The organism is Pseudomonas sp. TH08, from assembly GCF_016651275.1.
Lineage (GTDB): Bacteria > Pseudomonadota > Gammaproteobacteria > Pseudomonadales > Pseudomonadaceae > Aquipseudomonas.
This window is the reverse complement of the sequence record NZ_JAEKEE010000001.1, coordinates 757,979-814,248: the sequence shown is the minus strand read 5'-3', so window position 1 is coordinate 814,248 and position 56,270 is coordinate 757,979. Positions and strand designations below refer to the sequence as shown.

55 protein-coding genes, 1 pseudogene and 1 riboswitch (2 of these 57 running past the window's edge) are annotated in these 56,270 nt (G+C 60.2%); of the genes and pseudogenes, 28 read left to right on the top strand and 28 right to left on the bottom strand.

Annotated features, from left to right (window positions below; all coding sequences use genetic code 11):
* A protein-coding gene (locus JFT91_RS03865; RefSeq protein ID WP_201228826.1) for a YggS family pyridoxal phosphate-dependent enzyme crosses the window boundary here: on the bottom strand, nt 1-622 show its 5' portion. Its footprint begins 65 nt before the window's first position; the window shows 622 of its 687 coding nt (coding positions 1-622); the start codon lies at nt 620-622; its stop codon lies beyond the left edge, outside the window.
* Nucleotides 623-678: 56 nt separating this feature from the next.
* On the opposite strand from JFT91_RS03865, the gene JFT91_RS03860 reads away from it, so the two are divergent.
* On the top strand, nt 679-1,713 hold the full coding sequence (locus JFT91_RS03860) for a type IV pilus twitching motility protein PilT (RefSeq protein WP_201228828.1): 1,035 nt from the start codon (nt 679-681) through the stop codon (nt 1,711-1,713).
* 105 nt (nt 1,714-1,818) lie between these two features.
* On the opposite strand, the gene JFT91_RS03855 is transcribed toward JFT91_RS03860, so the two are convergent.
* Nucleotides 1,819-2,442 carry a C40 family peptidase gene (locus JFT91_RS03855; protein WP_201147624.1) on the bottom strand — a complete coding sequence of 208 codons (624 nt, stop codon included), beginning with the start codon at nt 2,440-2,442 and terminating at the stop codon, nt 1,819-1,821.
* 250 nt (nt 2,443-2,692) lie between these two features.
* Here JFT91_RS03855 and JFT91_RS03850 point away from each other — a divergent pair, with 250 nt between their 5' ends.
* Nucleotides 2,693-3,112: an NINE protein gene (locus tag JFT91_RS03850; protein ID WP_201228999.1), complete on the top strand. Its 420-nt coding sequence runs from the start codon at nt 2,693-2,695 to the stop codon at nt 3,110-3,112.
* A 157-nt stretch (nt 3,113-3,269) separates the two neighbouring features.
* Here the strand turns inward: JFT91_RS03850 and JFT91_RS03845 are convergent, their stop codons facing one another.
* From JFT91_RS03845 to gshB, 7 genes are all read right to left on the bottom strand, one after another.
* On the bottom strand, nt 3,270-4,541 hold the full coding sequence (locus JFT91_RS03845; protein WP_201228998.1) for a dihydroorotase: 1,272 nt from the start codon (nt 4,539-4,541) through the stop codon (nt 3,270-3,272).
* On the bottom strand, nt 4,538-5,542 hold the full coding sequence (locus JFT91_RS03840) for an aspartate carbamoyltransferase catalytic subunit (protein WP_095164512.1): 1,005 nt from the start codon (nt 5,540-5,542) through the stop codon (nt 4,538-4,540). The genes JFT91_RS03845 and JFT91_RS03840 overlap by 4 nt, the downstream gene beginning before the upstream one ends.
* 27 nt (nt 5,543-5,569) lie before the next feature.
* A complete protein-coding gene (pyrR, locus tag JFT91_RS03835; RefSeq protein ID WP_201231621.1) occupies nt 5,570-6,076 on the bottom strand; it encodes a bifunctional pyr operon transcriptional regulator/uracil phosphoribosyltransferase PyrR in 507 nt (168 codons plus the stop codon).
* An 81-nt stretch (nt 6,077-6,157) separates the two neighbouring features.
* Nucleotides 6,158-6,595, bottom strand: a complete 438-nt coding sequence (gene ruvX / locus JFT91_RS03830; RefSeq protein WP_007913667.1) for a Holliday junction resolvase RuvX — start codon at nt 6,593-6,595, stop codon at nt 6,158-6,160.
* The gene (locus JFT91_RS03825; protein ID WP_201232231.1) at nt 6,595-7,167 is read right to left on the bottom strand and encodes a YqgE/AlgH family protein; all 573 of its coding nucleotides are present in this window, start codon (nt 7,165-7,167) and stop codon (nt 6,595-6,597) included. Before JFT91_RS03825 ends, ruvX begins: the two co-directional genes overlap by 1 nt.
* A 235-nt stretch (nt 7,168-7,402) precedes the next feature.
* Nucleotides 7,403-8,302 carry an energy transducer TonB gene (locus JFT91_RS03820; RefSeq protein ID WP_201231620.1) on the bottom strand — a complete coding sequence of 300 codons (900 nt, stop codon included), beginning with the start codon at nt 8,300-8,302 and terminating at the stop codon, nt 7,403-7,405.
* Between the two features lie 166 nt (nt 8,303-8,468).
* The gene (gene gshB / locus JFT91_RS03815) at nt 8,469-9,440 is read right to left on the bottom strand and encodes a glutathione synthase (RefSeq protein ID WP_201231619.1); all 972 of its coding nucleotides are present in this window, start codon (nt 9,438-9,440) and stop codon (nt 8,469-8,471) included.
* A 225-nt stretch (nt 9,441-9,665) separates the two neighbouring features.
* Between gshB and pilG the strand changes: the two genes are divergently transcribed.
* The 16 genes and pseudogenes from pilG to madM all read left to right on the top strand — a co-directional run bounded on the left by pilG (nt 9,666) and on the right by madM (nt 27,717).
* The gene (pilG, locus tag JFT91_RS03810; RefSeq protein ID WP_007913673.1) at nt 9,666-10,070 is read left to right on the top strand and encodes a twitching motility response regulator PilG; all 405 of its coding nucleotides are present in this window, start codon (nt 9,666-9,668) and stop codon (nt 10,068-10,070) included.
* A 60-nt stretch (nt 10,071-10,130) separates the two neighbouring features.
* On the top strand, nt 10,131-10,496 hold the full coding sequence (pilH, locus tag JFT91_RS03805) for a twitching motility response regulator PilH (RefSeq protein WP_007913674.1): 366 nt from the start codon (nt 10,131-10,133) through the stop codon (nt 10,494-10,496).
* A gap of 10 nt (nt 10,497-10,506) precedes the next feature.
* On the top strand, nt 10,507-11,046 hold the full coding sequence (locus JFT91_RS03800) for a chemotaxis protein CheW (RefSeq protein WP_201231618.1): 540 nt from the start codon (nt 10,507-10,509) through the stop codon (nt 11,044-11,046).
* 245 nt (nt 11,047-11,291) lie between these two features.
* Nucleotides 11,292-13,352: a methyl-accepting chemotaxis protein gene (locus tag JFT91_RS03795; RefSeq protein ID WP_201228993.1), complete on the top strand. Its 2,061-nt coding sequence runs from the start codon at nt 11,292-11,294 to the stop codon at nt 13,350-13,352.
* An 11-nt stretch (nt 13,353-13,363) separates the two neighbouring features.
* Complete coding sequence (locus JFT91_RS03790) at nt 13,364-19,270, top strand: hybrid sensor histidine kinase/response regulator (RefSeq protein WP_201231617.1); 5,907 nt, start codon at nt 13,364-13,366, stop codon at nt 19,268-19,270.
* Nucleotides 19,263-19,733 carry a chemotaxis protein CheW gene (locus JFT91_RS03785; protein ID WP_201231616.1) on the top strand — a complete coding sequence of 157 codons (471 nt, stop codon included), beginning with the start codon at nt 19,263-19,265 and terminating at the stop codon, nt 19,731-19,733. Before JFT91_RS03790 ends, JFT91_RS03785 begins: the two co-directional genes overlap by 8 nt.
* Before the next feature lie 458 nt (nt 19,734-20,191).
* Nucleotides 20,192-20,287: pseudogene (locus tag JFT91_RS30070) on the top strand (DUF6124 family protein); the annotation flags it as partial.
* A 201-nt stretch (nt 20,288-20,488) separates the two neighbouring features.
* Nucleotides 20,489-22,159 carry a malonate decarboxylase subunit alpha gene (gene mdcA / locus JFT91_RS03780; protein ID WP_201231615.1) on the top strand — a complete coding sequence of 557 codons (1,671 nt, stop codon included), beginning with the start codon at nt 20,489-20,491 and terminating at the stop codon, nt 22,157-22,159.
* A complete protein-coding gene (locus JFT91_RS03775) occupies nt 22,159-23,031 on the top strand; it encodes a triphosphoribosyl-dephospho-CoA synthase (RefSeq protein ID WP_201231614.1) in 873 nt (290 codons plus the stop codon). Before mdcA ends, JFT91_RS03775 begins: the two co-directional genes overlap by 1 nt.
* Nucleotides 23,031-23,330: a malonate decarboxylase subunit delta gene (locus tag JFT91_RS03770; RefSeq protein WP_201231613.1), complete on the top strand. Its 300-nt coding sequence runs from the start codon at nt 23,031-23,033 to the stop codon at nt 23,328-23,330. The genes JFT91_RS03775 and JFT91_RS03770 overlap by 1 nt, the downstream gene beginning before the upstream one ends.
* Complete coding sequence (locus tag JFT91_RS03765; protein WP_201231612.1) at nt 23,323-24,174, top strand: biotin-independent malonate decarboxylase subunit beta; 852 nt, start codon at nt 23,323-23,325, stop codon at nt 24,172-24,174. Before JFT91_RS03770 ends, JFT91_RS03765 begins: the two co-directional genes overlap by 8 nt.
* Complete coding sequence (gene mdcE / locus JFT91_RS03760; protein ID WP_201231611.1) at nt 24,171-24,956, top strand: biotin-independent malonate decarboxylase subunit gamma; 786 nt, start codon at nt 24,171-24,173, stop codon at nt 24,954-24,956. Before JFT91_RS03765 ends, mdcE begins: the two co-directional genes overlap by 4 nt.
* Entirely contained in the window at nt 24,950-25,570 is a 621-nt protein-coding gene (locus JFT91_RS03755) for a malonate decarboxylase holo-ACP synthase (protein ID WP_201231610.1), read from the top strand. The genes mdcE and JFT91_RS03755 overlap by 7 nt, the downstream gene beginning before the upstream one ends.
* Nucleotides 25,567-26,487, top strand: a complete 921-nt coding sequence (gene mdcH, locus JFT91_RS03750) for a malonate decarboxylase subunit epsilon (protein WP_201231609.1) — start codon at nt 25,567-25,569, stop codon at nt 26,485-26,487. The genes JFT91_RS03755 and mdcH overlap by 4 nt, the downstream gene beginning before the upstream one ends.
* Nucleotides 26,488-26,554: 67 nt before the next feature.
* Entirely contained in the window at nt 26,555-26,947 is a 393-nt protein-coding gene (gene madL, locus JFT91_RS03745) for a malonate transporter subunit MadL (RefSeq protein ID WP_201231608.1), read from the top strand.
* Nucleotides 26,948-26,952: 5 nt separating this feature from the next.
* Nucleotides 26,953-27,717 carry a malonate transporter subunit MadM gene (gene madM / locus JFT91_RS03740; RefSeq protein ID WP_025109167.1) on the top strand — a complete coding sequence of 255 codons (765 nt, stop codon included), beginning with the start codon at nt 26,953-26,955 and terminating at the stop codon, nt 27,715-27,717.
* A gap of 111 nt (nt 27,718-27,828) precedes the next feature.
* Here the strand turns inward: madM and JFT91_RS03735 are convergent, their stop codons facing one another.
* Nucleotides 27,829-28,743, bottom strand: coding sequence for a LysR family transcriptional regulator (locus JFT91_RS03735; protein WP_123454264.1), 915 nt, complete (start codon nt 28,741-28,743; stop codon nt 27,829-27,831).
* A 180-nt stretch (nt 28,744-28,923) separates the two neighbouring features.
* On the opposite strand from JFT91_RS03735, the gene trhA reads away from it, so the two are divergent.
* On the top strand, nt 28,924-29,541 hold the full coding sequence (gene trhA, locus JFT91_RS03730) for a PAQR family membrane homeostasis protein TrhA (protein ID WP_201148163.1): 618 nt from the start codon (nt 28,924-28,926) through the stop codon (nt 29,539-29,541).
* Nucleotides 29,542-29,671: 130 nt separating this feature from the next.
* Here trhA and JFT91_RS03725 read toward each other — a convergent pair whose 3' ends face one another.
* Both JFT91_RS03725 and JFT91_RS03720 read right to left on the bottom strand, forming a co-directional pair.
* Nucleotides 29,672-30,391 carry a 16S rRNA (uracil(1498)-N(3))-methyltransferase gene (locus tag JFT91_RS03725; protein ID WP_201231607.1) on the bottom strand — a complete coding sequence of 240 codons (720 nt, stop codon included), beginning with the start codon at nt 30,389-30,391 and terminating at the stop codon, nt 29,672-29,674.
* Nucleotides 30,392-30,599: 208 nt separating this feature from the next.
* Nucleotides 30,600-32,006, bottom strand: a complete 1,407-nt coding sequence (locus JFT91_RS03720; RefSeq protein ID WP_201231606.1) for an adenosylmethionine--8-amino-7-oxononanoate transaminase — start codon at nt 32,004-32,006, stop codon at nt 30,600-30,602.
* 222 nt (nt 32,007-32,228) lie between these two features.
* Here JFT91_RS03720 and JFT91_RS03715 point away from each other — a divergent pair, with 222 nt between their 5' ends.
* Entirely contained in the window at nt 32,229-33,998 is a 1,770-nt protein-coding gene (locus JFT91_RS03715) for a flavin monoamine oxidase family protein (protein WP_201231605.1), read from the top strand.
* Nucleotides 33,999-34,374: 376 nt separating this feature from the next.
* Here JFT91_RS03715 and llpB read toward each other — a convergent pair whose 3' ends face one another.
* Nucleotides 34,375-34,872 (bottom strand): lectin-like bacteriocin LlpB, encoded by a 498-nt coding sequence (gene llpB, locus JFT91_RS03710; RefSeq protein WP_201231604.1) that lies wholly within the window; start codon nt 34,870-34,872, stop codon nt 34,375-34,377.
* 334 nt (nt 34,873-35,206) lie between these two features.
* Here llpB and JFT91_RS03705 point away from each other — a divergent pair, with 334 nt between their 5' ends.
* Nucleotides 35,207-35,758, top strand: a complete 552-nt coding sequence (locus tag JFT91_RS03705; protein ID WP_166221461.1) for a cytochrome b — start codon at nt 35,207-35,209, stop codon at nt 35,756-35,758.
* A 31-nt stretch (nt 35,759-35,789) separates the two neighbouring features.
* On the top strand, nt 35,790-36,383 hold the full coding sequence (locus JFT91_RS03700; protein ID WP_201228970.1) for a YceI family protein: 594 nt from the start codon (nt 35,790-35,792) through the stop codon (nt 36,381-36,383).
* 55 nt (nt 36,384-36,438) lie between these two features.
* On the opposite strand, the gene JFT91_RS03695 is transcribed toward JFT91_RS03700, so the two are convergent.
* The gene (locus JFT91_RS03695; protein ID WP_201228969.1) at nt 36,439-37,326 is read right to left on the bottom strand and encodes a LysR substrate-binding domain-containing protein; all 888 of its coding nucleotides are present in this window, start codon (nt 37,324-37,326) and stop codon (nt 36,439-36,441) included.
* A 128-nt stretch (nt 37,327-37,454) separates the two neighbouring features.
* Here JFT91_RS03695 and JFT91_RS03690 point away from each other — a divergent pair, with 128 nt between their 5' ends.
* Nucleotides 37,455-37,826: a nuclear transport factor 2 family protein gene (locus JFT91_RS03690; protein WP_201198521.1), complete on the top strand. Its 372-nt coding sequence runs from the start codon at nt 37,455-37,457 to the stop codon at nt 37,824-37,826.
* A gap of 87 nt (nt 37,827-37,913) precedes the next feature.
* Here JFT91_RS03690 and rhlE2 read toward each other — a convergent pair whose 3' ends face one another.
* The 4 genes from rhlE2 to ahcY all read right to left on the bottom strand — a co-directional run bounded on the left by rhlE2 (nt 37,914) and on the right by ahcY (nt 43,441).
* Complete coding sequence (gene rhlE2, locus JFT91_RS03685) at nt 37,914-39,806, bottom strand: RNA helicase RhlE2 (RefSeq protein ID WP_201228968.1); 1,893 nt, start codon at nt 39,804-39,806, stop codon at nt 37,914-37,916.
* A gap of 222 nt (nt 39,807-40,028) precedes the next feature.
* Entirely contained in the window at nt 40,029-40,841 is an 813-nt protein-coding gene (locus tag JFT91_RS03680) for a substrate-binding periplasmic protein (protein WP_201228967.1), read from the bottom strand.
* A 170-nt stretch (nt 40,842-41,011) separates the two neighbouring features.
* Nucleotides 41,012-41,857 carry a methylenetetrahydrofolate reductase [NAD(P)H] gene (metF, locus tag JFT91_RS03675; protein WP_201228966.1) on the bottom strand — a complete coding sequence of 282 codons (846 nt, stop codon included), beginning with the start codon at nt 41,855-41,857 and terminating at the stop codon, nt 41,012-41,014.
* A gap of 174 nt (nt 41,858-42,031) precedes the next feature.
* Nucleotides 42,032-43,441: an adenosylhomocysteinase gene (ahcY, locus tag JFT91_RS03670; protein WP_201148154.1), complete on the bottom strand. Its 1,410-nt coding sequence runs from the start codon at nt 43,439-43,441 to the stop codon at nt 42,032-42,034.
* A 23-nt stretch (nt 43,442-43,464) separates the two neighbouring features.
* A riboswitch (S-adenosyl-L-homocysteine riboswitch) is annotated at nt 43,465-43,563 on the bottom strand.
* A 197-nt stretch (nt 43,564-43,760) separates the two neighbouring features.
* Here ahcY and JFT91_RS03665 point away from each other — a divergent pair.
* Both JFT91_RS03665 and JFT91_RS03660 read left to right on the top strand, forming a co-directional pair.
* The gene (locus JFT91_RS03665) at nt 43,761-44,168 is read left to right on the top strand and encodes an acyl-CoA thioesterase (RefSeq protein WP_016984776.1); all 408 of its coding nucleotides are present in this window, start codon (nt 43,761-43,763) and stop codon (nt 44,166-44,168) included.
* 236 nt (nt 44,169-44,404) lie between these two features.
* Nucleotides 44,405-45,286, top strand: coding sequence for a formate/nitrite transporter family protein (locus JFT91_RS03660; RefSeq protein WP_201231603.1), 882 nt, complete (start codon nt 44,405-44,407; stop codon nt 45,284-45,286).
* On the opposite strand, the gene JFT91_RS03655 is transcribed toward JFT91_RS03660, so the two are convergent.
* Nucleotides 45,201-46,157, bottom strand: coding sequence for a LysR substrate-binding domain-containing protein (locus JFT91_RS03655; RefSeq protein ID WP_201231602.1), 957 nt, complete (start codon nt 46,155-46,157; stop codon nt 45,201-45,203). The two genes, JFT91_RS03660 and JFT91_RS03655, sit on opposite strands and share 86 nt — an antisense overlap.
* 101 nt (nt 46,158-46,258) lie before the next feature.
* On the opposite strand from JFT91_RS03655, the gene JFT91_RS03650 reads away from it, so the two are divergent.
* Together JFT91_RS03650 and JFT91_RS03645 are read left to right on the top strand one after the other, a co-directional pair.
* Nucleotides 46,259-46,675, top strand: coding sequence for a VOC family protein (locus JFT91_RS03650; RefSeq protein ID WP_201231601.1), 417 nt, complete (start codon nt 46,259-46,261; stop codon nt 46,673-46,675).
* Complete coding sequence (locus tag JFT91_RS03645; RefSeq protein ID WP_201231600.1) at nt 46,662-47,945, top strand: amidase; 1,284 nt, start codon at nt 46,662-46,664, stop codon at nt 47,943-47,945. Before JFT91_RS03650 ends, JFT91_RS03645 begins: the two co-directional genes overlap by 14 nt.
* A 58-nt stretch (nt 47,946-48,003) precedes the next feature.
* On the opposite strand, the gene JFT91_RS03640 is transcribed toward JFT91_RS03645, so the two are convergent.
* The 9 genes from JFT91_RS03640 to sctN form a co-directional block, all read right to left on the bottom strand.
* Nucleotides 48,004-49,266 carry a cation:proton antiporter gene (locus JFT91_RS03640; protein WP_201198492.1) on the bottom strand — a complete coding sequence of 421 codons (1,263 nt, stop codon included), beginning with the start codon at nt 49,264-49,266 and terminating at the stop codon, nt 48,004-48,006.
* Between the two features lie 175 nt (nt 49,267-49,441).
* A complete protein-coding gene (gene sctU, locus JFT91_RS03635) occupies nt 49,442-50,500 on the bottom strand; it encodes a type III secretion system export apparatus subunit SctU (RefSeq protein WP_201231599.1) in 1,059 nt (352 codons plus the stop codon).
* Nucleotides 50,497-51,285, bottom strand: coding sequence for a type III secretion system export apparatus subunit SctT (gene sctT / locus JFT91_RS03630; protein WP_201231598.1), 789 nt, complete (start codon nt 51,283-51,285; stop codon nt 50,497-50,499). The genes sctU and sctT overlap by 4 nt, the downstream gene beginning before the upstream one ends.
* Nucleotides 51,282-51,548 (bottom strand): type III secretion system export apparatus subunit SctS, encoded by a 267-nt coding sequence (gene sctS / locus JFT91_RS03625; protein ID WP_201231597.1) that lies wholly within the window; start codon nt 51,546-51,548, stop codon nt 51,282-51,284. Before sctS ends, sctT begins: the two co-directional genes overlap by 4 nt.
* A gap of 4 nt (nt 51,549-51,552) precedes the next feature.
* Nucleotides 51,553-52,206 (bottom strand): type III secretion system export apparatus subunit SctR, encoded by a 654-nt coding sequence (sctR, locus tag JFT91_RS03620; RefSeq protein WP_201231596.1) that lies wholly within the window; start codon nt 52,204-52,206, stop codon nt 51,553-51,555.
* A complete protein-coding gene (gene sctQ / locus JFT91_RS03615) occupies nt 52,203-53,135 on the bottom strand; it encodes a type III secretion system cytoplasmic ring protein SctQ (RefSeq protein WP_201231595.1) in 933 nt (310 codons plus the stop codon). The genes sctR and sctQ overlap by 4 nt, the downstream gene beginning before the upstream one ends.
* Nucleotides 53,132-53,731 (bottom strand): type III secretion system needle length determinant, encoded by a 600-nt coding sequence (locus JFT91_RS03610; RefSeq protein ID WP_201231594.1) that lies wholly within the window; start codon nt 53,729-53,731, stop codon nt 53,132-53,134. The genes sctQ and JFT91_RS03610 overlap by 4 nt, the downstream gene beginning before the upstream one ends.
* 404 nt (nt 53,732-54,135) lie before the next feature.
* Nucleotides 54,136-54,603: a type III secretion system stalk subunit SctO gene (sctO, locus tag JFT91_RS03605; RefSeq protein ID WP_201231593.1), complete on the bottom strand. Its 468-nt coding sequence runs from the start codon at nt 54,601-54,603 to the stop codon at nt 54,136-54,138.
* Nucleotides 54,600-55,922, bottom strand: coding sequence for a type III secretion system ATPase SctN (sctN, locus tag JFT91_RS03600; protein ID WP_201231592.1), 1,323 nt, complete (start codon nt 55,920-55,922; stop codon nt 54,600-54,602). The genes sctO and sctN overlap by 4 nt, the downstream gene beginning before the upstream one ends.
* Before the next feature lie 191 nt (nt 55,923-56,113).
* On the opposite strand from sctN, the gene sctW reads away from it, so the two are divergent.
* Nucleotides 56,114-56,270, top strand: the 5' end (the start) of a protein-coding gene (gene sctW / locus JFT91_RS03595; RefSeq protein WP_201231591.1) for a type III secretion system gatekeeper subunit SctW. The gene runs 719 nt beyond the window's last position; the window shows 157 of its 876 coding nt (coding positions 1-157); it begins with the start codon at nt 56,114-56,116; its stop codon lies off the right edge, out of view.

Here is a 56,270-nt window from a genome sequence, read left to right as displayed (position 1 = left end):
GGGCAATGGCCGACTCAAGGTCGTGGCTCATGCCCATGGAAAGTGTGTCGAGCGGCAGATCGAGGCTCGCCTGCAAACGCTGCACAGCAGCAAAAGCGGCATCCTGCTCGGCACGATCGTCGGTCGGCTCGGGAATCGCCATCAATCCGCGCAGTTTCAGGCGCGGCAGTGCGCTGATCGCGGCGGCCAGCGCTGGCAGGTCGGCCGGCGTACAACCGGATTTACTCGCCTCACCGCTGACGTTGACCTGAATGCAGATGTTCAGCGGCGGCAACTCGGCCGGGCGCTGTTCGGACAGACGTTGGGCGATTTTCAGGCGATCCACGGAATGCACCCATTCAAAATGCTCGGCAATGGCACGAGTCTTGTTCGATTGAATGGGGCCGATGAAGTGCCAGATCAAGGGCAGGTCAGCCAGTTCGAGCTGTTTACCCAAGGCTTCCTGCAGGTAGTTCTCGCCAAAGTTGCGCAAACCGGCGGCATAGGCTTCGCGCAGGGCCTCGGCGGGTTTGGTCTTGCTCACGGCGAGCAACTGGACGCTGTTTTCAGGACGGTGTGCGGCTTGGGTCGCGGTCTGGATGCGCGAACCAACGTGGAAAATGTTGTCTGCTATCGTGGACATCAAGAGGCGCCGGCGGTCTGAAGGTTCGCGGCATTCTACTGGAATTGGGGAACGCTATGGATATCACTGAACTGCTGGCCTTCAGCGCCAAACAAGGCGCTTCCGACCTGCATCTGTCGGCCGGTCTGCCGCCGATGATCCGCGTCGATGGCGATGTACGGCGGATCAATCTGCCGCCGCTGGATCACAAGCAAGTGCACGAACTGATCTACGACATCATGAACGACACCCAGCGGGTCGACTTCGAGAAACATCTGGAAACCGACTTTTCTTTCGAAGTCCCCGGTGTCGCCCGTTTCCGGGTCAATGCCTTCAACCAGAACCGTGGCGCCGGGGCAGTGTTTCGGACCATTCCGTCAAAAGTGCTGAGCATGGAAGACCTCGCCATGGGCGACGTTTTCCGCAAGATCACCGACGCGCCGCGCGGGCTGGTGCTGGTTACCGGGCCGACCGGCTCCGGCAAGTCGACCACACTGGCAGCGATGATCGACTACCTCAACAGCCATCGTCATCACCACATCCTGACCATTGAAGATCCGATCGAGTTCGTGCACGAATCGCGCAAATGCCTGATCAATCAGCGTGAAGTCCACCGCGATACCCGCAGTTTCGCCACCGCGCTGCGTTCGGCGCTGCGCGAAGACCCGGACGTGATTCTGGTGGGTGAGATGCGTGACCTGGAAACCATTCGCCTGGCACTGACCGCCGCCGAGACCGGGCATCTGGTATTCGGCACGCTGCACACCACTTCGGCGGCAAAAACCATCGACCGGGTGGTCGACGTATTTCCTGGTGACGAAAAATCGATGGTCCGTTCGATGCTCTCGGAATCGCTGCTGGCGGTGGTCTCGCAGACGCTGATCAAGAAGATCGGCGGTGGCCGAGTCGCAGCACACGAAATCATGCTCGGCACCTCGGCGATCCGTAATCTGATCCGCGAGGACAAGGTAGCGCAGATGTATTCGGCGATTCAGACCGGTGGCTCACTGGGCATGCAGACCCTCGATATGTGCCTGAAGGATCTGGTCACCAAGGGATTGATCAGCCGCGAACATGCGCGGGAGAAAGCACGGACGCCGGACAATTTCTAAACGCCAAAAGCAAAGATCACAGCCTCCGGCAGTTCCTACAGGGAAACGCTGATCCCAATGTAGGAGCTGCCGGAGGCTGCGATCTTTTGATCTTGCTTCGAAGTCTTAGCGCTGAACCACGCGCAATTGCTTGCTGGCCGGTTCTTTCGGCAATACGCGCTTGGCGACTACGTAGTGCTTTTCCCAGTACGGCTTGTTCAGGGTGTCGATGCTTACCGACTTGCCGCGACGCGGCGCGTGGATGAAGCGGTCGTTGCCCAGGTAGATCGCAACATGATTGACCCGACGGCTCTTGATGTTGAAAAAGATCAGGTCGCCGGGCTTGAGGTCCTTGCGCTCGACCTTCTCGCCATGACCGCTGGCCATGGCATTGGAAGTGCGTGGCAGGTCGAACGTGGCGTCGTTGAACGCGTATTTGACCAGGCCGCTGCAATCGAAGCCTTTACTTGGGCTGCTGCCGCCCCAACGATAAGGTGTACCGAGGACGTTGACTGCGCGGCTGAGGACGTTGCTGCTTTCCTTGCTCGCCATCGGTGGCACCAGCTTGCCGTGGCTCTTGCTGCTCAGCGTGGTGGTTTTGCTTTTGCTGCTTTTGCTCGAAGGGGCAGAAGCATGAGATTTAGGGGTGAAACCGTTGACGTTGGGAAGACGTTGCTCACGATTGGTGGCGTGGGCGGCCAGTGGCATTAATAGGCAGATGGTTAGCCATGTCTTGAAAAATGGTCGCATTAGGCGTGGCTCTTATGTGTTAGCGCGCAACTTTATAACAGCTTTTTTGTCTGTTCCGAGGCCGTTGGTCGATTCAACCTCGGGGTCAATTTCGCTCAACAAGCGGTAAATTGAGCCAATTGTCGGACAGAACCCAAGCCCCACAAGGCTTTGCGCAAGGTGTAACAGTGACGAGCCACTTGTCGGCTCGACATAAAAAAGTCACACAGATGCAGAAAATATTTATCTATCGAGGCAAATGAGGTCATTCATGAACCGCTATCAATCCCAGGATACACACAGCAAAGTCATCGGTTATCTGCTGTGGATTTTCGGTTTCACCGGCGCTCACCGCTTCTATTACGGCAAACCTGTGACCGGGACGATCTGGTTTTTCACCTTCGGTTTGCTGGGCATTGGTTGGCTGATCGATCTATTTCTGATCCCGGCGATGGATCGCGAAGCCGATCTGCGTTTTACCGCAGGGCCGATCGAGTACAACGTCGCGTGGATTCTGCTGACGTTCCTTGGCGTGTTCGGTGTGCACCGGATGTACCAGGGGAAGTGGATCAGCGGGCTGGTGTATCTGCTGACGGGCGGGTTGTTCTTTGTTGGCGTGCTGTATGACTTCTGGACACTGAACGATCAGGTCTCGGTGCGCAACGCGCAGAATCGCGGCGCCTTCCAGTAACCCGTGGCGAGGGGATTTATCCCCGTTGGGCTGCGAAGCGGCCCTGAATCCGAGAACGCGGTGGATAGGATCCACCGCGTGCAACGGCTTCGCGACTGCTCGCGACTGCTTCGCAGCCGAACGGGGATAAATTCCCTCGCCACAATATCCCTTGGTATCAAGCCTGGTGGCTGATCCGGCCGTCCACCAAGGTGTAACGAACCACGCCCGGCAATGTATGCCCCAGGAACGGGCAGTTCTCGCCTTTCGACAACCAGTTCTCACCGGCCACCGTCGAAGCCTGCGGGTCGAACAGCACGATATCCGCCGCACCACCCACCGTCAGTTTGCCCGCTGGCAGGCGCAACGCCTCGGCCGGGCCAGCGCTCAAACGGGCGAGCAGCGTCGGTAGATCCAGCAAGCCATCCTCAACCAGCGTCATCGCCAATGGCAGCAACAGCTCAACACTGCTGATGCCCGGCTCGGTCGCACCGAACGGCGCCAGTTTGGCGTCACGTTCATGCGGTTGGTGATGACTGGAGATCGCCGAGACCACACCGGACTTCACCGCCTCGCGCAGCCCATCACGGTCAGCGCGAGTGCGCAGCGGCGGCTGCACGTGATACAGGCTGTTGAAGTCGATCAGCGCCTCATCGGTCAGGATCAGTTGATACAGCGCCACATCCGCCGTCACCTGCAAACCACGGGCCTGAGCCTGAGCAATCAGCGCCACACCGCGAGCGCTGGTCAGTTGGCTGAAATGTGCGCGCACGCCGGTCTGCTCGACCAGCAGCAGATCACGAGCCAGCGCCACGGTTTCAGCCGTTTCCGGAATCCCCGGCAGACCGAGGAAGCTGGCCACCGCGCCTTCGTGAGCCAAGCCACCTTCAGCCAGATCGTGGTCCTGCGAGTTGAAAATCACCGTCAGATCGAAGGTCGCCGCATATTCCAGCGCCCGGCACAGGGTGCGGGTGTTGCGGAAACTCTCCAGACCGTTGCCGAACGCCACACAACCGGCGTCGCGCAGGGCCACCAGCTCCGCCAGTTGCTCGCCGTCCAGACCTTTGCTCAGCGCGCCAATCGGAAACACCTTGGTGTTGCCGGCTTCACGGGCGCGGTCGAGGATCAGCTCGGCCACGGCCGAGGTGTCGAGCACCGGTTTGGTTTTCGGCGGGCAGCACAGGCTGGTCACACCGCCAGCGGCCGCTGCACGGGTTTCGCTGACGATCGAACCTTTGCGGCTGTAGCCCGGCTCGCGCAGGGCCACGTTCAGGTCGACGAGGCCCGGTGCGGCGACAAGGCCTTGGGCGTCGATGGTTTCCACTGCCGTGAAACCCGCTGGGGCCGCGCCGAGGGCGACGATCTTGCAGGCTTCAACGTGAATGTCGGTGATTTGATCCAGGCCGCTGCTTGGATCGATGACGCGTGCGCCGAGAATGCTGAGCTTCACTGGGCGTTCTCCTGCTCGAATTGACGCTGCGCGGTTTGTCCGCTCATGGCCATGGACAACACAGCCATACGAATCGCGATGCCGTAAGTGACCTGATTGAGGATCACCGAGTGCGGGCCGTCGGCTACCGCGGACTCGATCTCCACCCCGCGATTGATCGGCCCCGGGTGCATGACGATGCAATCCGGTTTGGCCCCGGCCAGGCGCGCGGTGGTCAAGCCGAACAGGCGGTAGAACTCGCCTTCGCTCGGCAGCAGGCCGCCGGTCATGCGTTCACGCTGCAGGCGCAGCATGATCACCACGTCGACGTCTTTCAGGCCTTCGGTCATGTCGGTGTAGACCTTCACGCCGTACTGCTCGATGCCGATCGGCAACAGGGTTTTCGGCGCGATCACGCGGATGTCCGGGCAGCCGAGAGTCTTCAGGGCAAGCATGTTCGAGCGCGCCACCCGCGAATGCAGGATGTCGCCGACGATGGCCACCGAGAGGTTTTCGAAACTGCCCTTGTGCCGACGGATGGTGAGCATGTCGAGCATGCCCTGCGTCGGGTGAGCGTGACGGCCGTCGCCGCCGTTGATGATCGCCACTTGCGGGCAAACATGTTCGGCGATGAAGTGCGCGGCGCCGGAATCGCCGTGACGCACGACGAACATGTCAGCGGCCATGGCTTCAAGGTTGCGCAGGGTGTCGAGCAGGGTTTCACCTTTACTCGCCGACGAAGTCGACACGTTCAGGGTGATCACGTCCGCCGACAGCCGCTGAGCGGCCAGTTCGAAGGTGGTGCGGGTGCGGGTCGAATTTTCGAAGAACACGTTGCACACGGTCTTGCCGCGCAGCAACGGGACTTTCTTCACCGCCCGGGCACCGACTTCGAGGAACGAGTCGGCAGTGTCGAGGATTTCCGTCAGCAACTCGCGGCGCAGGCCGTCGAGCGAGAGGAAGTGGCGCAGCTGGCCCTGATCATTGAGCTGCAGCGGGCGCTTGGTATCTAGAGGCGTCATCGCGAGGGGGACTCTCAATAGGGCGGATTAAGGGTTGAAGTCTTGCAGTTCGAGCGTCAGCGGCTCGGGGCCGGACAGCTTCACCCGTTCGTGAGCGGCCAGCGACAGGGTCGCGCCGACCACGTTCGGGCGGATCGGAAGCTCGCCGGCGTCCAGATCCAGCAGGCAGACCAGCGTCACGCTGGCCGGGCGGCCGTAGTCGAACAATTCGTTCATGGCGGCGCGGATGGTGCGGCCGCTCATCAGCACGTCATCGATCAGCACCAGATGCTGGCCTTCGATCTCGAAGGGCAGGGCGGACGGCCGTACTTGCGGGTGCAGACCGTTCTGGCTGAAGTCGTCGCGGTAGAAGGACACATCCAGCGTGCCCAGCGGCGCGTCGCTGCCCAGCTCCTTGAGCAGTGCCTGCGCGACCCAGATGCCGCCAGTGCGAATGCCGATGTATCGCGGTTCAGTGATTTCACGCTGGGCAAGGTGCGCCTTGAGGCGGGTCGCCATCTGGCTGATCAGATCGGCGGGATTGGGCAGACTCATGGTTGCTCCTTCTTTGACCCGAGACTCGTCCTGCCGGACATGACTGGGTTTTTAGCCAAAAGAAAAGCGCCGAAGCGCTTGTCAGGATTCAAATAGTGCGGTGTTTTCATCGAGCCAGCCCTGCAACAGCAGAGCGGCGGCGATGGCATCGACCGGGTTGTCGCGGTAACTGCCTTTTTGCCCGCCACGCACCAGACGCTCGCCCTTGGCCTCGAAAGTGGTCAGGCGTTCGTCGTGGGTATAGAAGGGCACGTTGAAGCGGCCATTGAGGCGGCGGGCGAATTTCTCGGCGCGCAGGCACATTTCGCTCGGCGTGCCGTCCATGTTCAGCGGCAGGCCGACGACGACGGCGTCGGGCTTCCATTCCTTGAACAGCGCTTCAACCTGATTCCAGTCGGGAATGCCGTTTTGCGCTTTCAGGGTGCACAGCTCGCGGGCCTGGCCGGTAATCACCTGGCCGACCGCGACGCCGATCTGTTTGGTGCCGTAGTCGAAGCCGAGAATCAGGCGCAGGGCCATCAGGCGTGCCCCGCCTGGCTGGTCAGCAGGCTGAGGTTGATCCCCAGGTGCCTGGCCGCGGCCTCGAGGCGCAATTCGCTGCTGGTGTTGAACAGGATGTCGGCGTCGTACGGGCAGGTCAGCCAGGCGTTGTCGGCCATTTCGGCTTCGAGTTGCCCGGCTTCCCAACCGGCGTAGCCGAGGGCGATCAGGCTTTTTGCCGGGCCGACGCCGTCCGCGATGGCGAACAGCACGTCTTGCGAGGTCGACAGAGCCAGATCACCGTCCAGTTGCGCAGTGGCCTGGAAAGTCTTGTCCGCCGGGTGCAACACAAAACCGCGATCGGTCTGCACCGGGCCGCCGATGAAGATAGGCACATGCTGGCAGAGGGCCGGCGGATCGATGTCCGGGCGCAATTGCTCAAGAATGTCGGCCAGATTCAGCTCTTGCGGTCGGTTGACCACAATCCCCATAGCGCCATTGGCCGTGTGCTCGACGATGTAGGTCAAGGTGTGGGCAAAGTTCGGGTCGGCCATGTGTGGCATGGCGATCAGGAATTGATGCTTGAGGTAGCTGGGGCTGACGTTTTTCATGTGCGCTAGTGTGGCGTTCGGGGGGCGAACTGACAAGCTGGAGATGCTGACAACAACACCGACCGCTTGTTGGAACATGGCATTTGTGGCGAGGGGATTTATCCCCGACCGGCTGCGCAGCAGTCGCAAAACCATCACGCACGGTTTGTCAGGCAGATCATGTCAAAGGATTCAGGGCCGCTTCGCGCCCCATCGGGGATAAATCCCCTCACCACAAAGGCCCACCCGGCACTATTCAGTTGCTGGAGAGTTTGTCGCCGCGGGCGAATTTCCAGGTGCGGATGATTTCCAAACGGTCGATATCCGACAAGTCCCCGGTAAACGGGGCAAACGGCGCCGCCAGTCGGACAATGCGCTGCGCTGCCTGATCCAGCAACGGCTGACCGGAAGACTCCAGCACCAGCACTTCATACAGCGAGCCGTCGCGGTTGATCGAGACCATCAGGCGCAAATTGCCGTAGATCTGCTTGCGCCGAGCCTCTTCGGGGTAATTGAGGTTGCCGATGCGCTCGACCTTCTTGCGCCAATCGTCTTTGTACCAGGCGCCCTTGTCGCGCATGGTCGACGCCGCGCTCAAACGGTGAATGCGCGGGCGTTTGGCGTACAGCTGTTGTTCCTTGGCCAGTTCGGCTTCGAGGCTGGCGATGTCGCTGGACAGCTGCGAGCTGTCGAACTCCGGCGCGTCGACTGTCGGCTTGACCTCGGTCTTGGCTTCTTCTTTCTTGGTCGGCGCTTTTTTCGGCTGCGGCGCGACGGTGGTCACCGCTGCCTTGGGCGCGGCTTCCTGCACTTGCGACTTGGCGGCCGGCGGCGGGGTGACCTTTTTGACCTGGTTGTCCTGGAATGGCGCGACTTCGGTGGTTTTCGGGATTGCCTTCTTGTCCAGCGTGCCGCTGCCTTCCTGATGTTCCTGGGCGAGAAAGTCTGCCTTCTCCGGCTTCTTTTCGCTCTTGAAGGTGGCGAGGGTAATTTCCAGGGTTTTGCTGATCTGCTTGGGCTCGACCATCGTGAAGCCGACGCCCAGCAGCAGCGCCAAATGAATCAGCGCCGCGAGAAACAGGGTAAATCCGAGGCGATCGGCCGGGCGCACGCCACGATGGGCGAGTTCAACGGGCAGATCGGACGGGAGGGTCATGACAAGAAAACCAACATCGCGTTTTTACGGGCTCGGCATGATAACGCAATGTTGGTTTTTAGCTGCAAGCTTCAAGTGGCAAGCGACATAAGGGCAGCTGCAAGTTTCGAACGGCAAGCTGCAAGTAAAAGCTTGTAGCTCATGGCTTGCGGCTTGTAGCTGGCCGTCAGGCTTGCTGCTTGCGGCTAGAGGCTTGCAGCTTCTTCTCGATAGCATCCATGAGCATGCCGCCGATGTCCGTGCCAAACGCGTTGTCGATTTCGCGGATGCAGGTCGGGCTGGTGACGTTGATTTCGGTCAGGCTTTCACCGATCACGTCGAGACCGACGAACAGCAGGCCTTTCTCGCGCAGGGTCGGGCCGACCTGAGCGGCGATCCAGCGATCCTTGTCAGTCAGCGGACGCGCTTCACCACGACCACCAGCGGCAAGGTTGCCACGGGTTTCGCCCTGCGCCGGAATCCGCGCCAGGCAATAATCCACCGGCTCGCCGTCGATCATCAGAATACGTTTGTCGCCGTCCTTGATCGCCGGCAGGTAAGCCTGGCCCATGATCTGCTGGCCACCGAGGGCGGTCAGGGTTTCGAGAATCACCGACAGGTTCGGATCACCGGCACGATGACGGAAGATCGACGTGCCGCCCATGCCGTCCAGCGGCTTGAGGATCACATCGCCGTGTTTCGCGGCAAATTCACGCAGCACATCGGCGCGACGGCTGACCACGGTCGGCGGCGTGCACTGCGGGAACAGCGTGGCGAACAGTTTTTCATTGCAGTCGCGCAGGCTTTGCGGCTTGTTCACTACCAGCACGCCAGCGGTTTCGGCTTGTTCAAGCAAATAAGTGGAGTAGACAAACTCCATGTCGAATGGCGGGTCCTTGCGCATCAGGATCACGTCCAGATCGCTCAGCAGGTTGTCCTGCTCGGCGTCCAGTTCGAACCATTTTTCCGGGTTGGCGAAGACTTTCAGCGGACGCATGCGCGCCCGTGCCTGGCCTTCGCCCTGATACAGGTCGCGCTGTTCCATATAGAACAGCTCCCAGCCGCGCTTCTGCGCAGCCAGCAGCATGGCCAGCGAGCTATCCTTTTTATAGGAGATGCTGGCGATAGGGTCCATGACAATCCCGACGCGAACGCTCATTGGGTTTTCCTCGAAAATTGGCTACCGGATCGGTATTGAAAAAGTGCCGCCAGAGTGGCGCTGGCAGGGTTTTCGGTCAAGGGAAAACCCGTCGATAGATTGCATGTAGAGACTGTGCTAAAAAGGCTGCCATGCCGTGCTGGCCCTTGAGCATCAAGGGTTTCCGGTCATCAGTCATCGCAAAACGGACAATTTGATTCGCAAAGGCGACGGTAGAGCCCCCTTATGGAACAGCAGTCCAGCGCCTTGAAGGTCATGGTGATCGACGACTCGAAAACGATTCGTCGCACCGCCGAAACATTGTTGAAAAATGTCGGGTGCGAAGTGATCACGGCGATCGATGGTTTCGACGCGTTGGCGAAGATCGCCGACAACCACCCCGGAATCATTTTTGTCGACATCATGATGCCGCGTCTGGATGGTTATCAGACCTGCGCTTTAATCAAGAACAACAGCGCGTTCAAGGCCACACCGGTGATCATGCTGTCGTCCAGGGACGGCTTGTTCGACAAGGCCAAGGGGCGGATTGTCGGTTCTGATCAATTTTTGACCAAGCCTTTCAGCAAGGAAGAACTGCTCAACGCGATCCAGGCCCATGTTCCGGGCTTCGCCGCCGTTTTGCCGCAGTAAGACACGCACAGAGACACGCGGCCAGCGGGCCGGGCGTCGACAAGAAAAATGGGGAAAACCATGGCACGTATCCTGATCGTCGATGATTCGCCGACTGAAATGTACAAACTCACCGGCATGCTCGAGAAGCACGGCCATGAAGTGCTCAAGGCCGAAAACGGCGCCGATGGCGTGGCCCTGGCCCGTCAGGAAAAACCCGACGCGGTGCTGATGGACATCGTCATGCCCGGCCTCAATGGTTTTCAGGCCACCCGCCAGTTGACCAAGGACGCCGACACCAGCCATATCCCGGTGATCATCATCACCACCAAGGATCAGGAGACCGACAAGGTCTGGGGCACCCGTCAGGGCGCCAAGGACTACCTGACCAAACCGGTCGACGAAGACACCCTGATCAAGACCCTGAACAACGTGCTCAAAGGCTGATCGCGCGACCATGAGCGAATCGCTGACCGCGTTCGAACTGCTCTGGCAGATCGACCAGCGCTGCCGCTTGCTGGCGGCAGACTTGCCGTCGCAACCGGCGCGCCAGGATCGCTGGAGCGGCATCGGCTTTCGCCTCGGCGAGCATTGGTATGTGGCGCCGATGGGCGAAGTCAGTGAAGTGCTGCACGAACCGCGTTTCACGCAATTGCCCGGGGTCAAACCGTGGGTCAAAGGCGTGGCTAACCTGCGCGGGCGGCTGCTGCCGATCATGGATTTGTGCGGTTTCTTCGGGCATGAGTTGTCGCCATTGCGCAAGCAGCGGCGGGTTTTGGTAGTGGAACATGGGGAGGTGTTTGCCGGGCTGATGGTCGATGAAGTCATTGGCTTGCAGCACTTTGAGCAGGACAGCTTCGAGCCCATTTCGATCAGCAAGCGTCAGGGCTCGAAGGCCGAGTTCGTCAAAGGCTATTTCCGGCGCGAGCAGAACTGGCGAGTGTTCAGCCTGTTTGCGCTGGCCAGATCCCCGGTGTTCATGAGCGTCGCGATATAACCGCAACAACAGAGAACCCATTGTGGGAATGGGCCATGTGGTATTGGGATTCTGTGGTGAGGGGATTTATCCCCGATGGGCCGCGCAGCGGCCCCAGAACATGAGTTGTATCTGTTACATCTCAAGTGTTGGTTTTGGGTTGGCTTCGCCAACCATCGGGGATAAATCCCCTCGCCACAGAATCCCTTCACCCCCAAGGCCAGCTCCCACAGGTTGTTCGATGAGCTTCAAACAGGCGAGGACCGATGATAAAAGCAAAAACAGGCAAGCCGGCGGAAGGATCGCGCAGTCGCTCGCAGATCATTGTGCTGTTCATCGCATTGATCGTGTTCATCATGCTGCTGTTCGCCAACTTCGCTTACCTCAACACCCAGGCGAACTACGACAAACAGTACATCGGCCATGCCGGTGAACTGCGCGTGCTCTCGCAACGCATCGCTAAAAACGCCACTGAAGCCGCCGCCGGCAAGGCTGCCGCGTTCAAACTGCTGAGTGATGCGCGCAACGATTTCGCCCAGCGCTGGGGTTACCTGAAGAAGGGCGATCCGGCCACCGGACTGCCACCGGCACCCGCCACCGTGCGCCCGGAAATGCGCGCTGTGCAGCTGGACTGGGAACGCCTGCTGAAAAACACCGACGCCATTCTCTCCAGCGAACAGACCGTGCTGTCGCTGCATCAAGTCGCCGCGACGCTGGCCGAAACCGTGCCGCAGTTGCAGATCGAATACGAAAAAGTCGTCGAAATTCTTCTGCAACGTGGCGCCCCGGCCGCGCAGGTGGCGATGGCCCAGCGTCAATCGTTGCTGGCCGAACGCATTCTCGGTGCGGTCAACACCGTGCTCGCCGGTGATGAAAACTCGCAGCAAGCCGCCGATGCCTTTGGCCGCGACGCCACCCGTTTCGGCCAAGTGCTCAACGGCATGCTCCAGGGCAATCCGACGCTGAAAATCAGCCAGGTCGAAGACCACGACGCCCGCGCCCGTTTGAGTGAAATCTCCGAACTGTTCCAGTTCGTCTCCGGCTCCGTGGATGAAATCCTCGAAACCTCGCCGGAACTGTTCAAGGTGCGTGAGTCGGCCACCAATATTTTCAGCCTCTCGCAAACCCTGCTCGACGAAGCCTCACACCTGGCCAGCGGTTTCGAAAACCTCGCCGGCGGGCGCAGCACCGACACCATCGGTGGCTACGTGCTGGGCTTGCTGGCGCTGGCCTCGATCATCCTCATCGGTATGGTCATGGTTCGCGAAACCAATCGCCAGTTGCGCGAAACCGCTGAGAAGAACGAGCGCAACCAGAACGCGATCATGCGTCTGCTCGATGAAATCGAAGACCTCGCCGACGGCGATCTGACGGTGACCGCCTCGGTGACCGAAGACTTCACCGGCACCATCGCCGACTCGATCAACTACTCGGTCGACCAATTGCGTGATCTGGTCGCGACCATCAACCTCACCGCCGGCCAGGTTGCCGCTGCGGTGCAGGAAACCCAAGCCACCGCCATGCATTTGGCGCAAGCCTCGGAGCATCAGGCGCAGCAGATTTCCGAAGCGTCGACGGCGATCAGCGACATGGCGCAGTCCATCGATCAGGTCTCGGCCAACGCGGCCGAGTCTTCGGCGGTGGCCGAGCGCTCCGTGGAAATTGCCAACAAGGGCAACGAGGTGGTGCACAACACCATTCACGGCATGGACAACATTCGCGAACAGATTCAGGACACCGCCAAACGCATCAAGCGTCTGGGTGAGTCGTCGCAGGAGATCGGCGACATCGTCAGCCTGATCGACGACATTGCCGATCAGACCAACATCCTCGCCCTCAATGCCGCCATTCAAGCGTCAATGGCCGGTGACGCCGGACGCGGTTTTGCCGTGGTCGCCGACGAAGTACAACGGTTGGCCGAGCGTTCATCCGCCGCCACCCGGCAGATCGAAACCCTGGTGCGGGCGATTCAGACCGACACCAACGAAGCCGTGATTTCGATGGAGCAGACCACCACCGAAGTGGTGCGCGGCGCGCGACTGGCGCAGGATGCCGGTGTGGCTCTGGAAGAAATCGAAGGCGTGTCGAAGACCCTCGCGGCGCTGATTCAAAGCATCTCCAACGCGGCGCAGCAGCAAACGTCGTCGGCCGGGCAGATCTCGCTGACGATGAACGTGATCCAGCAGATCACCTCGCAAACGTCGTCCGGCTCCACGGCCACCGCCGAGAGCATCGGCAATCTGGCAAAAATGGCCAGTCAGTTGCGCCGTTCGGTGTCTGGATTCACCTTGCCGGCGGCGTCCGCGCCGGCGACGGATAAAGTGTGATCGGAGCGGTTATGGGTGATCGCCACGACTATGTGGCCCTCGAATGGGTCAAAGGCGAAATTGCCGAAACGCTGAAACAGGCGCATCAGGCGATTGAAGCCGTGCTTGATGATCCGCAGGCCTTTCCCGGCCTGGACGAGTGCCTGGATTACATCCATCAGGTGCACGGCAGCTTGCAGATGGTCGAGTTCTACGGCGCCGCTTTGTTCGCCGAAGAGATGGAGCATCTGGTCGAAGCCTTGCAGCACGAGCGCGTCAGCCACCGCGACGAAGCCCTGCACCTGTTGCTGCAAGCCCTCGGGCAATTGCCGATCTACCTTGACCGCGTACAGAGCGCCCGCCGCGATTTGCCGCTGGTAGTGCTGCCGCTGATCAACGATCTGCGCAGCGCCCGGGGCGAAAGCCTGTTGTCGGAAACCAGCCTGTTCAGCCCGCAACTGCCGGAGCTGCCGCCGCTGAGCGCAGAGGCACTGGCGCTGCTGGAACCGGCAGAGCTGCCGAACGTGCTGCGCAAACTGCGTCAGATGCTGCAAATGGCTTTGGTCGGTTTGCTCCGTGAGCAAGACGACCAGACGCACCTTGGGTATCTGGCGAAAGTCTTCACACGCCTTGAAGCCTTGAGCGGCGAGGCGCCGTTGAGCCCGTTGTGGCACGTCGCCTCGGCGCTGGTCGAGGGCATGCGCGAAGGCGCAATTGCCAACAGCCCCGCGCTGCGCAGCCTGTTCAAGGATGCCGACAAGGAACTCAAGCGTCTGCTCGAGCAAGGCATGCCCGGCCTCAACCAACCGCCGCCTGCGGAGCTGCTGAAAAGCCTGTTGTTCTATATTGCCAAAGCCGAACACCCCACCGGGCAGATGCTGACCATGAAAGATCGCTACTCCCTGGACGACGCGTTGCCCGACAGCGCGATGCTCGACGAAGAGCGCGCGCGCCTCGCCGGCCCCGACCGCGACGCCATGCGCTCGGTGTTGGCGGCGCTGTGCGAAGAACTGGTGCGGGTCAAGGAACGCCTCGACCTGTTCGTGCGCAGCGACCGTCAGCACACCTCGGATCTGGAGACGTTGCTGGCGCCGCTGCGGCAGATCGCCGACACCTTGGCCGTGCTCGGTTTTGGCCAGCCGCGCAAGGTCATCATCGATCAACTGGCGGTGGTGCTCAGCCTCGCCCAAGGTCAGCGCGAACCGAACGATGCGATCCTGATGGACGTTGCCGGCGCCTTGCTCTATGTCGAGGCGACGCTGGCCGGGATGGTCGGCACTGTCGAGCCGGAAAGCCCGGAAGATTCGCGCCTGCCGACCACCGACCTGACGCAGATCCATCAGATCGTGATCAAGGAAGCGCGCATCTGCCTGCAACAGGCCAAGGACATGATCGTCGACTACATCGACGCCGATTGGGATCGCCAGCAACTGCAACCGCTGCCGGCGCTGCTGACCCAGGTGCGCGGTGCGCTGGCGATGATTCCGCTGAGCCGTGCGGCGAGCCTGGTCGAGGCCTGCAACGGTTTTATCCGTGAACACTTGCTGCTCGATCCGCATGAGCCGGGTTGGGAGCAACTGGATCATCTGGCCGATGTCATCAGCAGCCTTGAGTACTACCTCGAACGCTTGAGCGACGACCCGCAGGCGCCGGGTGAACAACTGCTGGATGTTGCGCAGAAATCCCTCGCCAGTCTGGGTTTCTTCCCCGATGAGCAGCCCGGTGCGCAGCATGTGCCGGTACTCGACGACGTGCTCAGCCCCAGCGAAGCGCTGGTCATGCAGGACATGCAGGCGCTCGACGATCCGCAGATTGTGCAGTCGCTGGCCGACGTTCTGGCAAGCCCGGTGTCATCGGTCAATCCGCCCGCGCGGGTCACCCCCGGCAGCCTGATGCCGCCGCCAGCCGATGAAGAACCGGTCGACGATGAACTGCGCGAAGTGTTTCTCGAAGAGACCGATGAGGTCCTCGAAATCCTTCACGAATACTTGCCGCGCTGGACAGCCAATCCACAGGATCGTCCGGCGTTGACCGAACTGCGCCGGGCCTTCCACACCTTGAAGGGCAGCGGGCGCATGGTCCGTGCACTGATCCTCGGTGAACTCGCCTGGGCGGTGGAGAACCTGCTCAACCGCGTGCTTGAACAAAGCGTCGAGCCCGGCCCGGTGGTGCAACAACTGCTCACCGACACAGTGTTATTACTGCCCGAACTGATCAACGAATTCGCCACCAACCGCCAGCGTCAACGCAGCGATGTCGATCAACTCGCCGCCCGCGCGCATGCCCTGGCCAAAGGCGTTGAACCGCTGGCCGCCGAAGACGTCGCGGATGTCGCGGCGCTCGACCCGTTGTTGCTGGAGATCTTCCGCAACGAAGCGGAAACCCATCTGGCCAGCCTCAACCGTTTTCTCGATCAAGCCGCCGAGCATGTGCCGCTGCAAGCCAGCGACGAGTTACAGCGTGCCTTGCACACGCTCAAGGGCAGCGCGTCGATGGCCGGCGTGTTGCCGATTGCCGAACTCGCCGCGCCACTTGATCAACTGGCCCGCGAATTCAAGGCGCATCAGTTGCCGCTGGATCTCGACGAAGTGGAGTTGCTCCTCGAAGCCGAAGGCCTGTTTCGCGTCGGTCTGCGTCAGCTCAAGCACGATCCGCTGGCGCCGATTGTCGGTGCGCAGTCGCTGATCAAACGCACCGACACGCTGCTTTCCGAACGTCTGGAATCGATCCTCAACGCGCCTAACACCGGCCTGCGGATCAAGCGCGATCCGCAACTGCTCAACAACTTTCTCGCCCAGGGCATGGACATCCTGCTCGACGCTGAAAGCTTGTTGCAGCGCTGGCAGCAACACCCCGGCGAGCGTCAGGAACTCAGTGCGTTGCTGGATGAACTGACGACGCTGGGCGAAGGCGCGCACCTCGCTGATCTGCTGCCGGTCGACGTGTTGTGCGAAGCCTTGCTTGACCTCTATGGCGCCGTGGAAGAGAGCAGTCTGGCGGTCAGCGAGCGGTTTTTCCACGAGGCACAGAATGCCCACGAAGCGCTGATCAACATGCTCGACGAACTGGCCGCCGGCCAGGAAGTCACGCCGCAACCGGCGCGGATTCGGGCGCTGCATGAGCTGCTCGATGAAAGCCTCGACCCGTCGTCGATGGGCCTGATTCGCAGCGACGGTAGCCGCACGCTGAGTATTCGCGAACTGGGTGCAGCGACTGCCGAGCTGGCGAAAACCGCTGCTTCCCCGGCACCGGACGATGAGATCGTCGAGATCTTCCTCGAAGAGGCCGTGGACATTCTCGACAGCGCTGGCCAGGCCTTGCAGCGCTGGTTGAACGACCCGGACAACGCCGCGCCACTGTCGTCGCTGCAACGCGATCTGCACACCCTCAAGGGGGGCGCGCGCATGGCAGAAGTCGAGGCCATCGGCGACCTCGCCCAGGAACTGGAAAGCCTTTATGAAGGCCTGGGTGATCGGCGCTACAGTCACAGCGATGCCTTGGGCCGCTTGCTGCACAAGGGTCATGACCGTTTGGCCTTGTTGCTGGAGCAACTGCAAAACCATCAGCCGCTGACCCCGGCGCAAGAGCTGATCGAGACGATCCGGCAGGTACGTCAGGGCCAGACCCTCAATGAAACGCCGCACGCCGCACAACACGACAGCGCCGGGCATGATCCTGAGTTGCTGGACATCTTCCTCGAAGAAGGTTTCGACATTATCGAGAACTCCGGCGCCGCGTTGCTGCGCTGGCAGGCCGAACCGGGCAATCGGCAGGAAGTGGAAACCCTTTTGCGCGACCTGCACACGCTCAAGGGCGGCGCGCGAATGGTCGAGATCGGGCCGATTGGCGACCTCGCCCATGAGCTGGAATACCTTTATGAAAGTCTCTCGGCCGGGACGTTGCAGCCATCGACGGAGCTGTTCGCGCTGGTGCAGCGCGGCCATGACCGCCTGGCGCAAATGCTCGATGGGGTGCGCGCCGGGCAGCCGTGTCCGCCAGCGGATCGGCTGATCAATGCGATCCAGAATTTCAGCCATCCGGCGACCGTCGAGACACCGCCGCTTGTGCCGCTTCCAGCCAAAACCGAGCAAGCGCCACCGGTGGTCGAGGTTGGCGCGGACATGGTCAAGGTCTCCGCTGAACTGCTCGACGAGCTGGTCAATCTGGCCGGCGAAACGTCGATCTTCCGTGGTCGCATCGAGCAACAAGTCAACGACGCGCAGATTGCGCTGAACGAGATGGAAACCACCATCGAGCGCATGCGCGACCAGTTGCGCCGACTCGACACGGAAACCCAGGGACGGATTCTCAGCCGTCAGCAAGTGGATGCCGAGCGTCTGGGCTACGAAGAATTCGACCCGCTGGAAATGGACCGTCATTCGCAGTTGCAGCAATTGTCGCGAGCGCTGTTCGAATCCGCCTCCGACTTGCTGGACCTCAAGGAAACCCTCGACCGCCGCAATCACGACGCGGAAAACCTGTTGCAGCAACAGGGCCGCATCAACACCGAGTTGCAGGAAGGCCTTATGCGTACGCGCATGGTGCCGTTCGAACGGATGTTGCCGCGCCTCAAACGCATCGTCCGCCAGGTTGCTGAAGAACTGAACAAAGACGTGGCCTTCACCGTCGGCAACGCTGAAGGCGAGATGGATCGCAACGTGCTTGAGCGCATGGCCGCGCCACTGGAACACATGCTGCGCAACGCCGTCGATCATGGCCTGGAGTCGGCCGAAGTGCGGCTGGCAGCGGGTAAACCGGCGCAAGGGCAGATCACTCTGGATCTGTCCCGCGAGGGCGGCGACATCGTTTTCGACATCCGCGACGACGGCGCCGGCGTGCCGCTGGAAGCCGTGCGGCGCAAAGCAATCAAGCGCGGCATGCTCGCGCCGGAAGCGGAGATCAGCGACCGCGACGTGTTGCAGTTCATCCTCCAGCCGGGGTTTTCCACCGCCGAGAAGATCACCCAGATTTCCGGGCGCGGCGTCGGCATGGACGTGGTGCACGAAGAGGTGCGTCAGTTGGGCGGCAGCATGAGCATCGATTCGGTGCCGGGGCAGGGCGTGCATTTTCGTATTCGCCTGCCGTTCACCGTGTCGGTCAACCGTGCGTTGATGGTGCAGTGCGCCGAGGATCAGTACGCGATTCCGCTGAACACCATTGAAGGCATCGTCCGGGTGTTGCCGAATGATCTGGAAGGGCACTTTCGGGTTGATCCGCCGCGTTACCAGTACGCTGGCCAGACTTATGAACTGTGCTACCTCGGCGAACTGCTGAAAACCGCGCCACGGCCGAAACTGCTCGGGCAGAACCTGCCATTGCCGGTGCTGCTGGTGCACTACAACGACCGGCACATTGCGGTGCAGGTCGATGCCATGGCCGGCACCCGCGAGATCGTGGTCAAAAGCCTCGGCGCGCAGTTCGCGGCAGTGCAAGGCGTGTCCGGGGCGACGATTCTCGGCGATGGCCGGGTGGTGCTGATTCTCGATCTGCTCGCGCCGATCCGCGCGATGCAGGCGCGCGTCGTGCAGACGCCGACGCTGCCGGAGATCGACAGCGAACCGCAGAAACCGCTGTTGGTGATGGTGGTCGACGACTCGGTCACCGTGCGCAAGGTCACCAGCCGTTTACTCGAACGCCACGGCATGAACGTGCTGACCGCCAAGGACGGTGTCGACGCCATGCTGCTGCTGGAAGAACACATGCCCGACCTGATGCTGCTCGACATCGAAATGCCGCGCATGGACGGCTTCGAAGTCGCTACCCAGGTGCGCAACGACGAACGCCTGCGACACCTGCCGATCATCATGATCACCTCGCGCACCGGCCAGAAACACCGCGACCGCGCCATGGCCATCGGCGTCAACGACTACCTCGGCAAGCCGTACCAGGAATCGGTGCTGCTCGAAAGCATTGCCCAGTGGAGCAAGAAACATGCATGAGCGCCGGCATAATCAGCGCAGCAGCCAACTGACTGGGCTGCTGCTGCCACTGGCGGATCGCAATTTGATCCTGCCCAACGTCGCCGTCGCCGAGTTGATCGACTATCAGGCCAGCGCCTTCGACCTGGACACGCCGCCGTGGTATCTGGGGCGGGTGAAGTGGCGTGAGCGGCAGATTCCGTTGCTGAGTTTCGAATCCGCGTGCGGGCAGAAAATCGTGATTGGCGAGCGCGCACGGATCGTGATTCTCAATGCGCTGGGTGGCTTGCCGGAGCTGAAGTTCATTGCGCTGCTGGTGCAGGGGATCCCACGATCGTACAAGCTTGATAGCCAGTTGAGTTATGTCGACGTGCCGCTGTGTGCGCTGGAACAGGCGGCGGTGCAGGTCGGGGAGCAGGTGGCGAAGGTGCCGGATTTGTTGGGGTTGGAGAAGTTGTTGGTGGATGCGGGACTTGTTGACTGATCCGGAGTTTGCATTGGCCTGACGGGCCTCATCGCGAGCAGGCTCACTCCTACAGTTGGAATGCGTTCCCCTTGTGGGAGCGAGCCTGCTCGCGAAAGCGCCAGTCGCAGCACTGAATTCCGACAGACAAATCCTCAATCTCTGTGCGCAATAAACACCTTTCAGTCTCGTTGTTTAAAGACACTCTGTGTTACGGCTCCCTAGCCTACAAATCCTTGCGCCACTGCCTACGCATGTACCAGAATCCGCCGGCTTGTGCGTCCTCTGCATGCTGCGTAACTTGATTCCGTCACTGATTCCCAGTGATCGGGTTTAGCAGCCCGTGGTTAATCTAAGGGTGCACATACATCATCGTCAGGCTTAGCGCCTGCATTCGATGGCGGCTGTGCGCAGGGCGCTTCGGCGCGCCGGCTTCCTTAGGTTCCCCGGTCTGCTAACCTGCGTTCAGCTGCCACCCCACGCATCGCAAAACTCTGCAAGGCATCGCGCAAGTCGTGATGTTGGCTGAGTTGGCGGTCAATCGCGTGTTGGACAAGCTAGTGCCGACTGACTGATTAATGCGTCGAGTCAGCCGACGCCATCGCGAGCAGGCTCACTCCTACATTTGGAATGCGTTCCCCCTGTAGGAGTGAGCCTGCTCGCGATAGCTATCTCAACCATTACCCTGAGCGTAATGATTCACCACCGTGCTTGATTGATGCCCCCATCCCACACGCCTACCTTAGCTCCACGACAGCGAACCCCGTGGAGTGAGCATGACAACAATAATTTCCCCCGACTCGCGCTGGACGCGGCGGCGCGATGAGAAGCAGCGCCGTCTCGACAAAGTGCGCGGGCTGGCCGACGGTGTGGTGTTGCCCACCGACAAGATCGTCGCCGCGCTCGAAGCGCTGATCCATCCCGGCGACCGCGTGGTGCTGGAGGGCAACAACCAGAAGCAGGCGGATTTCCTCTCCCGCTCGCTCGCTAAAGCCGATCCTGAAAAGCTCCACGACCTGCACATGATCATGCCCAGCGTCGGCCGCTCGGAGCACCTCGATCTGTTTGAACGCGGCATCGCCCGCAAGCTCGACTTCTCCTTCGCCGGCACCCAGAGCCTGCGCATCAGCCAGTTGCTTGAAGACGGTTTGCTGGAAATCGGCGCGATCCACACCTACATCGAACTCTACGCAAGGCTGGTGGTGGACCTGATCCCCAACGTCGTGCTCTCGGCCGGTTTCATGGCCGACCGCGCCGGCAACATCTACACCGGCCCAAGCACCGAAGACACCCCGGCACTGATCGAACCGGCCGCGTTCAGCGACGGCATCGTCATCGTCCAGGTCAACCAATTGGTCGATGACGTCAGCGAACTGCCCCGCGTGGATATCCCGGCCTCATGGGTGGATTTCGTCGTGGTCGCCGACAAGCCGTTCTACATCGAACCGCTATTCACCCGCGACCCGCGCCACATCAAGCCTGTGCACGTGCTGATGGCGATGATGGCGATTCGCGGTATCTACGAAAAACACAACGTGCAGTCGCTCAATCACGGCATCGGTTTCAACACCGCCGCCATCGAACTGATCCTGCCAACTTACGGCGAATCCCTCGGCCTCAAAGGCAAGATCTGCCGCAACTGGACACTTAACCCGCACCCGACGCTGATCCCGGCGATCGAGAGCGGCTGGGTCGAAAGCGTGCATTGCTTCGGCACCGAGCTGGGCATGGAAAACTACATCGCCGCCCGGCCGGACGTGTTCTTCACCGGCCGCGATGGCTCGCTGCGTTCCAATCGGATGTTCTGCCAACTGGCCGGGCAATACGCGGTGGATCTGTTTATCGGTGCGACGTTGCAGGTCGATGGCGATGGCCATTCCTCGACCGTGACCCGTGGGCGTTTGGCCGGTTTCGGTGGTGCGCCGAACATGGGCCACGACCCGCGCGGTCGCCGTCACGGCACCCCGGCGTGGCTGGACATGCGCCACGACGACTCGCAGCAGCCGATGCTCGAACGCGGCAAAAAACTCGTGGTGCAAATGGTCGAGACGTTCCAGGAGGGCGGCAAACCGACCTTCGTCGAAACCCTCGACGCCGTCGACGTGGCGAAGAAAAGCGGCATGCCGCTGGCGCCGATCATGATCTACGGCGACGACGTCACCCACTTGCTCACCGAAGAAGGCATCGCCTACCTGTACAAGGCGCGTTCGCTGGAAGAGCGCCAGGCAATGATCGCTGCGGTCGCGGGAGTGACTGCCATCGGCCTGCGCCACAACCCCAAAGACACCGAACGCATGCGCCGCGAAGGCCTGATCGCCTTGCCCGAAGACCTCGGCATCCGCCGCACCGACGCCACCCGCGAGTTGCTCGCAGCAAAAAGCGTGGCCGATCTGGTCGAGTGGTCTGGCGGTTTGTACAACCCGCCCGCCAAATTCAGGAGCTGGTAATGCACGCACTCAACCTGCAAGCGAAACCGTTGTCTCTGGCTGATCGATTGGCCGATCTGGCGGTGGACGCGCTGATCGACGAAGCCGATCTGTCGCCGAAACCGGCGCTGGTCGACCGTCGCGGCAATGGCGCGCACACCGATTTGCACCTCGGCCTGATGCACGCTTCGGCGCTGTCGTTGTGGCCGGCGTTCAAGGAAATGGCTGAAGCGGCCGTAGACATCGGCGAAGTCGGTTTGCCGTTGCGCGAAGCGATTGGCCGCATCGGCCGTGAAGGCGAGCAGGCGATGCTCGCGACCACCAACGGCGTGAACACGCATCGCGGGGCAATCTGGGCATTGGGTCTGTTGGTGACGGCCGCTGCGCTGGAACCGCAATCTTCCAGCGCCAATGCAGTCACCCTGCGTGCCGCACGTCTGGCCTTGCTGGAGGATTGCTACGCACCAAAACCCTTGAGCCACGGCGCCCAGGTCGCCCTGCGTTACGGCGCACGCGGCGCTCGCGAAGAAGCGCAACTCGGCTTCCCTTCCGTGCTGCAACGGGGTCTGCCGCAACTCAAACGCAGCCGCGCCAACGCCAGCGGCGAACAGAACGCGCGACTCGACGCCTTGCTCGCGATCATGACCCATCTGGCCGACACCTGCGTGCTCTACCGCGCAGGCGAAGAGGGCCTGCACGCCATGCAACAGGGTGCGCAAGCGGTGCTCGACGCCGGTGGCAGCGCCAGTCTCGGCGGCCGTCGTCGCCTGCATGAACTGGATCAACAACTCATCGCATTGAATGCCTCGCCGGGTGGCGCCGCCGACTTGCTCGCCGCGACGCTGCTGATCGACCGAATCGAGCGCGACGGCATTCTTCAGGGAGCGTTTTGATGGAAACCCTATCGTTTGAATTCCCCGCCGGGCAGCCGCCACGCGGTCGTGCGCTGGTCGGTTGTGTCGGTTCCGGTGATCTGGAAGTGCTGATCGAACCGGGACTGGCCGGCAAGTTGACCATCAACGTGCTGACCTCGGTCAACGGCGCGCAGTTGCGTTGGCAGCACCTGTTTGCGCGGATGTTCGACGGCACTACGCCACCGGCGATGGCCATCGATATCCACGATTTTGGTGCGACGCCGGGCGTGGTGCGTTTGCGGCTGGAACAAGGTTTCGAGGAGATCGGCCATGACTGACAGCGCAGCGCTGCTCAACAAACACAGCTTCGTCGAACTTGGCGCGCGACAACGGGCGAAGGCCTTGCTCGATGCCGGGAGCTTTCGCGAACTGCTCGACCCGTTTCAACGGGTGATGTCGCCGTGGCTCGAACGCCAAGGCGTGGTGCCGCAAGCCGATGACGGCGTGGTGATCGCCAAGGGTAGCGTCGACGGTTTGCCGGTGGTCATTGCTGCGATTGAAGGCGCGTTTCAGGGCGGCAGCCTTGGCGAAGTCGGCGGGGCGAAGATTGCCGGCGCGCTGGAACTGGCGGCAGAAGACAACCGCAAAGGCCTTCCGACGCGCGCGGTGTTGCTGCTGGAAACCGGAGGTGTGCGCTTGCAGGAAGCCAATCTCGGGTTGGCGGCGATTGCCGATATTCATGCGGCGATTGTCGATTTGCAGCAGTACCAACCGGTGGTTGGCGTGGTGGCCGGCAGCGTCGGTTGCTTCGGCGGTATGTCGATTGCGGCGGCACTGTGCAGCTATTTGCTGGTGACTCAGGAAGCGCGCCTCGGTTTGAACGGCCCGCAGGTGATCGAACAGGAAGCCGGGATCGAGGAGTACGACTCCCGCGACCGGCCCTTCATCTGGAGCCTGACCGGTGGCGAGCAGCGTTTTGCCAGCGGTCTGGTGGATCGTTATGTCGCCGATGATGTGGCGAAGATTCGTCAGCAGGTCGGTGAATTGCTCCAGCAAGGTTTGCCGGCGCGGCCGCGCAGCCAACGCGCCGAATGGTTTCTGCAACGCCTGGGCAGCCTGAACACTGACCGGCAAATCGAACCGTCGGTGGTTCGCGATCTGTATCAAGGAGAGCGCTCATGAGCGGTTATTCACTGCGCGGTTTGAACTGGTTCAACGCCTTGAGCGCGGGCGCTGTTGCAGTCGAAGGGCTGCCGGCCTCGTTGAAGGTGGCTGACGGTGAGCTGGGGCGTTTTATCGCTGTGGTCGCTGACCCGGATAATCGTTTCCCACGCGCGCGCAATGGCGAAGTCGGCTTGCTCGAAGGCTGGGGTTTGGCCAAGGCTGTGGATGACGCAATCACTGCCGACCGCGACAAAGCGCAAAAGCGCCCGATCATCGCCATCGTCGATGTGCCCAGCCAGGCTTATGGCCGTCGCGAAGAAGCACTCGGCATTCATCAAGCGCTGGCCGGTGCGGCGGACAGTTATGCCCGTGCGCGTTTGGCCGGGCATCCGGTGATTGCGTTGCTGGTCGGCAAAGCGATGTCCGGGGCTTTTCTGGCGCACGGTTATCAGGCCAATCGTTTGATAGCCCTGCGTGATCCGGGGGTGATGGTGCATGCGATGGGCAAGGCGTCGGCGGCGCGGGTGACGTTGCGCAGTGTCGAAGAACTGGAAGCGCTGGCCGCTAGCGTGCCGCCGATGGCCTATGACATCGACAGTTACGCGAGCCTTGGTTTGCTCTGGGAAACCCTGTCGGTGCAGCAGATTGAACAGCCGACAGCGGAAGATCTGGCGCGAGTGAGCGAGTGCCTGAAGCAAGCCATCGGCGATGTCGCCGGTACTGACTTGAGCAATCGTCTCGGCGCAAACAATCGTGCCGCTTCCAGCAAAGTGCGTGAACTGCTGAGGGCGCAGTGGTGAGCACCTCTCTGGCCCACGACCTGCTCTGGGGCATGACGCCTGCGCAATTGCCGGCGGATGCGCCGCAGTGGGCAGTCGAGTCGCTCTGCACTGGGCAGCCAGTGGTAGTGCGGCGGGCGTTGAGCGAAGAAGGTTTTATCGCAGTGGGCGTGCGAGGAGTGCTGCGCGAGCAACGGCTGGCGGCGTTCATGGCGGTCGATTCGATTGCCTGTCGGGTCAGTCCCGAGGCGTTGTGTCACGTCGACAGCGAGCGCGATCTGCCAGTGATGCAGGCGCTCAAACAATTGCGGCCGATGCTCGATGACTGCGGTTGGGTCTGGGGTGTCAGCGGCAGCGTCGGGTTTGAATTGGCCAGTGGTTTTAAAGCGATGCACGCGGCGAGTGATCTCGATTTGATTCTGCGGACACCGCAGCTGATCACGCGTAACCAGGCACGCAAACTGGTCGCGCTTTTCGATCAGGCTGTGTGCCGGGTCGATCTGCAATTGCAGACGCCGTTCGGTGCTGTCGCTCTGCGTGAGTGGGCCAGCGCGTCGACGCGGGTGCTGCTGAAAAACGCGCATCAGGCCTGTCTGGTAGCAGACCCGTGGAACCCGCAGGAGCAAGCGGCGTGAGCAGTCTGCTGGTGTTTCCCGGCCAGGGCGCGCAGCAAGCGGGCATGCTTCAGCGCTTGCCCAGCGAAACCCTGGTCGAGGCAAGCGATGTGCTTGGCGAAGATGTTTTGCTGCTCGATTCGGCTCAAGCATTGTGCACGACAAGGGCGGTTCAGCTTTGCCTGCTGATCGCTGGCGTTGCTGCATCTCGACAGTTATTGCACGACGGACTTACGGCGAATTACGTCGCCGGCCTGTCCATCGGCGCTTACCCGGCAGCGGTGGTTGCCGGGGCATTGAGCTTCAGCGATGCGTTGCATCTGGTCAGCCTGCGTGGCGAGCTGATGCAGCAGGCTTATCCACAGGGCTACGGCATGACCGCGATCATCGGTCTGCAATTGTCCACAGTCGAAACACTGCTGGCGCAGGTGCACAGCGAAGATTCGCCGGTGTATCTGGCCAATATCAACGCCGACAATCAGGTGGTGATTGCCGGCAGTGACGAGGCCATGCAAGCGGTGGCGGAACTGGCGCGCAGTCGTGGTGCCGGTCTGGCAAAACGCTTGGCGGTGAGTGTGCCGTCGCACTGTCCACTGCTGGAAAAACCGGCGCAAAGCCTCGCCGAAGCCTTCGCCAAGGTTGAACTGAAAACCCCGCAAGTCGCTTACCTGAGCGGCAGTCGCGCGCGTCCTGTGACCAAAGTAGCAGCGCTGCGCGACGACCTCGCCTTCAACATGTGCCGCGTGGTGGACTGGCGCGGCACCGTGCAAAGCGCCTACGAGCGCGGCGTACGGCTACAGATCGAATTGCCGCCCGGTGCCGTACTGACCGGGCTGGCGCGCCGGGTGTTCGACTCGGGCACGGTCACTGCCTTCGACAGTGCTCGCCTCGACACCTTGCAGGCGCTGTTGCGTGAGGAGGGAAACCGCCAACTCTAAAACCGCCGCGACTCAAGCTTCGAACAACAAAAACAACATTCGACGATGCACTTTGAGGATTACAACAATGATTATTTACGGTGTGGCGCTGCTCGCGATCTGTACGCTGGTGGGTATCTGGGTCGGTGAGCTACTCGGCAAGTTGATCGGCGTGCCGGCCAACGTCGGCGGGGTCGGCATTGCGATGCTGTTGTTGATCGGTCTGGGCAGTTACCTGAATAAAAGTGGCTGGCTCAAGGGCAAGACCGAACAGGGCGTCGAGTTCTGGAGTGCGATCTACATTCCCATCGTGGTCGCCATGGCGGCGCAGCAAAATGTTTACGGTGCGCTGAAGGGCGGGCCGATGGCGATCCTCGCGGGAACCCTGGCGGTGGTGATTGCCTTTGCCATGGTGCCGGTGCTGGTGCGCCTCGGTAACAAGGATGCGACGCCAATCGCTCCTGCCAAGACTGCGGGGTGAGCGCCATGTACGAATCCATGATGAAAGTCATCACCGGCTACGGCTTGATCAGCGGTTTCCTGATTGTCGGCCTGACCATGTGGGTGTCCTACTGGATGTCCAACACCTTCACCAAGGGCCGCTTGCACGGCTCGGCCATCGCCATTCTGCTTGGACTGGTGCTGTCGTATGTCGGCGGTGCGCTGACCGGCGGGCAGAAAGGCGTGGTGGATATTCCGCTGCTGTCGGGCATCGGTTTGCTCGGCGGCGCGATGCTGCGCGATTTCGCGATTGTCGCCACGGCGTTTGGCGTCAGTGTCGATGAGCTGAAGCGCGCCGGGTTTGTCGGGGTGCTGGCGCTGTTTGTCGGTGTGGGCACGTCGTTTGTCGCCGGGGTCGGCGTGGCGATGGCGTTCGGTTATACCGATGCGGTGAGCCTGACCACCATTGGCGCGGGGGCGGTGACTTACATTGTCGGGCCGGTAACCGGTGCGGCGATTGGGGCCAGTTCGGAAGTCATGGCGTTGTCGATTGCGGCGGGGCTGATCAAGGCGATTCTGGTGATGGTGATGACGCCGTTCGTGGCGCCGATGATCGGCCTGAACAACCCGCGCAGTGCGGTGATCTTTGGCGGCTTGATGGGGACGTCCAGCGGCGTGGCCGGCGGGTTGGCGGCGACCGATCCGAAGCTGGTGCCGTATGGATGCCTGACGGCGGCGTTCTATACGGCGCTTGGGTGTTTGCTCGGGCCTTCGCTGTTGTTTCTGCTGATGCGCGGGCTGATGGGCTAAGCCGAAGATTTTCTGTTGTCAGGGCTGACGTCATCGCGAGCAGGCTCACTCCTACATTGGAATGCGTTCACCTGTAGGAGTGAGCCTGCTCGCGATTGGGACGACGCGGTTTCAGGCTTGGCGATTCGCATACATCCGACACTCCGCCAGCAACGCCAGCAAATTCGGATCCCTCTCCTTGGCCTTCAAAAACACCACACCAATGTGCTGCTGCAACCGATACTTCTCCTGCAACGGAATCAGCTTCACCCGGTTCTCGTACACCGCCGCAATCCTTCCCGGCAGCAACGCATAGCCCACCCCGGAACTGACCATGCTCAGCAGGGTGAAAATGTCATTCACCTGCATCGCCACTTTCGGTTCGAACCCCGCCTGCTTGAACACCCGGTTTCCGTCCTGATGGGTGGCAAAGCCCTGGGTCAGGGTGATGAACGTTTCATCGCGCACTTCCGCCAAATCCACTTCACTGCGCTGGGCGAACTTTGAATCTGCCGGTGTGGCGAGAAAGATGTCATCTGAAAACAGCGCGATCTGCTCGCAATCCGGGTCGTTGATGCTGTCGTCCAGCGACACCAGGATCGCGTCGACTTCCATGTTTTTCAGCTTGTAGAGCAGGTCGATGTTCGAGCCGAGGATCAGGTCGATGTTGAGTTCACTGCGGCGGATTTTCAGGCCCATGATCAGTTGCGGCACGGTTTTCACTGTTAGCGAATACAGAGATCCGAGTTTGAAACGTTCAGCGGAGAACCCGGCGGCTTCGCGGGTCAGGCGCACGCTTTCGACCACGTCATTGATCAGTTTCTGCGCGCGTTCTTCAAGTACGTAAGCGCTTTCCAGCGGCGTCAGGTTGCGACCTTCGTGTTTGAACAGCGGGCAGCGCAGGGCGCTTTCCAGCGAGTGAATCGCGCGGTGCACGCTGACATTGCTGGTCTGCAACTCGGCAGCGGCGCGGGCGAGGTTGCCGGTGCGCATGAAAGCGAGGAACACCTCGAGTTTTTTCAGGGTCAATTCTTCGTCGATCAGCATGGCGCGGACTCTTTCTTATGTCGGCCGATTGTGCACGGAAGATCAAAAGATCGCAGCCTTCGGCAGCTCCTGCATTGGAATGCGATCTTTTGATCCTGGCTTTGAACAGAAACATTGCGCTTTTACGCTCAAGGCCCGAGCCTTGCGCGCTGCGGTAATGAATTTGGAGGTGAGCGAGACATGTATCACGGGGAAAAACTCAACGCCTGGACGCATCTGGTCGGGGCAGTGGCGGCATTTGTCGGCGGCGTCTGGATGCTGGTAATTGCCAGCCTCGACGGCAGCCCGTGGAAGATTGTCAGTGTGGCGATCTACGCGTTTACCTTGCTGGTGCTCTACAGCGCCTCGACCGTGTACCACAGCGTGCGCGGGCGCAAGAAAGCGATCATGAAGAAGGTTGATCACTTTTCGATCTACCTGTTGATTGCTGGCAGCTATACGCCGTTCTGCCTGGTGACCCTGCGCGGGCCGTGGGGCTGGACGTTGTTCGGGATTGTCTGGGGGCTGGCGCTGATCGGCATTCTGCAAGAGATCAAACCGCGTTCGGAGGCACGGATTCTGTCGATCGTGATTTATGCGGTGATGGGCTGGATTGTGCTGGTGGCGGTGAAACCGTTGATCGCGGCGCTGGGCACGACCGGGTTTGCCTGGCTGGCGTCGGGCGGGGTTTTGTACACCGTGGGGATTATCTTTTTTGCCCTCGATCACCGGCTGCGGCATGCGCATGGGATCTGGCATCTGTTCGTGATTGCCGGGAGTTTGCTGCACTTCGTCGCGATTCTGTTTTATGTCCTCTAGACACACCACCATCCCCCTGTAGGAGTGAGCCTGCTCGCGATAGCGGTGCATCAGCCACAAACGCTGTCGACTGACAGGACGCCATCGCGAGCAGGCTCACTCCTACAGGGGAACGTATTCCATTTGTGGATTAGAAATCACCCCAAAGTTGCTGGGCCACCGCCAGTGCAACCACCGGCGCAGTTTCAGTGCGCAACACCCGTGGGCCGAGGCGGGCGGCGTGGAAGCCGTTACCTTTGGCCTGCTCGACTTCGGCGTCAGTCAAACCGCCTTCAGGCCCGATCAGGAACGCCAGCGTCGCCGGTTTGGCATGGCTCACCAACGGCTCCGCCACCGGGTGCAGCACCAGTTTCAACTCGGCGTCGGTCTGCTTGATCCAGTCCGCAAGCAACACCGGCGGATGAATCACCGGTACCCGCGAACGCCCACATTGCTCACACGCGCTGATCGCCACCTGACGCCAGTGCAGCAGGCGTTTGTCGGCGCGTTCGTCTTTCAGGCGGACTTCGCAGCGATCGCTGAAGATCGGGGTGATTTCATTCACGCCCAACTCAGTGGCTTTCTGAATCGCCCAGTCCATCCGCTCACCACGGGATAGGCCCTGGCCGAGGTGGATGTGCAGCGGCGATTCGACCTGACCGGCGAATTGCTCGTCGATTTGCACGGTTACGCGCTTCTTGCCGACTTCCCGCAAGGAACCGCGAAATTCGTGACCGGAACCGTCGAACAGCTGCACCGCATCGCCCTCGGCCATGCGCAGCACGCGGCTGATGTAATGCGCCTGGGCTTCCGGCAATTCGTGTTCGCCGGTGCTCAGGGGGGCGTCGATAAAGAAGCGGGACAGTCTCATTTCGGGTCTCTAAAAAAATGGCTCATAGTCGCTGTGGTGCAGAGCTTTTGTGGCGAGGGGATTTATCCCCGTTGGGTGGCGAAGCCGCCCCAAAATCAGCAACCGAGTTCTTCAGTTGAAATGTGCGATCCGGGATTGGGGCGGCTTCGCCACCCATCGGGGATAAATCCCCTCACCACAGGGTTCTTCTCAAACCTTTAGATGGAGATCAGCCTGGATCGCGGAAGCCGGGGTGGAAGTCTTTTGGCACCGCCACGCTGACGCTGTCACGCGTGGCGATGTCGATGCCTTCGCTGGCGACTTCGGCGAGGAAGTCGATCTGCTCCGGGGTGATCACGTACGGCGGCAGGAAATACACCACACTGCCCAGAGGGCGCAGCAGCGCGCCACGCTCCAGCGCATGCTGGAACACCTTCAAACCGCGACGCTCCTGCCAAGGGTAAGCCTCTTTCGTGGCTTTATCCTTGACCATCTCGATCGCCAACACCATGCCGGTCTGGCGCACTTCGGACACGTTCGGATGATCGATCAGGTGCGCGGTGGCCGAGGCCATTCGCTGAGCCAGTGCCTTGTTGTTCTCGATGACGTTGTCTTGCTCGAAGATATCCAGCGTCGCCAATGCCGCCGCGCACGCCAGTGGGTTACCGGTATAGCTATGTGAGTGGAGGAAGGCGCGCAGGGTTGGATAGTCGTCGTAGAACGCGCTGTAGACCTCGTCGGTGGTCAGGCACGCGGCCAGCGGCAGATAGCCGCCGGTCAAGGCCTTGGACAGGCAGAGGAAGTCCGGACGGATGCCGGCCTGTTCGCAGGCGAACATCGTCCCGGTGCGGCCGAAGCCGACGGCGATTTCGTCGAGGATCAGGTGCACGCCGTAACGGTCGCAGGCTTCGCGTAACAGCGTGAGGTAGACCGGGTGGTACATACGCATACCGCCCGCGCCCTGAATCAACGGCTCGACGATCACTGCCGCGACGCTGTCATGATGCTCGGCCAAAGCCTGTTCCATGGCCGCGAACATGTTGCGTGAGTGTTGTTCCCAGCTCATGCCTTCGGGGCGCCCGTAGCAATCCGGGCTCGGCACTTTGATGGTGTCCATCAGCAGCGCTTTGTAGGTTTCGGTGAACAGCGGCACGTCGCCGACCGACATCGCCGCCATGGTTTCGCCGTGGTAGCTGTTGGTCAGGGTGACGAAGCGTTTCTTGTTCGGTTGACCGCGATTGAGCCAGTAGTGAAAGCTCATTTTCAGCGCGACTTCGATGCAGGACGAACCGTTATCGGCGTAGAACACCCGATTCAGGCCCTCGGGGGGCATCTTCACCAGACGCTCGGACAGTTCGATCACCGGTTGATGGCTGAAGCCGGCAAGTATCACGTGCTCCAGTTGGTCGACCTGATCCTTGATGCGCTGGTTGATCCGCGGGTTGGCGTGGCCGAACACGTTGACCCACCAGGAACTGACCGCATCGAGGTAGCGTTTGCCCTCGAAGTCTTCGAGCCAGACGCCTTCACCGCGCTTGATCGGGATCAGCGGCAGCTGTTCGTGGTCTTTCATCTGGGTGCAGGGATGCCACAACACCGCGAGATCGCGTTGCATCCACTGATTATTAAGGCCCATTTACAGTCTCCTCGAGGCGGCTCGCGTCAGGCGCGGGCAAACAATCGGGCAAGCCTATGCAATGCGTCGCGTCGGGACAACCCATTGTGTCGATTGAGCTACTTTGTATGGGCCGATAGACGTCGCTGGCGGCGTTTTGATGGCTGACGTATTCTTCGCGGTTCTTTGGGTCGTCTGACCCGCAAAACTGCTTTTTCCTACGTGTTTTCCGGAGTTCGCTGAATGTCTGTCGGTTGGCTGCGCGCCTGTGCGCTGGTGATGTTGGGGCTGTTCAGCGTTACCGCGCTGGCCAAGGATAAAACCGCAATCGTGATCGGCGGCGGCCTGTCGGGTCTGACCGCGGCTTACGAGCTGCAAAACAAGGGCTGGCAGGTCACGCTGCTGGAAGCCAAGCCGAGCATGGGCGGTCGCTCGGGCATGGCCACCAGCGAGTGGATCGGCAACGACAAGACGCAGCCGGTGCTGAACAAGTACGTTTCGACGTTCAAGCTGGGCACCACGCCAGCGCCGGAATTCGTGCGTACGCCGGGTTATCTGATCGACGGCGAGTACTTCTCCGCCGCTGATCTGGCGACCAAGCAACCGGCCACCGCCGATGCCTTGAAGCGTTACCAGAAAACCCTCGACGATCTGGCGCGCTCGATCGACGACCCGCAGAACCCGGCGGCGACCAATACCCTGCACGCGCTGGATCAGATCACTGTGGCGAGCTGGCTCGACAAGCAGAACCTGCCGGCCACCGCGCGTCAGTTGATCAACCAGGACATTCGCACCCACTACGACGAGCCTTCGCGTCTGTCGCTGCTGTACTTCGCGCAGCAGAACCGCGTGTATCGCGGCATCTCCGACCGTGACCTGCGCGCCTCGCGTCTGGTCGGCGGCAGCCAGGTGCTGGCGCAGGCCTTCGTCAAACAGATCAAAACCATCAAGACCAACTCGCCAGTGTCCGCGATCGTTCAGGACAAGGACGGCGTGACCGTCAAAGTCGGCAGTGTCGGCTACCAGGCTGATTACGTCGTGTTGGCCGTGCCGCTGCGTGCTTTGAACAAGATTGCGCTGACGCCGGCGCTGGATGCTCAGCACTTGGCCGCGATCAAAGGCACCAACTACGGCTGGCGCGACCAGGTCATGCTGAAGTTCAAGACGCCAGTGTGGGAACCCAAGGCGCGTATGTCCGGCGAGATCTACAGCAACGCCGGTCTGGGCATGTTGTGGATCGAACCTGCCCTGAAGGGCGGCGCCAACGTTGTGATCAACCTGTCTGGCGACAACGCTCGCGTAATGCAGGCGTTCGGCGACAAGCAGATGGTCGATCAGGTGCTGATCCGTCTGCACGCTTTTTATCCACAGGCCCGTGGTTCGTTCACCGGTTATGAAATCCGTCGCTACAGCACCGACCCGTCGATGGGCGGCGCGTACCTGGCTTACGGCCCGGGCCAGATCAGCAAGTTCTGGCGCATTTGGGAACGTCCGCTGCAACGCGTAGCGTTCGCTGGCGAACACACCGACACCTTGTACCCAGGCACGCTGGAAGGCGCCCTGCGCACCGGTCAGCGTGCGGCCAGTCAGGTTGAAGATCTGGCGGCAGGCAAATCGTTCGAGCCAGCCAAAGTGGTTCCGGCTGCAGCAGCGGCAGGCGCGGCGGGTGCCGTGGCGGCGAAGAAGGGCAACTTCTTCACTAATCTGTTCGGCGGTTCGGATGACGACAAGAAACCAGAGCCAGCCAAGGCACCTGAGCCGGCGCCAGCACCCGTCGCTCCAGCGCCTGCGCCAACCCCGGCACCTGCGCCAGCGCCGGTGGAAGCACCGAAGCTAGCGACCCCGGTGAAAGCTGAACCGGCGAAGAAAGCGGCAGCCAAGCCAGCGGCGAAGAAGCCGGCGGCTAAAACCGACGCGAAAAAGCCTGCGGCCAAGCCAGCAGCGAAAAAGGCTGAGCCGGCGAAGAAGCCAGCGGCCAAGCCTGCGGCAACGACCGAGACCAAGGCGCAGTAAGCCTTCGCTCCAATAAAAAACGCGGCCATATGGGCCGCGTTTTTTTTGCAATTAAACTGACAGTTTTAGCCTTTCCTGTGCACTCCCAAGGCTTACCTCTGTACAGGATGTTTCCCACAAAATAATCAGAACGAAATGATAGCGGGTACGCGACTTCGAATTTTATGCTTGGATAAATTGGAGGTGACTCGTTATGAAGATATTTACGTTAATGCTCGTGTTGATGACGCTTTACGGCTGCGCAAATGGCCGTTTCTTTCCTGGAGGCTATGGCGCGGAGCTAGCCCATAAATGCAAGATAGATCCTTATCGCGCTGATTGTTTACAACCGCCGCCTGTTCTCAAGAACTAAGCGAAGACGAAAGTGCCCGGTCTGTTAAAAGTCCCATTTGTAGACTTGCGTACCGTCCGGTAATGTTCTCAGCCATCTTTGCTTCGGCTTTGACATTCGCCCCGGGACAAACCCAAAGCGTGCCCAGCGTGGATCGCCAGTGCGCTGATCATAAATGACCAGATTTCCATCCTCCTGGATAGTCATACAAGTGTTGTACCAGAGTGACTTGTCAATGCTGTGGGTGCTTTCGGCAATCCAAAGACGGCGTCTTGACGGATCATAGAGAAAGCCGCTATTGCTGATGACGAACTGCAGAGGTTCGCGCATTTTCTTTGGATGCAAAGTTGCGCTGTAAGGCTGGTTACTGTCGGCGATCCAAATGACGGTTTCACCTTCTTTGATTACCAGGTTTCCATCACTCTGCAATATTAGACGAAATCGGCCATTTTCCGATTGCAAGTATTGCCCAGGAGACATTGTTTGGTTCGGAGGTAACACCGATGAACCGCTTGCTTGAAAGGGGGTGTAACGGAGAGCCATGTATTTCACCTTCTCAATGAATGATTTGAGTCACCATTTGATCAGGTTGGAAAGTGCAAATAGAGATACATATTTATTGATTGAAAAGTTTCGCTATTTTAGATCTTGTCGTGAAAGTCGCCTGTCGGTATCACGCTTGCTGACGCCGAGTCGGACCGCGAGAATCGACCATTCTGCCCTGAGCATCTCGCTAAAAAATCACCTTTAATCTTTCCTTAACACGCCACTTACAGACTCTTGATCGTATTTCTCGATATTTCAAAGCGAAATTTTCCGCTTTAATTCGATAGATAACTCGCTAGTCTTGGTTCGCAGTTCTCACAGGATTTGGGCAATGCAGCTACGTAACTCTTCTTCGCGCTATGGTTGGGTCAGCATCTTCATGCACTGGGGTGTGGCGCTGGTGGTCTTCGGGCTGTTCGCGCTGGGTCTGTGGATGGTCGGGCTGGATTACTACAGCACCTGGCGCAAAGACGCGCCGGATCTGCACAAGAGCATTGGTCTGGTGCTGCTGGGCGTGATGGTGTTGCGGGTGTTGTGGCGCTTTATCAGCCCACCGCCGCCGACGCTGCAGAGCTACAGCCGCATGACCCGTATCGGCGCCAAATTCGGCCACGGGTTTTTGTATCTGGCGCTGTTCGCTGTGATGATTGCCGGTTACCTGATTTCCACCGCAGACGGTGTCGGGATCCCGGTGTTTGGCCTGTTTGAAGTTCCTGCACTGGTTTCCGGGCTACCGGATCAGGCAGATACCGCTGGGGTGATTCATCTCTGGCTGGCGTGGGCGCTGGTAATTTTTTCCGGCCTTCATGCGTTGGCAGCATTGAAGCACCACTTTATCGATCGTGATGCGACCCTGACGCGAATGCTCGGTCGCAAAGCCTGAAATTCAACCTCGACTCAAAGGAAAAGAAAGCATGTTGAAAAAGACTCTGGCCGCTCTGGCAATCGGTTCTGCCGTGCTGTCGGCAAACGTGATGGCTGCTGACTACACCGTCGACAAAGAAGGCCAGCACGCCTTCGTCGACTTCAAGATCAGCCACTTGGGCTACAGCTACATCACCGGTACCTTCAAGGACATCGACGGCAAGTTCAGCTTCGACGCTGCCAAGCCTGAAGACAGCAAAATCGAATTCAACGTGAAAACCGCCAGCGTATTCACCAACCACGCCGAACGCGACAAGCACATCGCCAGCAAAGACTTCCTGGACGTGGGCAAATTCGCTGACGCCAAGTTCGTCTCCACCAGCGTCAAATCCACCGGCAAGAACGCCGCGGGTAAAGACACTGCTGACGTGACCGGCGACCTGACTCTGCACGGCGTGACCAAGCCAATCGTGGTTAAAGCTGTGTTCCTGGGCGAAGGCAAGGATCCATGGGGCGGCTACCGTGCCGGCTTCGAAGGCACCACCAGCATCAAGCGCTCTGATTTCGGCAAGATGATGGACCTGGGCCCACAGTCCGACAATGTCGACCTGTACATCTCTTTCGAAGGCGTGAAAGCCAAGTAAGTAGATTGCGCCATCAGAACGCCGACCTTCGGGTCGGCGTTTTGCTGTCTGGCGTTCAGGCAATACTGTCTTGATACTCGATGATTTGCTGGCGCAGCCACGTCAGCAAGCTCGCCAGCTGTGCCGAACGTCTGGAATGAGTTGGCCACAGCATGAAATATCGGGATGCGTGCACGGGTTCGACGTCGGTCAGCCTGACCAGTTGCCCGCGCTGGATCATGGCGTGAGCAATGGATCGGCGCGTCAGTGCAACGCCGTAGCCCAGGCGCGCGGCTTCCAGCATCAACGTTGAATCAGTGAATTCGAGTGCCGCCGGGGGGCGGGTTTGCTCGACGCCTCCCGCCATCAGCCATGTCGACCAGCTTTCACTGGCGTGAAGCAGCGGGTGCTCAAGGACGGAAGCGGCGTCAGTCGGCAAGCGCCCGTGATTGAATTGAGGGGCCGCGACGACGATCAATGAATCTGACATCAGCGGTTCGCAGTGTACATCTGGCCATTTTCCATGGCCGAACCGAATGGCGGCGTCGATGATTTCGCCCTCGAAACTGGACAGCTCCATGCTGGCCACCAGTTTCAGGCGCAAGCCAGGGTGAGCGTCGAGAAATCCTTGCAGGCGCGGCAGCAACCAGAACATGCCAAAGGACGGCAGCACCGAGAGGGACAGTTGTGGGTGTCGGGTTCTGTACAGGAATTTTTCTGTGACGCCGGCGATTTCACCGAGCGATTGGCGGATCTGATAAGCGTAAACACGCCCCTCTTCGGTCAGCGTTACGCCACGACCGTTGCGCTCAGTCAGGTTGATACCCAGGTATTCCTCCAGTGAGCGTATCTGGTGGCTGACGGCGCTGTGGGTGACGTGCAGTTCGGTGGCGGCGAGGTTGACCTTGCCCAGTCTTGCGAGGGCTTCGAACGCCCGAAGGGCGGCTAACGGAGGGAGTTTCAATAGTTGAATTCCATTCACTGAACCGGGCAAAAAACGCCGCTATACGAGGGTTGTCGAGGTTGCGAATAATCCACCGCACGCCCCGGTGGGCGTTAATGACTTCGTGCCCCTTCGACTAGGATCTGTCCATGCTAATCAATGAAATCAAGGCAATGCTGGAGAACTACTTCAGCGTGTTGCAAACCCAGGATTTACAGGGCTTCGACGAAGTTTTCCACCCCGGCTGTGTCCTCTACAGTGCTCAGGACGGGGAAGTGACCGTGCGGCCCTTCGCGCAATATCGCGCCATGGTGCAAGGACGCGAATCGCCGCAAGAGCGCGGATTTGCGAGCCTGGACGAGATTCTGATGATCGATGTGATGTCGCCGGAAATGGCGATGGTTAAGGTACGTCTGCGACTGTTCGACAATATTATGGTCGACTATCTGAACGTGATGAAAGTGCAAGGCAAATGGATGATTTTCGCCAAGCTCTTCCATAAACAAGGCAGCGTGGCGTGATTGTCAGGCTGTGAGAGAGGGCAATCGAATTGACCGCTCTAAACAAAAACGCCCCGAACCAGTCGGGGCGTTTTTGTGAGGGGTCACTCAGCGATTGCGGGTCAGCAATGCCGGTTTTTCGCCGCGTGGACGGCTTGGCAGTTGATCAAGCTGCTCAGGTGTCGGGAAGCGATCAGCCTTCGACTCCTTGTGCATGATCTTCGGGCCAGTGCTGCGCGGGTTCTGCACGGCCGGTTCGGTACGTGGCTGATCGTCACGGGCCGGGCGGCGGTTGCGCGAAGACGAGGACGAGTCGTCGCGACGAGCCGATTGACCATCACGCGGTGCGCCGTTGCGCGGGCCGCTGCGTTTGGCCGGTGGAGTGCCGGTGCTTGAGCCGTTGCTGTTGCGCGGGCCATTCTGACGACCTTGCGACTGACCGCCGCGTGGTGCGCCCGAACCTGCGCCTGCGCCTGCACCTTGAGCCGGTGCACCTGGACGACGGCCGCGACCGCCAGCCGGGGCTGGCTTCGGCACGTAATCAACGCGGTTACCGAAGTTATCGATATCGTCGTCGAGGAACTCGTCCGGTGCGCGATCGGCAGCGGCGCGTGGCGGCTGCGATGGCTGACGCTGTTCACGGGCCGGAGTACCTTCGCGAGGTTTCTGCTGACGGGCAGGGCGCTCGCCACGTTCACCGGCAGGTTTTTCCTTGCCCTTGTCTTTGCCTTTGTCTTTACGACCGCCGCCACCGCCGCCGCCATTCGGGCCATCGCCGCGTGGGCCACGTGGATTGCGCGGGTTGCGCACGTCCGGACGCTCACGCACTTCTGGCTTCTCGGCTTCAATGGTGCTCGAATCGAAGCCCATCAGGTCGCCGTCGGCGATTTTCTGCTTGGTCATGCGTTCGATGCTTTTCAGCAGTTTTTCTTCGTCCGGGGCAACCAGCGAGATCGCCTCGCCCGAACGACCGGCACGGCCCGTACGGCCGATACGGTGCACGTAGTCTTCATCGACGTTCGGCAGTTCGAAGTTGACAACGTGTGGCAACTGATCGATGTCCAGACCGCGTGCGGCGATGTCGGTGGCGACCAGAATGCGCACCTGGTTGGCCTTGAAGTCGGCCAGCGCTTTGGTGCGCGCGTTCTGGCTCTTGTTACCGTGGATCGCCACAGCCGGCAGGCCGTGTTTGTCCAGGTACTCGGCCAGACGGTTGGCGCCGTGCTTGGTACGGGTGAACACCAGCACCTGTTCCCACGCGCCGGCGGTGATCAGGTGCGCCAGCAGCGCACGTTTGTGGCTGGCCGGCAGACGGAAGACGCGTTGTTCGATGCGCTCGACCGTGGTGTTCGGCGGCGTCACTTCGATGCGTTCCGGGTTGTGCAGCAGCTTGCCGGCGAGGTCGGTGATGTCCTTGGAGAACGTCGCCGAGAACAGCAGGTTCTGACGCTTGGACGGCAGGCGCGCGAGGACTTTCTTCACGTCGTGCACGAAACCCATGTCGAGCATGCGGTCGGCTTCGTCGAGGACGAGGATTTCAACGTGGGACAGGTCAACGCTGCCCTGGCCGCAGAGGTCGAGCAAACGACCCGGGCAGGCAACGAGCACGTCAACACCACGGGACATGGCCTGAACCTGTGGGTTCATGCCGACGCCGCCGAAGATGCAGGCGCTGACGAATTTCAGGTCACGGGCGTAGATCTTGAAGCTCTCGTGAACCTGGGCCGCGAGTTCGCGGGTCGGGGTCAGGACCAGTACGCGCGGTTGGCGCGGGCCGTGACGCTGGGATTTGTCCGGGTGACCATTCGGGAACAACCGCTCCAGGATCGGAAGGGCGAAACCGCCGGTTTTACCAGTACCTGTCTGAGCCGCAACCATCAGGTCGCGACCTTGCAACACGGCGGGAATGGCCCGCTGTTGCACCGGAGTAGGCTCGGTATAGCCCGCATCTTCGATGGCGCGGACTAAAGCCTCGGAGAGACCGAGGGAAGCAAAGGACATGAGTAATCCTGTTTTAGTTAGGGCTTGGCCCAATGGGAGTCTTGCCTGGCGCGAATCACGTTTAAGAGGACGCAATCCCGTCCGGTCCTGCTGCGGTTCCGAAGGCACGTCAGGAGCGCTCGCGCGGGCTGCAAAGCTGCGCTGTAGCGGGTCGAGAGGCCTGTTACGGTTCCGGGCGTCCGGGCGTGAGCCTGGCGGGAACGCCGGAGTATAACAGAGCAATCACTGCGCGCTGCTTTCCTGCTGCTCAACGGTTTTGCTGCTGACCGAGGCATTGCCCAGCGGCGCGGTGTTGGCGGGCGCCGCGCCGTAGCGCGCGCTCAGCTCGGCGTAGGCCGGTTCACGCTTGAAACGCTTGAGTTCGGCACCAAAGCGCTGCACCAGCAAATCCATTCCAGCATTGCGCCGAACCGCTAAAAATTGGCTCTGACGGCTGATGACGGTGGGGTTTTCGCTGATCTGATCGCGAATATTCAACTCATCGAGCAAATGCTGGCCAACGCGGCGATCAGTGATCAGCAAGTCGATGCGGCCGCGCACCAGTTTGCCGAAATTGGCCTCGTGTGTCGGTGCAGGTTCACGGGTGAACAGCGTTGATTCACTGAAGTCGGGGCTGTACAGATAACCCGGCGAGGTGCCGATGGTCAGGCCTTTGAGTTCTTCGAGCTTGCTGAACGGGTGCGGTCGGTCGTTGGCATAGAACATCACGAACTCGACGTCCGACAGCGGTTCGACGGGGTAGAGCAGAGTAGCGTCGCGTTCGTCGCTGTGAAAGATGTCCAGTGCACCGTCGGCCTGACCGGTTTCGAGCATCGACAGGCAGCGCTTCCAGGGCAGGAATTGCCATTCGACTTCAATGCCCAGGCGCTTGAACACAATGGCAGTGGTTTCGTAGTCGAGACCGAGTTTTTTGTCGTTCTCCTCGTACACGTAAGGTGCCCACGGCTCGGTGACAATACGCAACTTCTCGCCCCGAGCGGCAAAGCTCAGGCAAGCAAAAACCAGCACCGTGAATAATTGCGCGATCAAAGGCATGGCTTGAGATTACGACGAGAAACGCGAAAGAGCCAGAAAGTGACAGCACATGCTCTGTTTCGCGCCTTTAAAAGCAAAAGATCGCAGCAACAACAACCCCTGTAGGAGCTGCCGAAGGCTGCGATCTCTTGATCTTGCTTGTCGCTTTCAGCTTGAAACTTGCAACTGTTTCAACGAGGCAACTTCAGGTTATTCCAGATCGCCAGGCTTGGCTCAGCCTGGTTCATGGAATAGAAGTGCAGCCCCGGTGCGCCGCCCTGCAACAGACGCTCGCACATCTCGCTGACGACTTGCTCGCCAAAGCGCTGAATGCTTTGGCTGTCATCGCCATACGCTTCCAGCTGCTTGCGAATCCAGCGCGGGATTTCCGCACCGCAGGCATCGGAGAAGCGCGCGAGCTTGCTGTAGTTGGTGATCGGCATGATCCCCGGCACGATCGGCAGATCCACGCCCAGTGCCTGCAAACGGTCGACAAAGTAGAAGTAGCTGTCGGCGTTGAAGAAGTACTGAGTGATCGCGCTGTCGGCGCCGGCGCGAGCCTTGCGCACGAAGTTGGCGAGATCGTCTTCGTAGTTGCGCGCTTGCGGATGCATCTCCGGGTAAGCCGCCACTTCGATGTGGAAATGATCGCCGGTTTCTTCACGAATGAATTCAACCAGTTCATTGGCGTGACGCAGCTCACCGCTGGTCATGCCCATGCCGGACGGCAGGTCGCCACGCAGGGCAACGATGCGCTTGATGCCGGCAGCCTTGTACTCGTTCAGCAGGCCGCGCAGGTCGTCCTTGCTGTCGCCGACGCACGACAGGTGCGGTGCGGCCGGTACTTTGACTTCGCTTTCCAGTTGCAGAACGGTGTTGAGGGTGCGATCACGCGTCGAACCACCAGCGCCATAGGTGCAGGAGAAAAAATCAGGATTGTACGTTGCCAACTGACGGGCAACGTTGAGCAGCTTTTCATGCCCAGCATCGGTCTTGGTCGGGAAGAACTCGAAGCTGTAGCGACGGTCTTGGGACATGGTCATACCCTTGGAAACACGTAAGCCGGACGCTGCACCCCTGTAGGAGCTGCCGCAGGCTGCGATCTTTTGATCTTGAAAGATCGCAGCCTGCGGCAGCTCCTACACAGAGCGGTCAGCAGCGCCAGTCAGGCAACGCGGCGTGCCAGGCACACCGCGTTGACGCTCAGCCAATCAGTAGCGGTAAGCGTGCGGCTTGAACGGGCCTTCGACGGTGACGCCGATGTAGTCAGCCTGTTGCTTGGTCAGTTGAGTGACCACGCCGCCGAAGCCGCGAACCATTTCCAGGGCCACTTCTTCGTCGAGTTTCTTCGGCAGTACTTCAACGGTCAGGCGCTCGGCTTTCTGGGCTGGCGACAGGTCGGCGTACTTCTGGCCGAACAGGAAGATCTGCGCCAGCACCTGGTTGGCGAACGAACCGTCCATGATGCGGCTCGGGTGACCGGTGGCGTTGCCCAGGTTCACCAGACGGCCTTCGGCCAGCAGGATCAGGTAGTCGTCGTTCTGCGCGTCGAAAGCGCCTGGGCCGGTACGGTGGATCTTGTGTACCTGTGGCTTCACTTCTTCCCATGCCCAGTTCTTGCGCATGAAAGCGGTGTCGATTTCGTTGTCGAAGTGACCGATGTTGCAGACAACAGCACGCTTCTTCAGGGCTTTGAGCATGTTCGAGTCGCAAACATTGACGTTACCGGTGGTGGTCACGATCAGGTCGATCTTGCCCAGCAGCGCTTTGTCGATGCTTGCTTCGGTGCCGTCGTTGATACCGTCAATGAACGGCGAAACCAGCTCGAAACCGTCCATGCAGGCTTGCATGGCGCAGATCGGGTCAACTTCGGAAACCTTAACGATCATACCTTCCTGACGCAGGGACTGAGCCGAGCCCTTGCCCACGTCACCGTAACCGATGACCAGCGCTTGCTTGCCGGACAGCAGGTGGTCGGTACCGCGCTTGATCGCATCGTTCAGGCTGTGACGGCAGCCGTACTTGTTGTCGTTCTTGGACTTGGTCACCGAGTCGTTGACGTTGATGGCCGGGATTTTCAGCTCGCCCTTGGCCAGCATGTCCAGCAGACGGTGTACGCCGGTGGTGGTTTCTTCGGTTACGCCGTGAACGCGATCCAGTACTTGTGGGTACTTGTCGTGCAGCAGCTGAGTCAGGTCGCCGCCGTCGTCGAGGATCATGTTGGCGTCCCATGGCGCGCCATCCTTCAGGATGGTTTGTTCCAGGCACCACTCGTACTCTTCTTCAGTTTCGCCTTTCCAGGCGAAAACCGGGATACCGGCAGCAGCGATAGCGGCAGCAGCCTGATCCTGAGTCGAGAAAATGTTGCAGGACGACCAGCGTACTTCGGCACCCAGGGCAACCAGGGTTTCGATCAGCACGGCGGTCTGAATGGTCATGTGGATGCAGCCGAGGATCTTGGCGCCTTTCAACGGCTGTTCGCCGGAGTACTTGCGACGCAGACCCATCAGAGCCGGCATTTCCGATTCGGCGATGATGGTTTCGCGACGGCCCCAGGCAGCCAGGGACATGTCGGCAACTTTGTAATCGTTAAAATCTGCAGGCGTGATAACAGCGCTCATGAAGAGCCTCCATTCGTAATGTATGCGAATGGGCGCCGTTGTGCGTTTAGTGTCCGGCCTGAGCCAGTCAACGCCCCATCCGAGCCTGACAGGTTGAACCTGCTGCAGCGCCCCTCGGACAGGTGGCGGGAAAACGGTAGCAAGTGAACGTTACCGTTTTGAAACGGGGGCGATTATAGCCGTCTAAACTGATCTTCCAAAGGGTTTCTGTCGGGCAAATGAAGATCGCTAATAGCGACCATAGTCGAAGCCTCATGGAGCATGACCGCTCGGTCTGCCAAGATGGCACCCATCTTTCGGCAAACGCTCAGGAGTGAACATGAATTTCCACACCCGCAAGTGGGTAAAACCCGAAGACCTGAACCCCAACGGCACTCTGTTCGGCGGCAGCTTGCTGCGCTGGATCGACGAGGAAGCAGCGATTTACGCCATCGTCCAGTTGGGTAATCAGCGCGTGGTGACCAAGTACATATCCGAAATCAACTTCGTCAGCGCCTCGCGCCAGGGCGACATCATCGAACTGGGCATCACCGCCACCGAGTTCGGCCGCACCTCGATCACCCTGACCTGCGAAGTGCGCAACAAGATCACCCGCAAGAGCATTCTCACCGTTGAGAAGATGGTTTTCGTCAACCTCGGCGAAGACGGCTTGCCGGCCCCGCACGGGCGGACCGAGATCAAATACGTCAAAGACCAGTTCCAGGAAGATGAATTAGTCACCAAGTGATAGTGGTGGTGCGGCCTTCGCGAGCAGGCTCGCTCCCACAGAGATTGTGCTGACCTGTAGGAGCTGCCGAAGGCTGCGATCTTTTGATCTTGCCGCTAAAAAACAAGATCCAAAGATCGCAGCCTTCGGCAGCTCCTACATTGTCGGCGTGCACCCAAGGATTCGCGTGGCGCCTATAGAACGTATTCAATAGCGCGAAGGTCGTAGGTAAACACCACCCCCACGGTTCCCACGCCATGACCACGCCCACCGACGGCAAGACCCCCGATCTCTCGACCGAAGAAAAACACGAAGTCGAGAAAAGCCAGCCGCCTCGCGCGGCGGTTCTGCATGAAATCATCCGCACCCAAGGCGATCAGGAACTGGAACGCAGCATCGCTGCTCTCTGGTGGTCGGCGCTGGCCGCAGGGTTGACCATGGGTCTGTCACTGATGGGCATGGGCTTGCTCAATTCGCGGCTGCCCGACGGTGAAGAATTCAAGGTGATCGCCAGTTTTGGCTACTGCGCAGGTTTCCTTGCAGTGATCCTCGCCCGTCAGCAACTGTTCACCGAAAACACCCTGACCGCTGTGCTGCCGGTCATGACCAAACCGACGATTCGCAATTTCGGCCGACTGATTCGTCTGTGGACGGTGGTGTTGTTCGGCAATCTCTGCGGCACCATTCTGGTGGCCTACGTGATGCTCGAACTGCCGATCTTCGACAGCAAGACCGACCTGGCCTTTCTCGAAATCGGCCGCAAGGTCATGGAAAATCACGCCAGCCAGATGTTCGCCAAAGGCATTGTCTCCGGGTGGATGATCGCGACCATGGTCTGGATGATCCCGTCGATGGAGAGCGCGAAGATGTGGATCATCATCCTCATCACCTACCTCATGGCCCTCGGCGATTTCACCCATATCGTCGTCGGTTCGGCAGAGGTGTCGTATCTGGTATTTGCTGGCGAGTTGCCGTGGAGTGATTTCTGGATGGTGTTCGCTGGCCCAACGCTGGCGGGCAATATCATCGGCGGCAGTTTTATCTTTGCGCTGATCAGCCACGCGCAGATTCGCAGTGAGAGCGGCTCACTGAAAGCTGCCGGCCCTGAGGAGGTTCAGGGCAAGTCGAAGGAGGATTAGCGCGGTCAGGCTGCGCGGTTGCGAGTGCCTCGCACAAAGCGCTGATCATGTTCGGCCGGTCAGTCTGTGCAGGGCTGATCAGCGCAACCTCACGATCATACCGATCGTTGCCAATCTGGCTCACAGCACATTTATGGCCCCATTGTTCAAAGCCCGACCAATAGGGCACCAGACTGACGCCAAGCCCTCCAGTCACGAGCATGGCAATGGTCTCCAGCGCATCCAGATCTACCAGCGGCGTCGGCTTCAAGCCATGGTCGGCCAGATATTCCTCGGCATGCCGTCCGCCCCAGGCATCAGGATCGTAGCGGATGTAGGGTTGGCTCTGCAGTTGCGCGGGGATGCTGGCCGAGGACTTTTCCTGCGACAGAAACACCAGCGGCTCCTTGCGTAGCGATACGGCCCGCAGGGCTTTGGGCAATTCAAATGGGGGAGCGACGAGGATCGCAGCGTCGACGTCTCCCGAGAGCAGTGCTTGATACAACGACCGCGATGTTCCCGGCACGATAACCGGCTTCAGCCCCGGCGCCCGCTCGGTCAGTGCTCGTAATGCGCCAGGTAGAAGCCCCGTCAGAACGGTGGAAATAGCGCCTATTTTCAACTGCCCGGTCAGTCCTCCCACGTCAGCATCTCCCGCCAGTAATGCCGTTTCGCGAACGATGCGTTTGGCGCGGGGCAATAGACCAAGGCAGGCCTGACTTGGCCTGGCGGCGTGCCCGACGCGCGATAGCAACTCAAAACCGAGTTGTCGTTCGAGCGCGAGAATGCGCTGGCTGACCGCAGCCGCCGTCAACCCTTCGATACGCGCGGCATGGGCGATGGAGCCAGACTCCACGACGGCGATAAGGCTTTTCAAATAGCGCGTATCCATAAGAAATACTTTCGAAGGCGGAAAGAATTACAGGCTATCTCTTTTCATGGAAACCGCACAGTCTGCAACCGTTCGGCTGTTTCCATCATCAGGAGTGGCTTATGCAATCGATTTTTCATCTCGCTTTTCACGTCCGTGATTTGCAGCTGTCCCGGCAGTTCTATGGTGATCTGCTGGGATGCGAGGAAGGGCGCAGCACCGATACCTGGGTCGATTTCAATTTTTTCGGGCATCAATTGTCGTTGCATCTGGGCGAACCCTTTTCGGTAAGCAACACGGGGAAAGTCGGTGAGCACAACGTGCCGATGCCGCATTTTGGCGTGATACTCGAGATGTCGGACTGGGTCGTTTTAAGAGACCGGCTACTCAAAGGCCAAGTGCAATTTGTTCTGCCACCCAGCATTCGTTTTCCCGGAGAACCCGGTGAGCAGGCAACGATGTTCTTTCTCGATTCTGCCTCAAACCCTATCGAGATCAAGGGCTTCACTGATCTGCAGGGCGTTTATGCACAACTTTAACCAAAACGACGCCACAGCCATTTCGCAATGGGTTCGTTCGCAGGTCGTGAGCGCAGAGGCAGTGACTGAGCACTTTCTTGACTGTGTCGAAGCGCAAGAGCAGAGCATAAAAGCCTTTGTTGCGTTCGACCCTGACGAGGTGCGCAAGCAAGCGCGCCAACGGATAAACAGCAGCGCGAAAGGCCTGCTCGCAGGTGTCCCCGTGGGGGTCAAAGACATCTACGACACCGTCGATCATCCCACGCGTTTTTACTCCCCCATCTATGCGCATAACCATCCTTCGCGTGACGCTCATGTCGTCGCGCTGCTGCGCCAGGCCGGCGCGGTGATCATGGGCAAGACCCACACCACTGAATTCGCTTACATGCACACCGGCCCAACCCGCAATCCACACGATCTTGATCGCACACCCGGCAGCTCCAGTGCCGGTTCGGCAGCGGGCATGGCGGCGGGGTTTTTTCCACTTGCATTGGGCAGCCAGACCGCCGGGTCATTGATCAAGCCGGCGTCCTATTGCGGCCTGTATGCGTTCAAACCTACTTACGGGCTGGTGCCTCTGGAAGGGGTCAAGCCGTTGGCGCCGAGCTTCGACACGGCGGGTTGGTATGGCCGCTCGGTGCGTGATCTGCGACTGATGGCTCAAGTCTTGATCCCCGGTTTACCGGCGCCTGCTGCTGAGCGGCATTTATGCTCATTCGGTTTCTGCCGTACGGCGCGTTGGGATCAGGTCGACGAGGACGTCGCCAGGTCATTGCAAGCTGCCGTTGAAGAGCTGCGTCTGGCGGGGCATCAAGTGAGCGAGGTGGCGTTGCCCGAGGAGTTTGCGGCTGTATTCGATGACCATCTGCTAATCAACGATTGCGAGGGCGCCCGATCATTGGCCAAGGAGTTGCAAGCGCATCCTGACCTGCTCAGTGAAGAATTATTGGTCATGATCGAGCGCGCTCGTCTGACGACGTGGGCACAAGAATCAGCGGCAAAGCAGCGTTTGGCGAAGTTGGCGATGGTTTTGGAAGCCATCTTCAAACCGTTTGACGCCATGCTGGGTGCGAGCTGTGGCATCGTCGCTCCGTTGGGCCTTGGCGCGACCGGACCTTCCGATTTCAGCAAGTTCTGGATGGCGTTTGGCTTGCCTCAGATCAACCTTCCTCTCGTGCGCAATGCCGCGGCGTTACCCGTTGGGCTGCAAATGATCGGAGGTTTTAGAGAAGACAGCGTGCTTTTGCACGCTGCGGAGCAGGTTGATGCCGTGTTGAGAGCTGCCGGCTGATACCTGAACCGGGCACCGTCACAGCGCGAGTGCGCCGCGACGGTGCCCGGTTCAAGGGTCAGTGTGCAGAATCGGCAGTGCCGACGCTTTGCGGAGTGGTCACCCCGCGAACGACGCGGCCAATGGTCAGGCCTTGTATCAGGATCGATGACAGCACGACGATGTAGGTGATGCTCAGCAGCAAGTCACGCTCGATACCCAGCGGCAGCGACAGTGCCAGGGCAACCGACACGCCGCCGCGCAAACCGCCCCACGTCAACACACGAATGGTGCCGCGCGGCACCGTGCGCCAACGGCGTAGCAAGAGGATTGCGGGCGCCACGGTGAGCAGGCGCGACAGCAGAATCGCCACCGCCAGCAAACCCGCCGCCGCCAAGTGCAGCCAGTTGAACGGCAGCAGCAACAGCTCCATGCCGATCAAGGCGAAGAGCAGCGCGTTGAGCATGTCATCGAGCAACTCCCAGAAGCCGTCGAGGTATTTGCGGGTCATGTCGTTCATCGCCAGATTGCGCCCGAGGTTGCCGATGATCAGACCGGCGACCACCATCGCAATCGGTGCCGAGACGTGCAACTCCGAGGCCATTGCCGAGCCGCCGATTACCAGCGCCAGGGTCAGCATCACTTCGATCTGGTGCTGCTCGATGCTTTTGATCATCAGGTAGACCAGATAACCGATCAGCCCGCCGAACAGCACGCCGCCAATCGCTTCGTGAGCAAACAGCATGGCAGTGGCACCGATGGTCGGGGTCTCCCCGAGTTGGGCGATGCCCAGCAACACGGTAAACACCACAACCGCAGTGCCGTCGTTGAACAGCGATTCGCCGACGATGGTGGTTTTCAGTGGTTTCGAGGCGTTGGCGGTTCGTAGCACGCCGAGCACCGCGATCGGGTCGGTCGGGGAAATCAGCGCACCGAACAGCAGGCAGTAGAGGAAGCTCACGTGCCAGCCGAACAGGGCAAAAATGTAATAGGCGAGACTGCCGATTACCGCGGTAGCGATCAGTACACCGAACGTTGCCAAGAGGCCGATCGGCCAACGATAGCTGCGCAGGTCGTTCAGATTTACGTGCAAGGCGCCAGCGAACAGCAGGAACGAGAGCATCCAGTTCATCAGCAGATCGCCGAAGTCGATCTGGCCGATCAGTTGCTGCACACGCTCTTCCAGGCCGGGGTAGCCGAGCAGGCTCAGGCCTTGCAGCAGCAAGGAGAACATCAGCGCGGTGACCATTACACCAATGGTTGGCGGCAGGCCGATGAAGCGAAAGTTTACGAAGGTGAGGAGGGTGGTGAGGCAGATGAAAGCGGCGACGAGTTCAAGCATCCGGGGTCCTTTGGATGAAGGCGTAAGAAGACAGCCCGGCGTGGCGGGCATCACTGTGATGCGTGGTTTTCAGCAGGAGTTACATTCAGCGAGGCTTTAGACCGTGCCTGCGTTGACCGCATGATCGGCACGCCGTTACCGCTTGGCCTGAAAAAACCGCAAGTGCCGAGGCGTGTTACAGCTCCGGTGGAGGGGTTTGTTGCTGACTGTCGAGCCAGCGCAACACTTCAGCGGTGGTCTGAATCAAGTCAGCGGGGATGTACTGATCGACATGACTGTCCTGATACAGCGCCCGGGCCAGCGGCACTCGGTGCAATACCGGGATGCCTTCTTCCTCGGCAATCCGCCGCACCTGCAGGGCCATGGCTTCGGTGTGTTTCAAGGTGACGATCGGCAGCGGCGTCTCGCCCTTCACGTAGCGAATGCCCACGGCGATGTGGGTGGGGTTGGCGACGATCACCGAGGAGCGTTTGACGTCAGCGCGCAGGTTGCTCGACTGCAATTCCTGGTGAAACTGCCGCCGCTTGCTTTTGATTTCCGGGCTGCCTTCCATCTCTTTGTATTCGCGTTTGACCTCGTCCTTGCTCATGCGCAATTGCTTGGTGTGCTGGTAACGCTCGAAGGCGTAGTCAAGCGCCGAGATCACGATGAACCCGACGCCACAGACCACCAGCAGATGCTCAAGCAGCAGACCGATCACCGGTGCGATGCAGGCCAGGCCACAACCGGGCAGGCGGACCAGCGCATCGAGATTGTCGGCCAGAGTCGTCCACACCAACACCGTGAGCAATGCCACCTTGAACAGCGATTTGAGAAAGTCCACCAGGCTGCGCATCGAAAAGATCTTCTTGGCGCCTTCCACCGGGTTGATCTTTTGCAGATCGGGCATGATCGATTCGCCGCTGAGCAGGAACCCGTACTGCGCCAGATGCGCCGCGATCACTACCACTGCGGCGACGACCAACAGTGGCAGGCAGAGATAAATCATCTCCTGGAACAGGTTTTCCACCATCAACTGCAAGGCCAGTCGGAAAGGCAGGTTCACGTACTCTTCGGGCATCAGCATCAGTTGCCCGAGGTGCTCCATGTAGTAGTCGGAGAACCCGATGAGCGTGGCGATCAATGCCAGGATCAGTGCGGTGGACACCACTTCCCGGCTTTTGACGACTTGGCCTTTGGCCCGTGCATCGCGGATTTTCTTCGGTGTGGGCTGTTCGGTTTTTTCCGCACTCATGGCGTCTCCAGTACCGGGCGCAACTGGCGCAGCGGATCGATGGCGATCAACAGGCTGTCATAGGCGTGGTCCATCAATACGTTCAGGTAAATCACCAACAGCAGGCTGGCGACGATGCTTTTGATCGGCATCGCGAGGATGAACACGTTCAACGACGGGGCGAAACGGCTGATCAGGGCCAGGCCGAATTCGGCCAGGAACATGGCGATCAGCAGGGGCGCGGCAAGCAACAGGCACAAACGCAGCAGTTGCGCGAATTGCCCGTAGAAAAAGTCCACCCACTGGCTACCGATATACGGGAAGAACGTCGCGACCGGCCAACTGACGTAACTCTGATACAGCGCGCCGATCAAGGTCAGAAACGCGCCTCCGGTGAAAAACAGGGTGATCAGGGTTTGTGTCAGCAACAAGCCGGTAGGGCTGGTCTGGCTGCCCAGCGTCGGGTTGAGCGTCGAGGCAATGGAGGCCCCGCGCTGGTTGTCGATGATGAAGCCGGTCGCCTCGATGGCCCAGAACGGGATCGTTGCGACAAATCCGATGAGCAGGCCGAGCAGCACTTCTTTGCCGATCAGCATGGCCAGATCAATGCCATCCAGCGTCATCGGTAATGTGCCGGCGACGGTGGGGTAGGCGAACAGTGCCAGTGAGCATGCCACGCCATTGCGCAGCAGACCGCCACCGAGCATTTGTTTGCTGAGAATCGGCATGACCACAAAGCAGCTGATGATTCTTGGCAGCAGCAGGGTGTAGGCCAGCAGAAGCTGTTGCAGGTCCTGAATGCTCATCGCACGAGGGGAATCTTGAGCAGGGTCAGTTCGGCGAAGGCATACAACTCGTTGCCCATCCAGCCGGCCGTGACAAACAGTGTGACGACCACGGCAATCAGTTTGGCGACGAAACCCAGTGTCTGCTCCTGGATTTGGGTCAGTGCCTGCACCAGCGACACCAGCGTGCCGACGGCAGCGGCCATGAGCACAGTGGGCATCGACAGAATCAGCACCAGCCACAGGCTCTGGCTGGTGAAGTGAAGGATCTCGGCGTTATTCACCCCGTCAACCTCCGTAACTGATCACGAGACCGTGAGTCAGCCGCGCCCAGCCATCCAGCAAGACGAACAGCAGCAACTTGAACGGCAAGGAAATGGTCATCGGCGAAACCATCATCATCCCCATCGCCAGCAGGATGTTCGAGATGATCAGGTCAATCGCGATGAACGGCAGGTAAATCAGAAAACCGATTTCGAAGGCGCGACTCAGTTCACTGACAGTGAACGCCGGCAGCAGGATCAACAGGCTGTCGGGTTCGAGGCGGTCCGCGTACTCGCTGGGCCAGACCTGACGGGTGCTGTCGACGAAGAATGCGTGTTCGCGGGGCTTGATCTGCTTTTTCAGAAAGGCCCGATACGGCTCCATGCCTTCGTCGAGGAACTGCTCCACCGACTCGGTGTTGCTGAGACTGACGTCATGTGTACGCAAGTAATCGCGGGTCGCGAAACCGACGGGGGCCATCACGTACAGGCTCAGGATGATCGCCAAACCGTACATGGCCATGTTTGGCGGGATCTGTTGCACGCCGAGGGCGTTGCGCAGCAATGAGAAGACCACGGTCATCTTGATGAATGAGGTGGCCATGACCGCAATGAATGGCAGCAATGCCAGCAGCGCCAATCCGAAAATCAGGCTGAGCTCGTCAGGCAGTTGAATCATGTGGGCTGATCCTGCAGCAGACGGGTGATACGCACGCCGAGGCGATCCTGAATGCTCACCAGTTCACCCACGCCAAGGCAGCGCTGATTGACGAGAATCCGTACCTCGCCTTCGAGCGGCGTGGCCAGATCGATCAATGATCCTGGCTGCAGGGTGGCGAGGGTGTGCAGGTCGAGGGTCTGACGGCCCACTTCGAAACTGACCTGGACCGGGAGTTGATCCAGGCTGGCCAGATCCTGTGTGGTTTCGACGGGCGCTTCGTTGTGCATGGCGAGCAGTTCCAGTTGAGAATCGTGGTGGCGAAATCGTGCCCATGGGCGGTCTTCGACGACGCCGAGTAAAGGGCTGGCGGCGTCGTGGCGCGCCGGCAGCAACAGGAGATCACCGGTGGCCAGTGAATGCAGTTGCGCCGGGAGCAGGCAAACCGGCCCCCATTGCAGCGAGAGTCGCAAGGCAATTGCCGTCAGCTCTGCCAATGGGCGCGCGGGCATGCACGCAAGCAGCGTGTCGGGGGCACCCTCAAGCCAGATCACCAGACGCTGCGCGCCGCGTGACAGCGTCAATGCCAGCATCGGTGTGTCCGTGCCGGACTCGGCCCGACACGGTTCGATGCTTTTCCAGATGAGCCCCGGCAGCAGCGCACTTTCCAGCTCCAGCAATGCCAATTGCAGCGGCGGTGGCAGGCTGCTGAACGCAGCTTCCTGCAAGTGGGGTTCAAGCCATCCGGCGAGGCTTGCACTGTGGCAGCGCCAGCTCAGGGCCAGACCTTGCCAGTGAACATTGAGCCGCACATCCAGCGCGTCGGGCTGCGCCAGGAACGTCAGCCGGGCTTCGCCGTCCGCGAGCGGGTAGCGCGTGCGACAACGACTGACTTTCTGTTGCAAGGCCAGTGCGCAAGCTTCAACGCGAGGCAGTTTCAGGCTGCTCATGTGTCTGGCTCCCACTCGTCCTGCACGTGCCGACGCTGGCGCGAACCTTGGTCGCTTCCATGCTGATGCTGGTTAAAGGTCAACTGGATCGGTTGTCCGGGGTTGAGCCGTTGCAGGCGCTCCATCAGGTCGCCACGGGCGAGTTGAAGTTGCAGCAGGCTTCCGGGACTGGCCTGGATTTCAACGTGCAGGTGCCCATGCGAATGGGCGAGTTGCACATCGATCTGTCCCAGTTGCGCCAGGTTCACCTGCAGCAACGTGGTGCTTCCATTGCGGGAAACGCCGGTATGGATGTGCAGTTGCAGGGTTTGCATCAGCTTGTCGAGATCTCTACTCAGCGCAGGCGGCTCGGCGTTGTTGAGCAAGCGGGCGAGCAGTTTGTCACCCGGAGTCTGGGTCATGCCTGCAGCAGCTTTTGGCTCTTCGAACAGTGCATTCAAGGGCGGCTGTTGCTCTTGCTCGCCAGAAGAATTGTGCTGGTCAGAGGCCGTTTCTGCGACGACCCCGAGTGCAGGGCCGCCGGGCGGAACGGGCAGACCCGGTTCGGGGTTCTTCGCGGTCACCGGGGTGTTTTCGCGCGGGCCTGTGGCGGGCACGGGGCGTTCGCTCGCAAGCGCGGGTTGCTGATGCGCGCCTGTGGGCGCAGGCGTGGGTTCTGATCCAGGCTCCGGTTGCGCGCCGGCTCCGTCCTTTTCAGCGCGCTCATCCGGCGTGTCCGGATCTGACTCAGGGCCGGTGAGCGATTTTCGTCTGTGGTTTGCGGTCTCTGTGACGTGCCGGGAATCATCTTCCGGAACGCGCGATGCATTCGCAGGCGTTTTGCCCGGTTCACGGCTATCGGACTTGCGCAAAGTTTCGGCCCGACGTTTCTCGTTCGCATCAGGTTTATGGTTGAGTGCCCGTTCGAATTCAGCCTGACGGCTCTGATCGGCTGCAACCCGTGCCGGAGCCGGTGTGCGCGCAAAGACATCCTGCGGGAAGTCCGGTGGAGAAGTTCTGCTCATGAAACGGCCTCGACACGACGGAACTCTTCGAGCTCCTGTTCTTCTTTGAACTCAAGCAACAGCCGTTCCTCGGCGAGGGCATGGCGGGTCAATTCGGTGAATTTTTCCACCTGCTGCTGAGCCTCCTGCAAGCGCCGTCGGCTCAAGCGCAGGCGTTCGCGTTCCTGGGTCAGATGTTCGGCGTGCTCGGCGATGCCCTGTTCCAGTGCCGCCTCCTTTTCTCGCAGCAGGGCCACTTGTTGCTGCCACTGTTCAAGCGCTTTGCGGTTCATGGGTTTGGCCTTGCAGTGCTCGAACAATTGATGCTCTTGCGCCTGGCGCCACTCTCGGTATTGCTGGTGTTCGGCGATTGCCGACTGATGGCTACGGTGTGCCTCGGCGACCCGCCGCTCCTGGCGTTGCAGCTCCTGTTCCGCGCGCTCGACGCGCAAGCTCTTGATGCGCAGCAGGGTGGGTAACGTCATCGGGTCAGACTCATGAGTTGTTCAAGGCAGCGCGGCAGATCACTGGGTTCGTGAGTGCCTTGACGCAACCAGGCACGGATACCTTCCATTTTCTCGATGGCCCGGTCGGCCACCGGGTCCTGGCCTTTCTGGTATTCGCCGATCTTGATCAGCAACTCGACCTCTTCGTAGCGGGCTAGCCATTCGCGCAATTGGTTGGCGCCATTGCGGTGTTCGCTTGTCACGATCTGGTTCATCACCCGGCTGACCGAACGCAGTACATCAATGGCCGGGTAGTGATTGGACGCGGCCAGCTTGCGCGAGAGGATGATGTGTCCGTCGAGAATCGAGCGGGTCTCGTCCGCCACGGGCTCGGTCATGTCGTCGCCTTCGACCAGCACGGTATACAGCGCGGTAATCGAACCTTTGTCCGACTGGCCGGCCCGCTCCATCAATCGCGGCAAGGCGGCGAACACCGAGGGCGGGTAGCCGCGCCGGGTCGGCGGCTCGCCAGCGGCCAGGCCGATCTCTCGCTGGGCCCTGGCAAACCGGGTCACCGAGTCCATCAGCAGCAGCACGCGTTTACCCTGGTCGCGGAAATACTCGGCAATCGTGGTGGCGACAAACCCGGCCTTGGCGCGCTCCATGGCCGGTCGGTCAGATGTGGCGACCACCAGCACCGAGCGTTTGAGCCCTTGCTCACCGAGGTCCGACTCGATGAATTCGCGTACCTCCCGGCCTCGCTCACCGACCAGCGCCAGAACGATGACGTCGACGTCAGCGCTGCGCATCAAAGTGGCCAGCAGCGTGCTTTTACCTCCGCCGGCCGCTGCGAATATGCCCATGCGCTGACCCTCACCGCACGTCAGCAGGCCGTCGATGGTGCGCACGCCGAGGGAAATCGGCCGCTGGATCAACTGACGGCTCATCGGGTCCGGTGCATCGCGGTAAACCGGGTACCAGGCAGCGGGCTCACCCAGGCTGATGCCGTTGAGTGGCTGACCGAGGCCATCAAGCACCTGACCCAGCAAGTGATCGCCGACGCCAACCTGATGCATGGTGCCGGTCGGGCTGACTTCAGTGTTCGAGGAGATACCGAGCATTTCACCCAGCGGGGTCAAGAGCGCCTGATGCTGCTGAAACCCGATGACTTCGGCCATCAGCGACAGCGACTGGTCCGGGTTGCGCAGTTGGCACAGTTCGCCCACGCGCACACCCGGGACCACCGCTTTGAGCAGTGTGCCGGTGACTTGGGTAACCCGGCCGCGAATTTGAATCAGCCGACCTTTATCGATGGCCTGCTGCATCTGGCCAGTGATGTGTTCGAGTGAGAGGTGCATGGTCGGCTTGGGTGGGGGACTGGCGGCCACTATAAATAAAGGCCTGCTGCGGTAATTTCAGTGCCGGTCGCAAGTTTTTAGAAATTGGTTGGCGCAAGGCCTAAAAAAAGCGACCGATTTTGGCAGAGCCCCCGGCAGACGTGTTTCTACAATGGCATTCACATCTCCGTTGCCTGCAAGCGAGTGCTCCTATGGCCATTATTCAGAGTGTCGTCCCTGCGGCGTCGCTGCCGGATCGACAGACCGAGGCGGGCATTGCGCGTGAAAGCCGGCCGACCGGCAGCTTCCAGGGCGAACGTGTGCAGTACGTTTCCATCAGTCAGTCGATGGCTGACGCCGCTGAAGAAC

Coding starts and splice junctions, on each gene's coding strand:
- JFT91_RS03790 (WP_201231617.1), top strand. CDS start 13,364: ATGGGTGATCGCCACGACTATGTGGCCCTCGAATGGGTCAAAGGCGAA.
- JFT91_RS03820 (WP_201231620.1), bottom strand. CDS start 8,302: ATGACCCTCCCGTCCGATCTGCCCGTTGAACTCGCCCATCGTGGCGTG.
- madL (WP_201231608.1), top strand. CDS start 26,555: ATGATTATTTACGGTGTGGCGCTGCTCGCGATCTGTACGCTGGTGGGT.
- sctR (WP_201231596.1), bottom strand. CDS start 52,206: ATGATTCAACTGCCTGACGAGCTCAGCCTGATTTTCGGATTGGCGCTG.
- pilG (WP_007913673.1), top strand. CDS start 9,666: ATGGAACAGCAGTCCAGCGCCTTGAAGGTCATGGTGATCGACGACTCG.
- JFT91_RS03725 (WP_201231607.1), bottom strand. CDS start 30,391: ATGAGACTGTCCCGCTTCTTTATCGACGCCCCCCTGAGCACCGGCGAA.
- JFT91_RS03855 (WP_201147624.1), bottom strand. CDS start 2,442: ATGCGACCATTTTTCAAGACATGGCTAACCATCTGCCTATTAATGCCA.
- JFT91_RS03775 (WP_201231614.1), top strand. CDS start 22,159: ATGCACGCACTCAACCTGCAAGCGAAACCGTTGTCTCTGGCTGATCGA.
- JFT91_RS03825 (WP_201232231.1), bottom strand. CDS start 7,167: ATGAAAAACGTCAGCCCCAGCTACCTCAAGCATCAATTCCTGATCGCC.
- llpB (WP_201231604.1), bottom strand. CDS start 34,872: ATGGCTCTCCGTTACACCCCCTTTCAAGCAAGCGGTTCATCGGTGTTA.
- sctQ (WP_201231595.1), bottom strand. CDS start 53,135: ATGAGCAGCCTGAAACTGCCTCGCGTTGAAGCTTGCGCACTGGCCTTG.
- rhlE2 (WP_201228968.1), bottom strand. CDS start 39,806: ATGTCCTTTGCTTCCCTCGGTCTCTCCGAGGCTTTAGTCCGCGCCATC.
- sctT (WP_201231598.1), bottom strand. CDS start 51,285: ATGAGCATTCAGGACCTGCAACAGCTTCTGCTGGCCTACACCCTGCTG.
- sctO (WP_201231593.1), bottom strand. CDS start 54,603: ATGACGTTACCCACCCTGCTGCGCATCAAGAGCTTGCGCGTCGAGCGC.
- gshB (WP_201231619.1), bottom strand. CDS start 9,440: ATGAGCGTTCGCGTCGGGATTGTCATGGACCCTATCGCCAGCATCTCC.
- JFT91_RS03770 (WP_201231613.1), top strand. CDS start 23,031: ATGGAAACCCTATCGTTTGAATTCCCCGCCGGGCAGCCGCCACGCGGT.
- JFT91_RS03715 (WP_201231605.1), top strand. CDS start 32,229: ATGTCTGTCGGTTGGCTGCGCGCCTGTGCGCTGGTGATGTTGGGGCTG.
- sctU (WP_201231599.1), bottom strand. CDS start 50,500: ATGAGTGCGGAAAAAACCGAACAGCCCACACCGAAGAAAATCCGCGAT.
- JFT91_RS03690 (WP_201198521.1), top strand. CDS start 37,455: ATGCTAATCAATGAAATCAAGGCAATGCTGGAGAACTACTTCAGCGTG.
- JFT91_RS03700 (WP_201228970.1), top strand. CDS start 35,790: ATGTTGAAAAAGACTCTGGCCGCTCTGGCAATCGGTTCTGCCGTGCTG.
- JFT91_RS03800 (WP_201231618.1), top strand. CDS start 10,507: ATGAGCGAATCGCTGACCGCGTTCGAACTGCTCTGGCAGATCGACCAG.
- JFT91_RS03650 (WP_201231601.1), top strand. CDS start 46,259: ATGCAATCGATTTTTCATCTCGCTTTTCACGTCCGTGATTTGCAGCTG.
- trhA (WP_201148163.1), top strand. CDS start 28,924: ATGTATCACGGGGAAAAACTCAACGCCTGGACGCATCTGGTCGGGGCA.
- JFT91_RS03705 (WP_166221461.1), top strand. CDS start 35,207: ATGCAGCTACGTAACTCTTCTTCGCGCTATGGTTGGGTCAGCATCTTC.
- sctN (WP_201231592.1), bottom strand. CDS start 55,922: ATGCACCTCTCACTCGAACACATCACTGGCCAGATGCAGCAGGCCATC.
- pilH (WP_007913674.1), top strand. CDS start 10,131: ATGGCACGTATCCTGATCGTCGATGATTCGCCGACTGAAATGTACAAA.
- JFT91_RS03680 (WP_201228967.1), bottom strand. CDS start 40,841: ATGCCTTTGATCGCGCAATTATTCACGGTGCTGGTTTTTGCTTGCCTG.
- JFT91_RS03645 (WP_201231600.1), top strand. CDS start 46,662: ATGCACAACTTTAACCAAAACGACGCCACAGCCATTTCGCAATGGGTT.
- JFT91_RS03765 (WP_201231612.1), top strand. CDS start 23,323: ATGACTGACAGCGCAGCGCTGCTCAACAAACACAGCTTCGTCGAACTT.
- JFT91_RS03735 (WP_123454264.1), bottom strand. CDS start 28,743: ATGCTGATCGACGAAGAATTGACCCTGAAAAAACTCGAGGTGTTCCTC.
- JFT91_RS03665 (WP_016984776.1), top strand. CDS start 43,761: ATGAATTTCCACACCCGCAAGTGGGTAAAACCCGAAGACCTGAACCCC.
- ahcY (WP_201148154.1), bottom strand. CDS start 43,441: ATGAGCGCTGTTATCACGCCTGCAGATTTTAACGATTACAAAGTTGCC.
- madM (WP_025109167.1), top strand. CDS start 26,953: ATGTACGAATCCATGATGAAAGTCATCACCGGCTACGGCTTGATCAGC.
- JFT91_RS03850 (WP_201228999.1), top strand. CDS start 2,693: ATGAACCGCTATCAATCCCAGGATACACACAGCAAAGTCATCGGTTAT.
- JFT91_RS03660 (WP_201231603.1), top strand. CDS start 44,405: ATGACCACGCCCACCGACGGCAAGACCCCCGATCTCTCGACCGAAGAA.
- JFT91_RS03785 (WP_201231616.1), top strand. CDS start 19,263: ATGCATGAGCGCCGGCATAATCAGCGCAGCAGCCAACTGACTGGGCTG.
- JFT91_RS03720 (WP_201231606.1), bottom strand. CDS start 32,006: ATGGGCCTTAATAATCAGTGGATGCAACGCGATCTCGCGGTGTTGTGG.
- JFT91_RS03795 (WP_201228993.1), top strand. CDS start 11,292: ATGATAAAAGCAAAAACAGGCAAGCCGGCGGAAGGATCGCGCAGTCGC.
- JFT91_RS03840 (WP_095164512.1), bottom strand. CDS start 5,542: ATGACGCCTCTAGATACCAAGCGCCCGCTGCAGCTCAATGATCAGGGC.
- JFT91_RS03640 (WP_201198492.1), bottom strand. CDS start 49,266: ATGCTTGAACTCGTCGCCGCTTTCATCTGCCTCACCACCCTCCTCACC.
- JFT91_RS03860 (WP_201228828.1), top strand. CDS start 679: ATGGATATCACTGAACTGCTGGCCTTCAGCGCCAAACAAGGCGCTTCC.
- mdcE (WP_201231611.1), top strand. CDS start 24,171: ATGAGCGGTTATTCACTGCGCGGTTTGAACTGGTTCAACGCCTTGAGC.
- JFT91_RS03655 (WP_201231602.1), bottom strand. CDS start 46,157: ATGGATACGCGCTATTTGAAAAGCCTTATCGCCGTCGTGGAGTCTGGC.
- pyrR (WP_201231621.1), bottom strand. CDS start 6,076: ATGAGTCTGCCCAATCCCGCCGATCTGATCAGCCAGATGGCGACCCGC.
- metF (WP_201228966.1), bottom strand. CDS start 41,857: ATGTCCCAAGACCGTCGCTACAGCTTCGAGTTCTTCCCGACCAAGACC.
- ruvX (WP_007913667.1), bottom strand. CDS start 6,595: ATGGCCCTGCGCCTGATTCTCGGCTTCGACTACGGCACCAAACAGATC.
- mdcA (WP_201231615.1), top strand. CDS start 20,489: ATGACAACAATAATTTCCCCCGACTCGCGCTGGACGCGGCGGCGCGAT.